Origin of the sequence: Halodesulfurarchaeum sp. (assembly GCF_036626455.1) — an archaeon.
Classification (GTDB): Archaea; Halobacteriota; Halobacteria; order Halobacteriales; family Halobacteriaceae; genus Halodesulfurarchaeum.
In genome coordinates this window covers 54,562-107,472 of record NZ_JAZKRK010000002.1, presented here as the reverse complement: position 1 = coordinate 107,472, position 52,911 = coordinate 54,562, and the positions used below count along the sequence as shown (strand labels likewise).

66 protein-coding genes and 2 tRNA genes (2 of these 68 cut by a window edge) are annotated in these 52,911 nt (G+C 59.2%); 34 read left to right on the top strand and 34 right to left on the bottom strand.

The features are described from left to right. From V5A26_RS01400 to V5A26_RS01390, 3 genes are all read left to right on the top strand, one after another. On the top strand, positions 1-157 hold the 3' end of the coding sequence (locus V5A26_RS01400) for a succinate dehydrogenase/fumarate reductase iron-sulfur subunit (protein ID WP_332320408.1). 671 nt of this gene lie to the left of the window's left edge; the window shows 157 of its 828 coding nt (coding positions 672-828); its start codon lies off the left edge, out of view; it ends in the stop codon at positions 155-157. A 5-nt stretch (positions 158-162) separates the two neighbouring features. Next, positions 163-1,992, top strand: a complete 1,830-nt coding sequence (locus tag V5A26_RS01395) for an FAD-binding protein (RefSeq protein WP_332320527.1) — start codon at positions 163-165, stop codon at positions 1,990-1,992. Positions 1,993-2,198: 206 nt separating this feature from the next. Then, positions 2,199-4,022, top strand: coding sequence for an FAD-binding protein (locus V5A26_RS01390; protein WP_332320409.1), 1,824 nt, complete (start codon positions 2,199-2,201; stop codon positions 4,020-4,022). A 246-nt stretch (positions 4,023-4,268) separates the two neighbouring features. Here the strand turns inward: V5A26_RS01390 and purD are convergent, their stop codons facing one another. The 6 genes from purD to V5A26_RS01360 all read right to left on the bottom strand — a co-directional run bounded on the left by purD (position 4,269) and on the right by V5A26_RS01360 (position 10,684). Continuing rightward, entirely contained in the window at positions 4,269-5,552 is a 1,284-nt protein-coding gene (gene purD / locus V5A26_RS01385) for a phosphoribosylamine--glycine ligase (protein WP_332320410.1), read from the bottom strand. 147 nt (positions 5,553-5,699) lie between these two features. Further along, entirely contained in the window at positions 5,700-6,155 is a 456-nt protein-coding gene (locus V5A26_RS01380; RefSeq protein WP_332320411.1) for a DUF5804 family protein, read from the bottom strand. Continuing rightward, on the bottom strand, positions 6,152-7,348 hold the full coding sequence (locus V5A26_RS01375) for a tRNA sulfurtransferase (protein WP_332322173.1): 1,197 nt from the start codon (positions 7,346-7,348) through the stop codon (positions 6,152-6,154). The genes V5A26_RS01380 and V5A26_RS01375 overlap by 4 nt, the downstream gene beginning before the upstream one ends. Before the next feature lie 44 nt (positions 7,349-7,392). Continuing rightward, positions 7,393-8,598, bottom strand: a complete 1,206-nt coding sequence (locus V5A26_RS01370; RefSeq protein ID WP_332320413.1) for a methionine adenosyltransferase — start codon at positions 8,596-8,598, stop codon at positions 7,393-7,395. A 121-nt stretch (positions 8,599-8,719) separates the two neighbouring features. Then, on the bottom strand, positions 8,720-9,256 hold the full coding sequence (gene cyaB / locus V5A26_RS01365; RefSeq protein ID WP_332322172.1) for a class IV adenylate cyclase: 537 nt from the start codon (positions 9,254-9,256) through the stop codon (positions 8,720-8,722). Between the two features lie 66 nt (positions 9,257-9,322). After that, positions 9,323-10,684, bottom strand: a complete 1,362-nt coding sequence (locus V5A26_RS01360) for an Nramp family divalent metal transporter (protein ID WP_332320415.1) — start codon at positions 10,682-10,684, stop codon at positions 9,323-9,325. Positions 10,685-10,844: 160 nt separating this feature from the next. Between V5A26_RS01360 and V5A26_RS01355 the strand changes: the two genes are divergently transcribed. Further along, positions 10,845-11,774: an FKBP-type peptidyl-prolyl cis-trans isomerase gene (locus V5A26_RS01355; RefSeq protein WP_332320416.1), complete on the top strand. Its 930-nt coding sequence runs from the start codon at positions 10,845-10,847 to the stop codon at positions 11,772-11,774. Between the two features lie 25 nt (positions 11,775-11,799). Here the strand turns inward: V5A26_RS01355 and V5A26_RS01350 are convergent, their stop codons facing one another. Next, complete coding sequence (locus V5A26_RS01350; protein WP_332320417.1) at positions 11,800-12,426, bottom strand: RAD55 family ATPase; 627 nt, start codon at positions 12,424-12,426, stop codon at positions 11,800-11,802. Positions 12,427-12,452: 26 nt separating this feature from the next. Then, a complete protein-coding gene (locus V5A26_RS01345; RefSeq protein ID WP_332320418.1) occupies positions 12,453-13,088 on the bottom strand; it encodes a MinD/ParA family ATP-binding protein in 636 nt (211 codons plus the stop codon). Positions 13,089-13,160: 72 nt separating this feature from the next. Here V5A26_RS01345 and pyrB point away from each other — a divergent pair, with 72 nt between their 5' ends. The 8 genes from pyrB (at position 13,161) to V5A26_RS01305 (ending at position 18,177) form a co-directional block, all read left to right on the top strand. Further along, positions 13,161-14,063, top strand: a complete 903-nt coding sequence (gene pyrB / locus V5A26_RS01340; protein ID WP_332320419.1) for an aspartate carbamoyltransferase — start codon at positions 13,161-13,163, stop codon at positions 14,061-14,063. Further along, positions 14,060-14,524 (top strand): aspartate carbamoyltransferase regulatory subunit, encoded by a 465-nt coding sequence (gene pyrI, locus V5A26_RS01335; protein WP_332320420.1) that lies wholly within the window; start codon positions 14,060-14,062, stop codon positions 14,522-14,524. Before pyrB ends, pyrI begins: the two co-directional genes overlap by 4 nt. Positions 14,525-14,789: 265 nt before the next feature. Next, complete coding sequence (locus V5A26_RS01330; RefSeq protein WP_332320421.1) at positions 14,790-14,984, top strand: DUF1918 domain-containing protein; 195 nt, start codon at positions 14,790-14,792, stop codon at positions 14,982-14,984. Positions 14,985-14,989: 5 nt separating this feature from the next. Then, the gene (locus V5A26_RS01325; RefSeq protein ID WP_332320422.1) at positions 14,990-15,406 is read left to right on the top strand and encodes an RNA-binding protein; all 417 of its coding nucleotides are present in this window, start codon (positions 14,990-14,992) and stop codon (positions 15,404-15,406) included. A gap of 3 nt (positions 15,407-15,409) precedes the next feature. Beyond that, positions 15,410-16,114, top strand: a complete 705-nt coding sequence (locus V5A26_RS01320; RefSeq protein ID WP_332322171.1) for an RNase P subunit p30 family protein — start codon at positions 15,410-15,412, stop codon at positions 16,112-16,114. Positions 16,115-16,155: 41 nt separating this feature from the next. Beyond that, positions 16,156-16,632 carry an Rpp14/Pop5 family protein gene (locus tag V5A26_RS01315; RefSeq protein WP_332320424.1) on the top strand — a complete coding sequence of 159 codons (477 nt, stop codon included), beginning with the start codon at positions 16,156-16,158 and terminating at the stop codon, positions 16,630-16,632. Next, complete coding sequence (gene psmA / locus V5A26_RS01310; RefSeq protein ID WP_332320425.1) at positions 16,633-17,373, top strand: archaeal proteasome endopeptidase complex subunit alpha; 741 nt, start codon at positions 16,633-16,635, stop codon at positions 17,371-17,373. A 78-nt stretch (positions 17,374-17,451) separates the two neighbouring features. Further along, on the top strand, positions 17,452-18,177 hold the full coding sequence (locus tag V5A26_RS01305; protein WP_332320426.1) for a ribosome assembly factor SBDS: 726 nt from the start codon (positions 17,452-17,454) through the stop codon (positions 18,175-18,177). Positions 18,178-18,187: 10 nt separating this feature from the next. On the opposite strand, the gene V5A26_RS01300 is transcribed toward V5A26_RS01305, so the two are convergent. Further along, complete coding sequence (locus tag V5A26_RS01300; protein WP_332320427.1) at positions 18,188-18,508, bottom strand: FUN14 domain-containing protein; 321 nt, start codon at positions 18,506-18,508, stop codon at positions 18,188-18,190. 81 nt (positions 18,509-18,589) lie between these two features. Between V5A26_RS01300 and hflX the strand changes: the two genes are divergently transcribed. After that, positions 18,590-19,894: a GTPase HflX gene (hflX, locus tag V5A26_RS01295; protein ID WP_332320428.1), complete on the top strand. Its 1,305-nt coding sequence runs from the start codon at positions 18,590-18,592 to the stop codon at positions 19,892-19,894. Positions 19,895-19,900: 6 nt separating this feature from the next. Here hflX and moaC read toward each other — a convergent pair whose 3' ends face one another. From moaC to V5A26_RS01280, 3 genes are read right to left on the bottom strand one after another with little or no spacing between them, the layout of a single operon-like run. Continuing rightward, entirely contained in the window at positions 19,901-20,386 is a 486-nt protein-coding gene (moaC, locus tag V5A26_RS01290) for a cyclic pyranopterin monophosphate synthase MoaC (RefSeq protein ID WP_332320429.1), read from the bottom strand. Further along, positions 20,383-21,816 (bottom strand): NAD(P)H-hydrate dehydratase, encoded by a 1,434-nt coding sequence (locus tag V5A26_RS01285; protein ID WP_332320430.1) that lies wholly within the window; start codon positions 21,814-21,816, stop codon positions 20,383-20,385. Before V5A26_RS01285 ends, moaC begins: the two co-directional genes overlap by 4 nt. A gap of 47 nt (positions 21,817-21,863) precedes the next feature. Further along, a complete protein-coding gene (locus V5A26_RS01280) occupies positions 21,864-22,733 on the bottom strand; it encodes a DNA-3-methyladenine glycosylase family protein (RefSeq protein ID WP_332320431.1) in 870 nt (289 codons plus the stop codon). 86 nt (positions 22,734-22,819) lie between these two features. On the opposite strand from V5A26_RS01280, the gene V5A26_RS01275 reads away from it, so the two are divergent. Next, complete coding sequence (locus V5A26_RS01275; RefSeq protein ID WP_332320432.1) at positions 22,820-23,296, top strand: DUF555 domain-containing protein; 477 nt, start codon at positions 22,820-22,822, stop codon at positions 23,294-23,296. A gap of 97 nt (positions 23,297-23,393) precedes the next feature. Here V5A26_RS01275 and V5A26_RS01270 read toward each other — a convergent pair whose 3' ends face one another. After that, positions 23,394-23,633, bottom strand: a complete 240-nt coding sequence (locus V5A26_RS01270) for a UPF0058 family protein (RefSeq protein ID WP_332320433.1) — start codon at positions 23,631-23,633, stop codon at positions 23,394-23,396. Positions 23,634-23,761: 128 nt separating this feature from the next. Between V5A26_RS01270 and V5A26_RS01265 the strand changes: the two genes are divergently transcribed. Then, on the top strand, positions 23,762-24,160 hold the full coding sequence (locus V5A26_RS01265) for a translation initiation factor IF-2 subunit beta (RefSeq protein WP_332320434.1): 399 nt from the start codon (positions 23,762-23,764) through the stop codon (positions 24,158-24,160). 14 nt (positions 24,161-24,174) lie between these two features. On the opposite strand, the gene V5A26_RS01260 is transcribed toward V5A26_RS01265, so the two are convergent. The 3 genes from V5A26_RS01260 to V5A26_RS01250 are packed head-to-tail and all read right to left on the bottom strand — an operon-like array spanning position 24,175 to position 24,840. Further along, positions 24,175-24,357 (bottom strand): DUF7836 family putative zinc-binding protein, encoded by a 183-nt coding sequence (locus tag V5A26_RS01260; RefSeq protein WP_332320435.1) that lies wholly within the window; start codon positions 24,355-24,357, stop codon positions 24,175-24,177. A gap of 41 nt (positions 24,358-24,398) precedes the next feature. Further along, on the bottom strand, positions 24,399-24,665 hold the full coding sequence (locus V5A26_RS01255) for an elongation factor 1-beta (protein ID WP_332320436.1): 267 nt from the start codon (positions 24,663-24,665) through the stop codon (positions 24,399-24,401). A 1-nt stretch (position 24,666) separates the two neighbouring features. Continuing rightward, positions 24,667-24,840: an HVO_2753 family zinc finger protein gene (locus V5A26_RS01250; RefSeq protein WP_332320437.1), complete on the bottom strand. Its 174-nt coding sequence runs from the start codon at positions 24,838-24,840 to the stop codon at positions 24,667-24,669. Between the two features lie 94 nt (positions 24,841-24,934). Between V5A26_RS01250 and V5A26_RS01245 the strand changes: the two genes are divergently transcribed. The 5 genes from V5A26_RS01245 (at position 24,935) to V5A26_RS01225 (ending at position 28,770) form a co-directional block, all read left to right on the top strand. Then, positions 24,935-25,771: an NOP5/NOP56 family protein gene (locus V5A26_RS01245; RefSeq protein ID WP_332320438.1), complete on the top strand. Its 837-nt coding sequence runs from the start codon at positions 24,935-24,937 to the stop codon at positions 25,769-25,771. Continuing rightward, positions 25,768-26,397 (top strand): fibrillarin-like rRNA/tRNA 2'-O-methyltransferase, encoded by a 630-nt coding sequence (locus tag V5A26_RS01240; protein ID WP_332320439.1) that lies wholly within the window; start codon positions 25,768-25,770, stop codon positions 26,395-26,397. The genes V5A26_RS01245 and V5A26_RS01240 overlap by 4 nt, the downstream gene beginning before the upstream one ends. Positions 26,398-26,485: 88 nt before the next feature. After that, complete coding sequence (locus tag V5A26_RS01235) at positions 26,486-27,568, top strand: glutamate--cysteine ligase (protein WP_332320440.1); 1,083 nt, start codon at positions 26,486-26,488, stop codon at positions 27,566-27,568. Positions 27,569-27,602: 34 nt separating this feature from the next. Next, positions 27,603-28,202 carry a winged helix-turn-helix transcriptional regulator gene (locus V5A26_RS01230; RefSeq protein WP_332320441.1) on the top strand — a complete coding sequence of 200 codons (600 nt, stop codon included), beginning with the start codon at positions 27,603-27,605 and terminating at the stop codon, positions 28,200-28,202. A gap of 67 nt (positions 28,203-28,269) precedes the next feature. Continuing rightward, positions 28,270-28,770: a phosphopantetheine adenylyltransferase gene (locus V5A26_RS01225; protein ID WP_332320442.1), complete on the top strand. Its 501-nt coding sequence runs from the start codon at positions 28,270-28,272 to the stop codon at positions 28,768-28,770. Between the two features lies 1 nt (position 28,771). On the opposite strand, the gene V5A26_RS01220 is transcribed toward V5A26_RS01225, so the two are convergent. Beyond that, complete coding sequence (locus V5A26_RS01220) at positions 28,772-29,080, bottom strand: transcription initiation factor IIB family protein (protein WP_332320443.1); 309 nt, start codon at positions 29,078-29,080, stop codon at positions 28,772-28,774. Positions 29,081-29,170: 90 nt separating this feature from the next. On the opposite strand from V5A26_RS01220, the gene V5A26_RS01215 reads away from it, so the two are divergent. The 5 genes from V5A26_RS01215 to V5A26_RS01195 all read left to right on the top strand — a co-directional run bounded on the left by V5A26_RS01215 (position 29,171) and on the right by V5A26_RS01195 (position 33,215). Then, positions 29,171-29,253, top strand: a tRNA-Leu gene (locus V5A26_RS01215). 277 nt (positions 29,254-29,530) lie between these two features. Then, positions 29,531-30,973 (top strand): hypothetical protein, encoded by a 1,443-nt coding sequence (locus V5A26_RS01210; RefSeq protein ID WP_332320444.1) that lies wholly within the window; start codon positions 29,531-29,533, stop codon positions 30,971-30,973. 78 nt (positions 30,974-31,051) lie between these two features. Next, positions 31,052-31,990 carry a methyltransferase domain-containing protein gene (locus tag V5A26_RS01205; RefSeq protein ID WP_332320445.1) on the top strand — a complete coding sequence of 313 codons (939 nt, stop codon included), beginning with the start codon at positions 31,052-31,054 and terminating at the stop codon, positions 31,988-31,990. A 95-nt stretch (positions 31,991-32,085) separates the two neighbouring features. Next, the gene (locus V5A26_RS01200) at positions 32,086-32,844 is read left to right on the top strand and encodes an SDR family NAD(P)-dependent oxidoreductase (RefSeq protein ID WP_332320446.1); all 759 of its coding nucleotides are present in this window, start codon (positions 32,086-32,088) and stop codon (positions 32,842-32,844) included. A 95-nt stretch (positions 32,845-32,939) separates the two neighbouring features. After that, on the top strand, positions 32,940-33,215 hold the full coding sequence (locus V5A26_RS01195) for an acylphosphatase (RefSeq protein ID WP_332320447.1): 276 nt from the start codon (positions 32,940-32,942) through the stop codon (positions 33,213-33,215). Positions 33,216-33,242: 27 nt separating this feature from the next. On the opposite strand, the gene V5A26_RS01190 is transcribed toward V5A26_RS01195, so the two are convergent. The 5 genes from V5A26_RS01190 to V5A26_RS01170 form a co-directional block, all read right to left on the bottom strand. After that, positions 33,243-33,977 (bottom strand): NAD(P)/FAD-dependent oxidoreductase, encoded by a 735-nt coding sequence (locus V5A26_RS01190; protein ID WP_332320448.1) that lies wholly within the window; start codon positions 33,975-33,977, stop codon positions 33,243-33,245. A 63-nt stretch (positions 33,978-34,040) separates the two neighbouring features. Continuing rightward, positions 34,041-34,676 carry a cyclase family protein gene (locus tag V5A26_RS01185; RefSeq protein WP_332320449.1) on the bottom strand — a complete coding sequence of 212 codons (636 nt, stop codon included), beginning with the start codon at positions 34,674-34,676 and terminating at the stop codon, positions 34,041-34,043. Between the two features lie 92 nt (positions 34,677-34,768). After that, the gene (locus V5A26_RS01180) at positions 34,769-35,209 is read right to left on the bottom strand and encodes an ester cyclase (RefSeq protein WP_332320450.1); all 441 of its coding nucleotides are present in this window, start codon (positions 35,207-35,209) and stop codon (positions 34,769-34,771) included. Positions 35,210-35,306: 97 nt separating this feature from the next. Continuing rightward, positions 35,307-35,678 (bottom strand): fluoride efflux transporter CrcB, encoded by a 372-nt coding sequence (gene crcB, locus V5A26_RS01175; protein WP_332320451.1) that lies wholly within the window; start codon positions 35,676-35,678, stop codon positions 35,307-35,309. Next, positions 35,675-36,070: a fluoride efflux transporter FluC gene (locus V5A26_RS01170; RefSeq protein ID WP_332320452.1), complete on the bottom strand. Its 396-nt coding sequence runs from the start codon at positions 36,068-36,070 to the stop codon at positions 35,675-35,677. Before V5A26_RS01170 ends, crcB begins: the two co-directional genes overlap by 4 nt. A gap of 43 nt (positions 36,071-36,113) precedes the next feature. On the opposite strand from V5A26_RS01170, the gene V5A26_RS01165 reads away from it, so the two are divergent. After that, positions 36,114-36,692: a universal stress protein gene (locus V5A26_RS01165; RefSeq protein WP_332320453.1), complete on the top strand. Its 579-nt coding sequence runs from the start codon at positions 36,114-36,116 to the stop codon at positions 36,690-36,692. Positions 36,693-36,715: 23 nt separating this feature from the next. Here V5A26_RS01165 and V5A26_RS01160 read toward each other — a convergent pair whose 3' ends face one another. Then, entirely contained in the window at positions 36,716-38,479 is a 1,764-nt protein-coding gene (locus V5A26_RS01160) for a bifunctional metallophosphatase/5'-nucleotidase (protein ID WP_332320454.1), read from the bottom strand. A 99-nt stretch (positions 38,480-38,578) separates the two neighbouring features. On the opposite strand from V5A26_RS01160, the gene dacZ reads away from it, so the two are divergent. Both dacZ and V5A26_RS01150 read left to right on the top strand, forming a co-directional pair. Further along, on the top strand, positions 38,579-39,388 hold the full coding sequence (gene dacZ, locus V5A26_RS01155) for a diadenylate cyclase DacZ (protein ID WP_332320455.1): 810 nt from the start codon (positions 38,579-38,581) through the stop codon (positions 39,386-39,388). Then, positions 39,388-40,161 carry a mechanosensitive ion channel domain-containing protein gene (locus tag V5A26_RS01150; RefSeq protein WP_332320456.1) on the top strand — a complete coding sequence of 258 codons (774 nt, stop codon included), beginning with the start codon at positions 39,388-39,390 and terminating at the stop codon, positions 40,159-40,161. Before dacZ ends, V5A26_RS01150 begins: the two co-directional genes overlap by 1 nt. Here V5A26_RS01150 and V5A26_RS01145 read toward each other — a convergent pair whose 3' ends face one another. From V5A26_RS01145 to V5A26_RS01120, 6 genes are all read right to left on the bottom strand, one after another. Next, positions 40,162-40,650: an acyltransferase gene (locus V5A26_RS01145; protein WP_442908732.1), complete on the bottom strand. Its 489-nt coding sequence runs from the start codon at positions 40,648-40,650 to the stop codon at positions 40,162-40,164. Positions 40,651-40,692: 42 nt separating this feature from the next. Continuing rightward, positions 40,693-40,860 (bottom strand): HEWD family protein, encoded by a 168-nt coding sequence (locus V5A26_RS01140; protein WP_332320457.1) that lies wholly within the window; start codon positions 40,858-40,860, stop codon positions 40,693-40,695. Between the two features lie 102 nt (positions 40,861-40,962). Next, a complete protein-coding gene (locus V5A26_RS01135; RefSeq protein ID WP_332320458.1) occupies positions 40,963-41,958 on the bottom strand; it encodes a DUF5784 family protein in 996 nt (331 codons plus the stop codon). Between the two features lie 46 nt (positions 41,959-42,004). Further along, a complete protein-coding gene (locus V5A26_RS01130; protein WP_332320459.1) occupies positions 42,005-42,487 on the bottom strand; it encodes a GNAT family N-acetyltransferase in 483 nt (160 codons plus the stop codon). Continuing rightward, positions 42,487-43,686, bottom strand: coding sequence for a phosphoglycerate kinase (locus V5A26_RS01125; protein WP_332320460.1), 1,200 nt, complete (start codon positions 43,684-43,686; stop codon positions 42,487-42,489). The genes V5A26_RS01130 and V5A26_RS01125 overlap by 1 nt, the downstream gene beginning before the upstream one ends. A gap of 49 nt (positions 43,687-43,735) precedes the next feature. Next, positions 43,736-44,287 (bottom strand): CBS domain-containing protein, encoded by a 552-nt coding sequence (locus V5A26_RS01120; protein WP_332320461.1) that lies wholly within the window; start codon positions 44,285-44,287, stop codon positions 43,736-43,738. A gap of 131 nt (positions 44,288-44,418) precedes the next feature. Here V5A26_RS01120 and udk point away from each other — a divergent pair, with 131 nt between their 5' ends. Beyond that, positions 44,419-45,045, top strand: coding sequence for a uridine kinase (gene udk / locus V5A26_RS01115; RefSeq protein WP_332320462.1), 627 nt, complete (start codon positions 44,419-44,421; stop codon positions 45,043-45,045). A 7-nt stretch (positions 45,046-45,052) separates the two neighbouring features. On the opposite strand, the gene V5A26_RS01110 is transcribed toward udk, so the two are convergent. Then, on the bottom strand, positions 45,053-45,364 hold the full coding sequence (locus V5A26_RS01110; RefSeq protein WP_332320463.1) for a DUF5785 family protein: 312 nt from the start codon (positions 45,362-45,364) through the stop codon (positions 45,053-45,055). Positions 45,365-45,586: 222 nt separating this feature from the next. On the opposite strand from V5A26_RS01110, the gene V5A26_RS01105 reads away from it, so the two are divergent. Further along, positions 45,587-46,123 carry a DoxX family membrane protein gene (locus V5A26_RS01105; protein WP_332320464.1) on the top strand — a complete coding sequence of 179 codons (537 nt, stop codon included), beginning with the start codon at positions 45,587-45,589 and terminating at the stop codon, positions 46,121-46,123. Between the two features lie 11 nt (positions 46,124-46,134). After that, on the top strand, positions 46,135-46,473 hold the full coding sequence (locus tag V5A26_RS01100) for a hypothetical protein (RefSeq protein WP_332320465.1): 339 nt from the start codon (positions 46,135-46,137) through the stop codon (positions 46,471-46,473). A gap of 388 nt (positions 46,474-46,861) precedes the next feature. On the opposite strand, the gene V5A26_RS01095 is transcribed toward V5A26_RS01100, so the two are convergent. The 4 genes from V5A26_RS01095 to aroA form a co-directional block, all read right to left on the bottom strand. Continuing rightward, positions 46,862-46,946: transfer RNA gene (locus V5A26_RS01095), tRNA-Ser, on the bottom strand. Between the two features lie 26 nt (positions 46,947-46,972). Continuing rightward, the gene (locus V5A26_RS01090) at positions 46,973-47,743 is read right to left on the bottom strand and encodes a DUF2064 domain-containing protein (protein ID WP_332320466.1); all 771 of its coding nucleotides are present in this window, start codon (positions 47,741-47,743) and stop codon (positions 46,973-46,975) included. A gap of 110 nt (positions 47,744-47,853) precedes the next feature. Continuing rightward, positions 47,854-48,999, bottom strand: coding sequence for a chorismate synthase (gene aroC, locus V5A26_RS01085; RefSeq protein WP_332320467.1), 1,146 nt, complete (start codon positions 48,997-48,999; stop codon positions 47,854-47,856). A 41-nt stretch (positions 49,000-49,040) separates the two neighbouring features. Then, positions 49,041-50,327 (bottom strand): 3-phosphoshikimate 1-carboxyvinyltransferase, encoded by a 1,287-nt coding sequence (gene aroA / locus V5A26_RS01080; protein ID WP_332320468.1) that lies wholly within the window; start codon positions 50,325-50,327, stop codon positions 49,041-49,043. A gap of 77 nt (positions 50,328-50,404) precedes the next feature. Here aroA and V5A26_RS01075 point away from each other — a divergent pair, with 77 nt between their 5' ends. The 3 genes in view from V5A26_RS01075 to V5A26_RS01065 are tightly spaced (at most 49 nt apart) and all read left to right on the top strand, a layout consistent with a single transcriptional unit that may run on beyond the window. Then, positions 50,405-51,580, top strand: coding sequence for a M24 family metallopeptidase (locus tag V5A26_RS01075; RefSeq protein ID WP_332320469.1), 1,176 nt, complete (start codon positions 50,405-50,407; stop codon positions 51,578-51,580). Positions 51,581-51,629: 49 nt separating this feature from the next. After that, entirely contained in the window at positions 51,630-52,355 is a 726-nt protein-coding gene (locus V5A26_RS01070) for a prephenate dehydrogenase/arogenate dehydrogenase family protein (RefSeq protein WP_332320470.1), read from the top strand. Next, positions 52,345-52,911, top strand: partial view of a small ribosomal subunit Rsm22 family protein gene (locus V5A26_RS01065; protein ID WP_332320471.1) — the beginning only. The gene runs 840 nt beyond the window's last position; the window shows 567 of its 1,407 coding nt (coding positions 1-567); the start codon lies at positions 52,345-52,347; the stop codon falls past the right edge of the window. The genes V5A26_RS01070 and V5A26_RS01065 overlap by 11 nt, the downstream gene beginning before the upstream one ends.

Here is a 52,911-nt window from a genome sequence, read left to right as displayed (position 1 = left end):
CGAAGAGCGACTGGAAATCTTGCAAGAACACGACGGCGTCTGGCGGTGTCAGACACAATTTTCCTGTACGAACGTCTGTCCCCAGGACATCCCGCTGACCGAGCACATTCAACAAATCAAACGGGACGCTACGAAGGCGGACTTGCGGTTCTGGTGATGGCAATGTATGAACACGACGTACTTGTGATCGGTGGTGGTGGAGCGGGATTACGGGCGGCAGTCGCCGCCCACGAAGCAGGCGCTGACGTCGCTATTGTTTCGAAAGTGCACCCGGTCCGAAGTCACACTGGTGCCGCGGAAGGGGGCGTGAACGCGGCTTTGCACGAGGACGACCCTTGGGAGGACCACGCCTATGACACGATGAAGGGGTCCGACTTTCTGGCTGATGCCCCGGCTGTGGACATCTTCGCCCGAGAGATCAGGGAGGAGGTCATCCAACTTGAACATTGGGGGATGCCCTTCTCTCGCGACGACGATGGAACCGTCTCCCAGCGCCCCTTCGGTGGCCTGTCTTTCCCACGGACGGCATACGCTGGTGCGGAGACAGGCCACCATATGCTCCACGCGATGTACCAGCAGGTCGTAAAGCGGGGCATCGATATCTACGAGGAGTGGTACGTGACACGGCTCGCGGTTACCGACCACGACGAGGTGGCCGACCGGCAGTGTCACGGATTCGCAGCCTTCGACATCGCGACCGGGGAGGTTGCGGGATTTCGGGCTCGAGACGGGGTCGTGCTCGCGACCGGCGGCGCCGGGCAGGTTTTCAAGCATACGACGAACGCGATCGCAAATACCGGCGACGGGGCGGCGATGGCCTATCGGGCGGGTGTCCCGCTAGAAGACATGGAAATGATCCAGTTCCACCCGACCACTCTTCCATCCACGGGCGTGCTCATTACGGAGGGGGTGCGGGGGGAAGGGGGCCGGTTGTTCAACAGCGATGGCGAGCGGTTCATGTTCGAGCGGGGCTATGCGGTCGAGGACGGGGAGCTCGCTTCCCGAGACGTCGTCTCGCGTGCTGAACTCACGGAAGTCGCCGAAGGACGAGGCGTGGACGACGATCACGTCTATCTGGACATGCGTCATCTCGGCGAAGAGAGAATCATGGACCGTCTCGAGAACATCGTTCACCTCGCCCAGGATTTCGAGGGCGTGGACCCGCTTGAGGAACCGATGCCGGTGAAACCGGGTGCCCACTACACAATGGGTGGGATCGAGATCAACGAATGGGGAGAGACGGTGATAGATGGGCTCTACGCGGCCGGCGAGTGCGGCTGCGTGAGCATGCACGGGGCGAACCGTTTGGGTGGCAACTCGCTGGCCGAACTGCTGGTGTTCGGGGCTCGGGCCGGTCGTGCTGCGGCGGGCGAGGATGTCGGTACACCAGAGATACAGGTCGGTCCAGACCCGGATGCCGAGCGTGAGGACCCCGACTGGCCGATCGAACCGGGGGAGATCAGTGGGGGGCCCCCGGATGTTACGCCCAATGACGCACTCGTCGATCCCGTACCAGTGATCAACTCAGCAGTGGAAGCCGAGACCGAGCGTATCGACTCGCTCCTCGTGACTGAGGACGGCGTGAGCCAGGCCGCGATCCGGTCGCGGGTCCAGGACGCGATGGGTGAGCACCTCAATGTCTTCCGTGAGAAATCGGGGATCGAAACTGCATTGAAAGAGATCGGAGCGGCCAAGCGGGAGCTCCCGAATCTCCACGTGACCGATACGTCACGGACGTTCAACACGGAACTCCAGCACGCGTTGGAGACGCGGAACCTGATAGATCTGGCAGAAGCTATCGCATTCGGAGCCCTGGCCCGTGAAGAGTCTAGGGGCGCTCACTGGCGCAAGGCCCATCAGGAACGTAAAGACGAGGAGTGGCGCAAGCACACGATGCTCTCTTGGAACGACGGTGACCCTGAGATGTGGTATCGGCCGAATATTCTCGAAAGTGAAATCCAGGAGTACGATCCGACCGAACGGAGCTACTGACAAGGGCCAGGTGGCGGATTCGACGGAAACCGTCCGCCTGGTCGCCCCCTCGGTTGATCCAGCCACCAGACTGGTGAGTCCGTCGGCCGTCGTCTCACTCCCGGCCCGACTCCGGTCTCGCTGGTGACCATATATTGAAATGGTCAGGCAATCTGATGTCCTTCATGTCGGTGGGAACGCGACACCCTAACCAAGTACCTTGACCCATGTACGAACACGACGTTCTTGTTGTCGGCGGTGGCGGTGCAGGCCTTCGGGCTGCGATCGCGGCTCACGAGTCCGGTGCGGATGTGGCTATCGTCTCGAAACTTCATCCGGTCCGGAGTCACACTGGTGCTGCAGAGGGTGGGATTAACGCCGCACTTCGTGAGGGCGACTCCTGGGAAGACCACGCCAAGGACACGATGAAGGGTGCGGATTATCTGGCCGACGCCCCTGCCGTCGAGACCTTCGCACGAACGAGCCCGAAGGAGGTCATGCAACTCGAACACTGGGGCATGCCGTTCTCAAGAGAGGAGGATGGAACTGTCGCCCAGCGTCCCTTCGGCGGCCTCTCGTTCCCTCGAACGACCTATGCCGGAGCGGAGACGGGTCATCATCTGTTGCATACGCTCTACGAACAGGTCATAAAACGCGGCATCGAGGTCTACGAGGAGTTTTTCGTTACCCGACTTGCCGTGACCGACGAACCAGACCCCCGTGACCGGACCTGTACTGGTGTCACGGCGATTGATATTCGGAGCGGGCGAGTCGAGGGATTTCAAGCCAGTGGCGGTGTCATCCTTGCGACGGGTGGGCTTGGACAGGTCTACGATCACACGACGAACGCAGTCGCGAACACAGGGGACGGGATGGCGATGGCCTACCGGGTGGGTGTCCCGCTGGAAGACATGGAGATGATCCAGTTCCACCCGACGACACTCCCCTCGACCGGCGTCCTCATCACGGAAGGAGTCCGAGGTGAAGGGGGCCGATTGTTCAACAGCGAGGGAGAGCGGTTCATGTTCGAGCGGGGCTACGCCCCGGAGGAAGGCGAACTCGCATCGCGAGACGTCGTTTCTCGGGCTGAACTCACAGAAATTCAGGAGGGCCGCGGGTTCGACGACGAACATGTCAAACTCGACATGCGCCATCTCGGGGAGGAGCGGATCATGGATCGCCTCGAAAACATCGTTGGGCTGGCAGAGCACTTCGAGGGTGTCGATCCACTTGAAGACCCGATGCCAGTCAAACCGGGTCAGCACTACGCAATGGGTGGGATCGAAACCAACGAGTATGGGGCAACCTGCATCGATGGACTCTATGCGGCGGGTGAAACGGCCTGTGTCAGCCTCCATGGTGCGAACCGGCTGGGCGGGAACGCCCTCCCCGAACTGTTCGTGTTCGGAGCCTTAGCTGGTCGTCACGCTGCTGGCGAGGAACTCGGTTCCCCGACGATCGATGTCGGCCCCGATGCAGAGCGAACTTCGCGGGACACCTGGCCAACGGACCTGGGCACGGAGGCGACGGAAACCGACGTAATCGAGGGGGGAGCCGAACTCGAACCGGCGGGTGTACTCGAATGGGCCGTTAGTGCCGAACAGGAACGTGTCGAAGGACTTCTGGAACGCGAGACCGACGTCGGACATGTATCGGTCAGAAAACAGGTCCAGGAAACGATGACCGACTATGTAAACGTCTTCCGGGAAGGCGACAAACTCGAAGCAGCCTTGACCGACATTCAGGAGGCTCGGGTGACCTACCAGGACGTTTCAGTCACAGATCCGTCCCGGACGTACAATACTGATCTCCAACACACGATCGAAACGCGGAACATCATTGATCTGGCCGAAGCGATTACGATGGGGGCACTTGCGCGCCCAGAATCGAGAGGCGCTCACTGGCGGGCCGAACACCAGGAACGGCGAGACGAGGAGTGGCTCAAACACACCGTGGTGAACTGGCGGGATGGAGACCCGGAACTGTGGTACCAACCGGTGCTTCTCGACGGTGAGACTGTGGCCTATGAACCGGAGGAACGTTCGTACTGATTACCGTACCCTCACATTAGAGAGCAGATCGGTGATCAACTCGCTTCCTTCGACGAGCACAAATCCGGGATAGATCCCAAGAATCCCCAAGACACCGCTAGATTTTGTGCCGGTGGGATCTGTGCTTCGAGCGCCGCGAAGACGCTGCCAGTGAGCACGCCGGTGACCAAGGCAAAGATCGGAATAGCGATGTTCATGTCCCGACACTGGCCGCCGGAAACACTGATCGTCTCTTCCGGTCCGGTCTCACATCCCGCGGATCGTTTCCATATGATCGATCCGTGATTCGACCAATTCGTCGGTGCCGATGTCGTGCCGGATGTGGAATCCCTCGCCAACGTCCACGAGTGCAGCTTCGGCTCGGGACTCGGCTTTGACGATCGACTCACCACGGCCGAGGACGGCAAAGGACCGGGAAGTCGTCGTATAGAGCCCATCCTCCTGTTCGTCAACTGAGGCATAGTAGCGGTCCGTTTCCGTGGCTTCGTTGACCTCGACCGTGATTTTTGCACCCGCATCTGGGTCGACCGGATACCCTGACGGAACCGCGTATTTACAAACGGTAGCCTGGCCTGAGAACTCCAGGGCTGGAAGCGACGATCCATTTCGTGCGGCCGTCAACACGTCGAGGAAATCCGTTTCCAGAACCGGGAGCGTGTTCATGGCTTCGGGATCGCCGAATCGGACGTTGTACTCGATGACTTTTGGCCCCTCGCTTGTCAGCATGAACTGGCCGTAAAGCACCCCTCGGTAGTCCCCCAGCGCCTCGACAGTTTCCTCGAGGATCTCGACTGCGGCCTCGTACTCCTCCCGTGTCATGAACGGCAGCACAGGTCCCGTGTCGCTGTACGAGCCCATGCCGCCCGTGTTGGGTCCCTCGTCGCCCTCGTAGGCACGTTTGTGATCTTGCACCGCGAGCGTCGGGCGAACGGTGTCATTCGCGACGAAGGCCTGAACGGTGAACTCCTCGCCGACCAACCGTTCTTCGATGACCCACTCCTTGTAGTCGCTCTCGCGGATGTAGACAGTCGCCTCCGTTTTCGAGAGTTGATCGCCGGTCACCCGAACCCCTTTGCCGCCTGTGAGACCCCGCGGTTTTACAGCGACATCCCCATCGACCGATTCGAGGTAGTCGATTGCCGGTTCAGGGTTGCCAAACGTCTCGAACGCCGGTCTGGCGTCGATTCCCTGCTCGGCCATGAACTCCCGCTGATAGGCCTTGTCGGTTTCGAGGCGGGCCATCTCGGCCGGCGGGCCAAACGCGTAGACCCCGGCATCCTCGAGCGCGTCGACCACACCGGCCGCAAGCGACGCTTCGGGCCCGATCATTGCGACTGTCGCGTCAACCTCCGTCGCAAAGTCCACGATCGCGTCAGTGTCTGTTTCCGAACCGAGATGCACGGTCTCGGCCAGGCTGTCGATTCCCGGGTTGCGGTTGCTACTGAACCCGTATACCGTCGTGTCGGCAAGCGCCCGGGCGATCGCGTGTTCCCGGCCGCCCCCGCCCACCAGCAAGACTCGTTCTTTCATAGTGGTCTCTGGAACCCATACTTGTGTAAGTTTTACCGTGTGTCACAGATGGACTATCCACGAATGTGAGTACCGCATGCCGTGGTGGCACTTCTGAGATCGGAGAAAGACAGGAAGAACGTCTCCCGGGTTCGCTCGGTGGAGATGTCAGGCCTGTTCGAACTCGGATTCGGTCACCCGGACCACGACCGTGTTCGATACGTCTGCCAAATCGTAGACAGGTATGGCGCCATCCCGGCGGGTCACGTACATCGGTTCGACCAACTGCCCGCCGTCCTCCCCGTAAACCTTGAGATACACGCCCGTTTCTGCAGGAAGGATGTTGCTGTTGCGGATGGCTGTTGCGAGGTTTCGGGAGAGCCATTCAGTCGGACTCACCGACGGGTCTCGGAGCAACACTTCATCGGTAGTGCGGGCCAGATACCACGAGAGATCGTTCAACAGCGAGATCGCGGCCCCCAAACTCACCGTGTCGACCGCAATCGTGTTCTCGAAGGGCTCCGTGATATTGTAGGGGGCGAGTGCGGAGCGAGCCGTTTCGTAGGCAAGCAGTGCCTCACGAATGGACATTTCCTCGCCCCCTCGAAGGCAGACCTCGGTCATGTGCCGTTCGGCTCGAACTTGGGTTCGACCTGTAATATGTCTACCTCGGCAGCCGCCTCTCGTGCCCATTCTTCGAAGGCGGCCGGTTCAGCACCCTCGACCCGGTCGATTGGGGCTGCAGTCTCGGGATTGTCGGGCGCGATCCGATTGCAGCCTGTATCGACTGTCGCAGTCTCGTAGGTCCCGATCGAACGCGCTCTGGCGATGATCTCCTGTTTGTCAAACGCGAGGAGCGGTCGATGCACGGGCCAATCCGTGATGCGATCGGTCACGTGGAGGTTCGTTACTGTCTGGCTCGATTTCTGGCCGATCGATTCGCCAGTGACGATCCCTTCGGCCCCGGTTTTGGCTGCAATTTCGCCCGCGGCCCGGAGCATCAACCGACGGACCGAGAGCATTCTTGTGTCACCGATTCGGTTGCAGATCGATTCGAGGGTAGACCCGATATCTGCGACTCGAAGCTGCCAGTCCTGTCCTGGGGCGGAGGCAGCAATCGTCCTGACAGTATCGACGGCCCGGGCCCGATGGTCGGCGCCGCCATACTCACCCAGGTCGAAGTAAAGCGGAATGATCGGTGCGCCCCGCTTCATCGCGAGCCAGGCGGCGACCGGCGAATCAATACCACCGCTAATCAGTGCGACAAGCGGCTCTTGCGTTCCGATTGGAAGGCCACCGGGCCCATCGATCCGACCCCGGAAAACGAAGGCTTCGGTGTCCCGGACCTCTACTGCAAAGGTGTGGTCGGGATCATCGAGATCGACTTCCGGGTCGAACTGGTCCGCAACCGCTTCCCAGATGGCTTCCCCTCCGATTCGACCGACATCTTGGCTGGTGAACTCGTGGTCTCCGGCCCGTCTCGCGTCTACGGCGAAGGACCCTCTATCGTACGTTTTTTCAGCGACGTCGGCAAGTGTTTTCGAGATGGCGGCCATTTGTGGTTGGACCGAACGGGCCGGGCTGGCCGAGACGACGCCGAACACGTCTGCTGCAGCCCGGGCCGCGGAATGGGGGGCTGGCGTCCTGATGAACAACCGACCCCAGTGCTGCTCAACGGTCCCCTCGATCGATCGAGCCGATAGCATCGCGTCGAGGTTTTCAGCGAGGGTCTGCTCCATCCAGGATTGTACCCGGCTGGTTTTGACCCCGATGTCCCCGTGTCGGACGATGATCGCGTCCGCACCCGGCACCTTCATACTCCCACCTTGTCCCGGTGCCCTAAGCGCCCTTCGGGATCGGTTTAGAAAGTCGACAACTCGCCCTCGATGACGGCGGTCGTGACGGATCTGACGTCGTCGAGTTGGTCATCGACGATCGACCGAATCTTCGGTTCGACTGCCTGCAAGTCGGTTTCAGGGTCGGTGACGACGTGGACGTCCGCGACGTGGGGCTGGTCGATTGGACTCCCGATCTGGCTCAGGAGCCGGACTTTGAGGTCCCGGATTCCTTCGACGTCATCGACGACCGCCTCGGCGATCTTCGTCGAAAGCAGGTTGTAGATCTTCCCGATGTGATTGACCGGGTTTTTACCGCTCGTGGCTTCCATCGACATCGACCGGTTGGGTGTGATCAATCCGTTCGCCCGATTGCCACGACCAACTGACCCATCATCGCCCTGCTCGGCGCTGGTTCCCGTCGTGGTCAGGTAGATCGCCCCTTCGCTTGGTTCGTCGGCGGTATTGACGTGAACGCGAACGTCCCGATCAGTATACTCGGTGGCGAGATCACTGACGAAATTTCGGACGGCCTCGATCTCTTCGTTGTATGTCTCCATATCCGGCACATAGGAATCGACCATAGCCGCAGCAACGGTCAGGTCGATCGTCGAACCCTCGCGTTTTCCCATCACTTTGATGTCTTGGCCTAACGCGGGATGGTCGTCGTGGAACGCCTCGCGGAGGCGACGTTCGGTGTTGAAGACGATCCGTTCGGTTTCGGAGAGCGGTGCGTGGCCCACCCCAAAACTCGTATCGTTGGCCATCGGCACCGTTCCCCCCTCTTCGGAGAAGACCTCCTGTAGGTCACCCGACCCCTCCCCGAGCCGCACGTCGACCATCACGTCACTTTCGAGGTCGAGGTTGGGCAGGTTTTCTCTCAGATAGCTCCGCGCAGCTTCGAGTGCGACGGAATCAACCGGAATCGGCTGTCCGTCGTAGTATTTAGTTGCCCGACCGACGAGGAGAATATAGATCGGTTCCACCACTTCGCCCCCTCCGAAGGCTGGCGCGGCGTCGCCGGCGACCAGCTGTGTTTCATCAGTGTTGTAGTGGAGGACTCGCCCGAACCGGTCGACGTATTCTTGTGCCAGGGCCCGCGAAACGGCCTCGGAGATCCCGTCACAGATCGAGTCGGGATGGCCGATCCCCTTCCGCTCGACGATCTCGATCTCCTGGTCTTCGACCGCGCCCCGTTTGAGGGACTGCACGCGGATGTTCCGATCGGTCATTGCCGAGAATAGCCGATGCCCGCTCCTATAACTTGCGAAAAGTAATTCACCGTTTCTCATGTCCCAGACGCATCAAATGGTTCACTGTCCTGATTCCGGCGTCTTCAGGCGCGGGAGGGGGTCAATCGGCTGCGAGTAAATCCAAGTACGATGTCTGTAGTCGTTCAGCGTCGCCCAACTCCAAGTTTTCTAGTGTTTCCGTAACTCGGTCCTGGGCCCGCTCGATCGCATCTTCCGTGACAATGGCCTCGACTTCGACGAACTCCCCGAGACCAGCGACGCGATCGAGGGTAACCGTACAGTCCTCGAATGCGTACCGATCACGGGTTTTTTCGACGGTCGCCGCCGGCGAAAATCCGAGCGCGGTGAGGGCAGCCTGCATTTCGTCTCTCGAACCGACCTCCGTTTCGTGTTCCGTTCGGGTTTTGGTGGCCCCCTCGAGACGAGGGCCTTTGTGCGTGAGAACGGTCGTCGATCCGTCCGAATCTGTTTGTTCACGAAGTCTGAGTGCTTCGTCCCGCGCCGCAAAATCCCGGTGTGGGGCGTCGAAGTACACGTCGACTTGCTCAATTGTTCCGAGTGCTGTGGCCCCGGCCGCCTCGAGGTTCGAGCGAACAGGGTCATGGTCTGCGCGGACCTTCACCTCGACTTCGTACATGCGCGGAGACAGAGGGGCCAAAAGGAAAAGGTCCCGTTTCAAGTCCTGGAATGGTTAATCGCTGTTTTAGCCGACCAGTCCGAGTCGGCTGAGACCACCCATCACTCCAAAACCCGCCACGAGGACCATTGTCGCGATATAATAGACCGTGTGGACCCGATCGGGCTGGAACGCCGCCGGGAGGTGCTTGCGGACGATGTAGTAGTTCGCGAAGTAAAAGAAGACTTGCAGAATTGCCATCAGGGCTGCGGAGAACACCATGAGGGTGACTGGTAGTTGTCCGATGACGAGGATGGGAATGATACTCGCGGTGCCCATCAGGAGGATAAATCCGAGTCGCAGGCGGTCCGTGTCCATCTCCCGTTCGAGAACGAGTGGAAGCGTGTCGGCATTGACCCGCGCGGCCCCGTCAATGACCGTGACGACCGTCGAGAAGAGCGCGGCGAACGCCCCGGCGACAACGACGTAGAACGTCCACTCACCGAACCCTTCCTGCAAGATACTTCCGATGGCAATCGCCATGTTTGCATCCTGTGGCGGTTTCGGGAAGAGGACAGCAGTTGCGAGCAGAATCATGCTCACAATGAGAACGAAACTGAACACGAACGCGACCCGGAAGTCCCTCGTGCCGGTCCGCATCCAACTGGCGATGTACTCCTGGAAGCGTTCGTCAGTCGGGTCGTAATCTTGGCGTCGGAGGGCTCTGGCGCCTTCCTTCTTGGCCAGGCTCCAACTGCCGATCGTCACTGTCGTACTCAGGCCGGTTGGTGCGTAGCCAGCAAACGCAGCAAAGAGTCCCAGGAATACCGGCGAGGTCAAATCGGGCACGGTGAATGCGGTTTCCATCACCCGACTCGGTGCGGGTGGCGAGACGAATACGCCAAGGACGATGAGGCCGGCGAGGACGAACACGAAGATTTTCATCAGGTTCTCGATCCAGGAATACGTCGAGACCATCGTCAGCGCCACCGCAAACGCGATCAGGCCGATGTACAGTTGGATGGCGGTAATAGAGGGAATCAGTGCGGAGAGGAAGGTTGCGGCACTGAATCCCACCGAGGCGAGGATAACAGTCCAGCCCACCAGATAGACGAGCATTGTGAAGACCTGGCCCCAGTGATCGGGCCCCGGCAGATCTCCGTAGCCCTCGACTGGGTTCCTGCCAATTCCGTAGTTGTACCGGATGCCAAGTTCCCAGCCTCCGTACTTCGCGAGGAAGATGATCGCAACGACCCACACACCGAAGACCCCGTACAAACCGCCGAAGGTCGGAGCGAGGACGATGTGGCTCCCTCCGATCCCTAAAAGCGCCCACATGAGCGAAGGCCCGAGATGGTTTTTGATAAATCCGGCCCAGTCCTCGGCGGGATAGTTAAGATCCGGGGACTCTTCGGCTGTCCCCTCTGTCTCCGTGTCTACTGTTGCCATATGTACCCTTCCTTGTTCCGGGAGGGGAACTAAACGTTTGGATGGGAACGAAAACCGCCAGGGCCCATCTTTTGACAGCGAGGGAATCCCGACATTCACGGCGGGCGGAGGTGACAAGCGGACCGTGATTCTTAAGGGTCGAACGGAACTCCCTTGGGGTATGAGTGACGAACAGACGGCCGATTCGGCGGATGACACGGCAGAAGACGCCGGCACGGCGGGACTACAAGACGGCGATTTCGTCAAAGTGGCGTACACTGCACACACGGTAGAAAGTGGCGACCTCGTCGACACGACTGACGAATCAGTTGCCGAAGAGGAGGGTGTAGATACCGATGAGCAGGAGTTCGCCCCACGAACGATCGTTCTGGGTGAAGGGCATCTCTTCCCGGGTGTCGAGTCAGACATCGTTGGCAGCGAGGTCGGTGCTGAGGGAACCGTCGAAATTCCAGCAGGGGAAGCCTTCGGGGAATACGACGAAGAGGAAGTTCGGACCGTGAGCGCCGACAAGATCCCCGAAGATGACCGGTACCCCGGGGCCCATGTCGACCTCGACGGACAGCATGGTCACGTCGAGACCATCATTGGTGGACGCGCCCGGGTGGACTTCAACCATCCACTTGCTGGCGATGACGTTGAATACGAATACGAAATCCTCGACACCATTGACGACCGCGTCGAGAAAGCCAAAGGCTTGCTGGAGACCTACTTTGACGTGGATCTCGACATGCATATCGAGACCGACGAGGTCGAAGAGGAAGTCGAAGTCGATGGCGAGACGGAAGACGACGAATCCGAAACTGAGGTTCAGGCAGTCGACACGGAAACCCTCTACATCGAGAGCGCGCCGGAACTCCAGTTCGACCAGCAGTGGATGATGTCCAAACAGCAGATACTCGGTGACATCATCGAGAAGATCGATATTGACCGCGTCATCGTGCAGGAGATCATCGACGGAACGCCCGCGATGCCCGGTATGGGTGGCATGGGCGGCGGCCTCGGCGACGTCGAAGCGCAACTCGAAGATGCTGATGTGGACGCTGACGAGATCATGGAGGAACTCGACGTCGACGATCTCGACGAGGAATAAAGTCGAGTCCCGTTTTCGCGACCGATTAGGCGATATCCCGACTCGTATCGACCCGGACCCGTTCGCTGAGGTCGAGTTTTATCGTTTCGTCAGGGATCTGTCCGCCCCGGTACTTGCGCACAGTCAGCCGACTATCGACTTCATTCCCCTTGATTTCCACGTCGAGGTCGAGAACAATGTCGGCCATATGCTGGGTCGTCTCCCGGAGCGGCGGTGTGTTCGACCCCTCGAGGGCGTGGAGAAACGCGATCCCGCCAGTGTTGTGCATATGATTGCGGATCTCGTTGAGCAGCTGCTCGTATCGGGACCGACTGTTTCGCTCGAGCGGATCGACCGGATCGATGATGACGGTCATATCGTCGAAGGCTCTCCGGACGGCCCGACGGGTGGTGTCGATGGGGTCCTCCCCAGAGATAAGTTGGATCTCCGGTGACCCAGTCGGGGCGGTGGTCGACTCGATCGCGTCTGCCACTGCGTCCTCGGTTCTATCGCTCGTCAGATAGAGCGTCGATCTCGGTCGGGTCAACTCGTAGAGCAGTAACTCACCCTGGCTGGCTGCTGGGGCCTGAAACGCGACGACACTCCCGGCTGGAAAGCCGCCATCTAGTTCGCGGTCGAGAACCTCGACCCCGGTGGAGTGTTTCGTCGCCATTGGACTTATGGAGGGGCTCCCGCCCATTAAGCGTTCGCCCAGTTTTCGATGAAAGTGTCATACGTAGGTCGGACAATCTCGTGGGTGACCGGGTCCGGAGCCCGTGGGACTGGATATATGGGGCCGGTCCCAAGCGTTTCTTGGACCTCCTCGGAAACGTCTTGGGCCCGGCTCAGGAGAACGCCAGCGATGGTGGCGTCCACTGCGCGACTCATCCGAATCGATTTGACGGTATCTGTCACGGCGGCAGGGGTATCTCTGGTTACCACGACCACCTGGTCTGCGTGACGCAGGGGGGTCACTGCGCGTTCGGAAACCCCAGCTGCTCCGTCGAGCAAGACGGGCCGATCGGTTGTGACATTCCGGAGTGCGGCATCCAGATCGGTGCCAGGTGTCGCCCCAACGATGTCGATACCGGGAACTTGGACGGATTCGGTCGCGGCCTCAGTGAGCGAGCCACCTGTGGCGAGGGCCTCGAGCCCCGTGTCATCCACCCCTGCACGGATGTGGAGGTTGGGCATGTCGACATCGGCGTCGATGACGACCGGGTTTCGCCGCCGCTTCGAGAGGGCGGCGGCGAGTCCGAGTGCGGTTGTCGTCTTCCCCGTGCCGCCTTTCCCACCAGTCACTGCGAGCATGGCCCCAGTTGGGCTGCTGTTCACTCAAAAAGATTCGTCCGTCAGTCGGTCCGACAAACGAGGGTTTCAATATGCAGCCACGAGGGTACACACATAATGCGCCACGAGCATGTGATCTCCGCCAAACAGTTCACAAGGGCGGACATCGAGGCGGTGCTGGATCGAGCCGCCGATTTCGCCGCCAACCAACAGGATGTCGCTGATGCACACGAGGGAGCGCTTCTCGCCACGGCCTTCTTCGAACCGAGTACGCGGACAAAGATGAGTTTCGAGGCGGCGATCAAACGGCTCGGCGGAGACGTCATTGACATGGGGCCCGTCGAGTTCTCGAGTGTAAGCAAGGGTGAAACACTGGCGGACACCCTGCGAGTCATCGAGGGGTACGCGGACGCGATCGTGCTGCGCCATCCGATGGAAGGGTCGGCCACAATGGCGACCGAGTACGTAGATGTGCCCCTTCTGAACGCCGGAGATGGGGCCGGTCAACATCCCACGCAGACGCTCCTTGATCTGTTCACCATTCGTGAGGAAGTCGGCCTGGACGACCTGACGATTGGGATCATGGGCGATCTCAAATACGGCCGGACCGTTCACTCACTCGCACAGGCACTGACGAACTTCGATACGGCCCAACACTTCATCAGTCCCGAGAGTCTGCGACTCCCCCGCAGCGTTCGGTATGACCTCCACGACCAGGGCGCAAAGGTTCGGGAACACGAGGATTTCGAAGCTATTCTTTCCGAACTTGATGTCCTCTATGTCACCCGCATTCAGCGCGAACGCTTCCCGGACGAGGACGAGTATAAGGCTGTCTCCGGCCAGTACCAGTTAGACAAAGAGATGATTCTCGAACATAACGAGGATCTCACAGTGCTTCATCCACTTCCACGAGTGGACGAAGTTGCTCCGGGAATCGATTCGCTCCCGGGGGCGAAATACTTCGAACAGGCACACAACGGTGTCCCGGTCCGAATGGCCCTCCTTGATATGCTCCTATGACAGAGAAAGAAACCGAACTCCGCGTCAGCAAGATCGAGAACGGCACCGTCATCGACCATGTCACCGCCGGCGAAGCACTCCGCGTGCTCGTAATTCTTGGGATCGATGGCAGCGAGGGTCAACCGGTGAGCGTCGGAATGAACGTCCCGAGCGACCGACTCGGCCGCAAGGACGTGGTGAAAGTCGAGGGCATGGAACTGAGCCAGGAGGAAGTCGACGTTCTCTCGCTTTTGGCCCCGGACGCCACGATCAACATCATTCGAAACTACGAGGTCATCGAGAAATCACGAGTGGACCGTCCGGAGTCGGTTGTTGGGGTCCTGACCTGTCCGAACACGAACTGCATCACCAATGCAGGCGAGCCGGTGGAAACCTACTTCACAGTGACAGATGGCGGAGTGCAGTGTCGCTATTGTGAGACGATTATCCGCGAGGACATTACCGATCATATCGAACCCTAGGTTTTCACACTAGGCCCCGCGGTGCCGGTGGGTCTCTGTCCGTATTCGCGTCGCCCGAAAGTGTATATTCGATGCTGGTGTATTCATAGATATGGGACGTACAATCCTCAAAGTCGGCGTGGCCTTGATCCTCATTGCCCTGATCTGGCGACTCCTCATGGACGAAACGGAGGAGGAGAAGATCGACCGAATCGACTGATTTAGCTCCCCGAACCACGGGTTCGAGACCGGTTGACTTTAATGAGCCGGGGAAATAGCCCGTGATATGGCATTCGAGGAAGACGACAACGTACGTCTCACTGACGAGCACAGCGAATACGACGGCGAAGTCGGCACGGTCACACAGGTCGTGGAGACGATGTTCGGGGATGCGAACTACACAATTTCCTTCGAGGACGGCGAGGAAGCCGGCGTCCCGGAGGGGCACCTCGAACTGGTCGAAGAAGAAAACGCAGCGTAACTCGGATGGGCCGCCCCTTCCACTACGTCGATCTCCGAGCCTTTTGCTATGCAACGGAGGACGGAGACCGCGTGCGTGACGCATTGCGGACTGTCATCCCTGAGCAGGCCGCAATCGAATCCGCGGTCGGGGAGGGCCATCACGGTGATCGGATCGTCATTCTCAGCTCGCGGGTCGAACGCGCCGCGGATATCGGGACGATTTTCGACCGGCTGGAGCAGGCCATTGACGTCGATCGGATCAGGGCCGAACTCGACGACCGACTCGACGAAAACAACGCATTATACATCGGGTTGGACAAGCAAGCCGCCGCGCGCGGTGAACTCGCCTTCGGAGACGGCCTGACCCTGAGAGCCAAGGTCGAAGCCTATCCAGCCAAACGGGAGGCCGCTCTTGAAAACGCACGGGAGGCACTCGACTGACCGATGTACGAAACCGTCCATGTCCACGCGGACGGGCCGACGACTCCTGGCCGGTTCGGGGTGACCGTTTCTCTGGCGGGCTTTGACGGAATGGTCCTCAGAAACCGCCAGTCGAATATGGCGACTGTCGACGCAGAATCGCTTGCGAATCAGTACGGGATTGGCGTGGTGCGAGGCATCGAAATCACTGCTCGGGAGAAAGCCATCGCGAGCGGCGCCATCGGCAATCGGAGACCGGAGGCAGAAATTCTGCTCGTCCGGGGCCGTGATCCCGATCTGAACCGGTTCGTCGCCGAATCCCCCCGGGTTGACGTCCTCGCCGATCCGATGGGCGGAGATGGTGACGTGAACCACGTGATGGCCAACGCGGCTGCCGAGAACGAGGTGGCCTTCGAAGTCAACCTCGATGGCGTATTGCGTCAGTCTGGCGGCGACAGGGTTCAAACGATCGCCGATCTACGAAAACTCCGAGAATTGATCGAAGACGCGGGGGCCCCGTTCGTGGTCTCGGGGTCGCCACGGACACATTTGGAAGTGCGGGGTCCGCGCGAACTGATTGCAGTGGGGACGGAGATCGGATTCGATCTCGAACAGATCAAGGCGGGGTTGTCCGCGTGGCAGGCGATCGCCGAGCGGAATCGGGACCGCCTTGATCCCTCGAGTGTCAGACCAGGGGTCCGGCTGGTTGATGATTCCGACTCGGAGTAACGAACCGTGGAGTTACAACCGTCCACGTCAAAGACCGTGCTGTGCGACACCTACCGAAACACCTTCGGCCACGCTATCGCTATCTCGCTGTCGAGATAGAGACCTGGCCGGACGCCGATTTCGGTCGGCAAGCGCTTCAGGACGCGATTTGGTCGGAAGCACGAACGTTCCTGGGCGATGTGTCAAGTGCGGCTGTCGATCTGCAAGTCATCGAGGCCGACTGCTGGACTGGCGGTGGGTCAGCGCTCGTTCGGGTGCGCCGGGACGCGACAGAGCAGGCCCGAGCGGCGATCGCCTGTGTGTCATCGGTCGATGGCCAGCCAGTTCGGATTGGTGTCCGTGGTATCGGTGGCACTGTCAAGGCAACCGAAACGAAATATTGTGACGGCCCGCCTGACGCGACTGGTACGGAGTCAGTTTCGTTTCGGGGTGCAACCGGACGTGCGGTTTATCGCACGGATCGGGTTGACATCGATATGAACGGGCTGTTCGTGGGCGCGACGCCCAGGGAATTGTAAATGCAAGGACAACAACAGCAAGCGTACGATCGTGGCATCACCATTTTCTCGCCGGACGGCCGACTGTATCAGGTCGAATACGCCCGGGAGGCAGTCAAACGCGGCACCGCAAGTATCGGTGTGAGAGCGGACGATGGCGTCGCGCTGATTGTTGATAAACCCCGACGCTCACCGCTGGTCGAGCAAGCCTCAGTCGAGAAGCTTCACAAAGCCGACGATCACATTGGGATCGCCAGCGCGGGCCACGTCGCGGACGCTCGGCGACTCATCGACTACGCCCGCCAAACTGCCCAGGTGAACCGGCTTCGCTACGAGGAACCCATCGGAGTCGAGACGTTGACGAAGGACGTCACGGATCACATCCAGCAGTTCACCCAAATCGGCGGTGCTCGGCCGTTCGGTGTGGCCCTGTTGGTCGGTGGTCTGGATAACGGGAGTCCCCGTCTCTACGAAACCGATCCGAGTGGCACGCCCTACGAATGGCAAGCGATCGCGATCGGCTCCGATCGGGGTGAGATACAGGCCTTCCTCGAGGAGCACTACGATCCAGCGATGGAATTAGCAGATGCAGTCGGCTTAGCCCTCGAGGCACTTGGCTCCGTGTCCGATGACGGGATTGCACCGGACGGAGTGGGGGCTGCGACCGTGGATGCCGAGTCCGAGCAGTATCTCGAACTGACCGACGACGAGATCCGTGACTACCTCGACGAAGCGGACCTCCTCCCGGACGAATCCGAGTGAGGCCGCCGCACCCGAGCCGGACCGATATCGCTTCGAAGACGTGCTACATTTTTCACCCCGCCTGCCGTAGGCCTGTCCATGATATCACTTGACGATGCCGTGACGGCCAGACTGGAATCCCACGGCGCACGATTCGAGGTCCTGGTCGACCCGGACGCCGCCCTTGCGATCAAACGAGGGGAATTCGACGGCAAACTCGAGGAGGTCATCGCTGCGCGGGACGTCTTCGAAAACGCCTCGCGGGGGGACCGTCCTGCTGAGGCGGACATCGAGGAGGTGTTTGGAACGACAGAACCACTCGAAATCATCCCAGAAGTCATCAAACGGGGCGAGATTCAGATCACGGCCGAACAGCGCCGTGAAATGCTCGAACGAAAGCGCCGGGAACTCATTGACCGCATCGCTCGCAACGCGGTCAACCCGCAGATGGATGATGCGCCCCATCCGCCGGACAGAATCGAGAACGCCCTCGAGGAAGCGGGCTTTGACGTTGACCCGATGGAACCGGTCGAAGCCCAAGTCGAGGATGCACTTGATGCTCTGCGCCCGATTATTCCGATTCGGTTCGACGAGGTGACGATGGCGGTCCAGGTCCCAGCCGATTACGCTGGCAGTGCTCAATCCCAGATCAGACAGTTCGGGGAACTCGAACGGGAAGAATGGCAAGCTGATGGCTCCTGGATCGGTGTTTTGACCTTCCCTGCTGGACTGCAAAACGAGTTCTACGACGTGGTCAACGAACATTCCAGCGGCGAGGCCGAGGTGCAGATCGTTCGAGACAAAGACGAAATTTCTCGCCGGTAACAAATCCCGTTTAACCCTTTTTGAAACCGACGAGGAAGCCGCCAGTGAATCCGGCACCCACAGAAAGGGTCGAAAGGATGGTGTTCACCCAGGATGGGGGCGTCTGCATCGATGCAGTTTCGGTTAGATCGAGGACCCCGCCTGTCAGACGGTCCCAGTCGACGGCGAGGATGCCCCGCGATTCGAGGAACTTGAAGAGTGCAAGTTCCAACCCGACGATGACCGCAATCACCTTGGCGATCTTTTTGAAGGCAAAGCCGATGATCGCCCCGATGACGGCCCCACTCCCAAACTCGAGACCGAGTTGTGTCGCGTCCAGTTCGAAAGCCATGCATAATAGATGGACTGTTCTCTTGTAAGTCTCTTGTGCCCGCCCTGCCCTTAAGTGAGAGCGTGTTGTAGGTCAGGGCAAGTGACGCGATCGAACGATCGGGCCATCATCGCAAAGCGGGTGGACCGGGGAGAGGCGGACACGACCGAGATTGGGCAACTCGCAGCCGCTGCTGGGTACGAGGTTGCTGGCGAGTGTACCCAGCGACGCAAACAGGATGCGGCCCTCCAAATGGGCGCGGGGAAAGTCGGGGAACTCAGGGACCAGGTTATCGAGACGGGAGCCCAAACGGTGATCTTCGACAATCGACTCGGCCCGTATCAGGTCTATAATCTGGGCAACGAACTTCCCGACGGTGTTGAGGTCAAAGACCGGTTCAGGCTTATCCTCGACATCTTCGGGCAGCGGGCACAGACCCGCAAAGCCCAACTTCAAGTGGAACTCGCGGAGCTCAGATACGAACTCCCACGAGCCGAAGCCAAAGCCAGTCTGGCAAAGCGCGACGAGCGGCCCGGATTCATGGGCCTGGGCGAATACGACGAGAGTCGCGAAAATGACATCAAAGCGCGGATCAGCAACATTCGGGACGAACTGGAACAGATCGAAGAGACCGAACGCGACCGCCGCCAACAACGCCGCGAATCGGGTTTTGACCTGGTGGCGTTGGCCGGCTACACGAACGCCGGCAAGTCGACCTTGATGCAGGCGCTTGCTGCGGACCTCGAAGTGGGCGAAAACGTCGAGATGCATCCGGACCTCGACCCCACTGCCGAGCGGGAGGATCGACTGTTCACGACCCTTGGGACGACGACCCGTCGGCTGGATCTCGACCGTCGTGAGGCATTGCTCACAGACACGGTCGGATTCATCAGCGACCTTCCCCACTGGCTCGTCGAATCGTTCAAATCCACCCTCGAATCAGTGTATCGAGCGGATTTGGTCCTCCTCATCGTTGATGTGAGTGAGCCTATCGAGGAGATCCGTGAGAAACTGATGACCAGCCACGATACACTCTACGAGCGCAACGAAGCACCTATCGTGACGGTGTTGAACAAGGTCGACCAGGTCGAACCCGAGGAACTGAGAGATAAACGTGAAGCGCTCTCGCCGCTCGCTCCGGAGCCGGTCGCGGTTAGCGCCATCGAAGAGACGAACATCGAACGCCTCAAAGAGCGGATCCAGCGTGAACTGCCCGAGCGTCAGCGCGAGCGGTTGGTTTTGCCCATGACCGAGGATACGATGAGCGTCGTGTCCTGGGTCCATGACAACGCCTTTGTGGAGGAGGTGGAGTACCGGGATGAGGAGGTTATCCTGGACTTCCAGGCCCGACCCGCGATCGTCGAACAGACCCGGGCCAAGGCAAGCGATCTCGCAGCGGACGCCTAATTCTCACTAGAGCGGGCGTTTCTCTTTCGAAACGACCCGGATGTCTTCGATTCTCGTGTCCGGGTACTGACCGTCGGCGTCTTTTTCGGCTGCTTTCACCATATCCCAGATTACGTTCAATCCAGTTGTTGTACCCTGAAGGGCTTCCATCTCACACCCGGTTTTCCCGGTCGTTTCGACGGCGACTTCCAGCGTGATCGTTGGCTGCGCCATCTCGAAGTCTGTCTCAACGTTCGTGATCGGAATCTGATGGCACATTGGGATCGTTTCCCAGGTATGTTTGACCGCCTGGATCGCACCGACTCGGGCGGTGGCCAGCACGTTCCCTTTGCCGACGTCGTCGGCCCGAATCGCGTCGATTGTCGAGGGTTGGAGGTGAATCGTTCCCGCTGCGACCGCTCGGCGGGCTGTGTTCGGCTTGTCACCCACATCGACCATCTGTGCATCGCCTTCCGCGGTGGTGTGTGTCAGATCGTTTTCGTCTTTGCTCATGGTCGTTCACCTCCGAGTGCCGCTGGAAGCGTGTCGAGGAGATCCGATGCGAGGAGTCCACCATTCCGGCTCTCGGCCGCCAAGTCACCGGCTGTTCCGGTTAGGTAGGCTCCGAGCGCTGCGGCATGGAGTGGATCAAGGGTCGCGAACATGGCCCCCGTGACACCCGCAAGGACATCTCCTGTTCCGCCGACTGTCATTCCTGGGTTCCCGGTTCGGTTGATCCGCGTCCGTTTGCCGTCCGCGATCACGTCATCCGGTCCTTTGAGAAGGATCGTTTGTCCGAGTTCGGCTGCCAGGGCTGATGCCTCGGCGGCCCACCCCTCCCGATCTGTCTTCGCAGTCCCACCAAGATCCTGGAACTCGCCGCGATGGGGGGTGCAGATGCAAGACGCCTCGATTTCGGCAGTTCTGACGGCCTCCAGGGCATCGGCGTCAAGGACGACACGGCCGGTGTACGTTTCCAGAACTGCAGCGACCGTGGATCGAGTGTCGGGATCGGATCCGAGGCCCGGCCCAAGCACGAGAACGTCCTGGTCAGTTGCGGTTTCCTGAATCGTCGTGAGATGGTCCGGTGCAACTGTTTCACCTGGGAGCGAGTCGACGATCAGGTCCTCGCTATAGCTCTGTATCTGGTCGGCGACTGGGTCCGGTGCCAAAACCGTCGCCAAGTCCGCCCCTGCACGAAGGGCCGATTGAGCGGCCAGTGCCGGTGCCCCGGTGTACGGACCGCCACCGACGACGAGAACACGTCCGAAATCACCTTTATGCGCAGCAACCGGTCGGTGCAACCGCCGAAGATCGCCTGGACCGACGAAGCGCTCGGCGGCTGCCGGAATACCGATGTCCGCTACCGTAACACCGCCGTGGTTTTTCAATCCCGGTTTCAGATCGTGAAAAGTCACGACACGATCGGCATCGACTGCAACTCCAGGGGTTGCTCCCGTGTCGACGTTCATGCCGGACGGGACGTCGACAGCGACGACCGGGCAACCGGATTCGTTGATCGCTTTGATCGCTGTTTGCTCCGGTTCCCGTGGCGCACCGGCGACGCCGGTTCCGAGTACGCCGTCGATGAGGACATCCGGATTATCGAGGCGAAACGTGGTCGAATCCCGGACAACTTCGGTCTCGATTTCGGCCGCCTGAAGTGCCTCCCACTTTTCTCGGGTCACATCGCTTCTGATGCGGTCCGAATGACCCAGTAATGTCACTTGTGGGTCGAGATCTGCAAGAAAGCGGGCGGCTACGAGGGCATCGCCGCCATTGTTCCCGCGACCGGCGACGACTGCAACGGAGTCTGCATCCGGGGCCTGTTTGCGAACGGTTCGCGCGACCGCGTTTCCAGCAGATTCCATCAGGTTCGTCTCTCGGACGCCGAGTGCCACGGCGTTCCGATCGAGGATCGCCATCTCGCTGCTCTCGATCATGACTCGGGATAGGTGGCCGATCCCCTAAAGGAAGTGGTCTCCCAGGATCAGGTATTCGATTCGTCTGTGCGGAGATGCGTGAACAGGTAGGTCTGTGTGTAGCCGGGTCGCGGGCCGAGTCGTTCGCGGATCGCCCGTGAGGTGGCTTCATAGGAGCCCTGCTCGGCTTCAGGGAAGTGGGTCTCTATTGCGGATTGGATCCAGGTGTCGAGTGGAACCGGTTCCTCGAAGTTCATGCCGAAGAGGAGCACACAATCGGCCACTTTCGGTCCAACGCCAACGAACTCTGTCAACTCCTCTCTGGCGGTTTCGTATGGGTGGGAACCAACGGTTTCGAGAGAAACGACATCGTCTCGAAGCAACACAGCGGTTCGTTTGACATAGGGGGCGCGATAGCCAAGGCCGAGGTCCCGCAACTCGGCTTCACTCAGGGTTGCCAACCGTTCAGGGTCCGGAAACGCGGAGACGTCCCCGTCCTGCCACTGAATTCGGTCGCCGTACGTCTCCCGGAGCGCGGTCACCAAATCATGAATTCGGTCGATCCGCATTTGTGCAGAAAGGATGAACGAGAACAGGGTTGGCACGACGGGTTCGGTCACCACTCGTAACCCGTCGAAGCGGTCGATTGCCGCCTGGACGACGGGGTCATTGGGAAATCCGGACCGAATGTCGGGGAGGTCCGTATCGAGATCCAGTCGGTGGCGGAGGGAATCGGTCGGATCAGTATTCGACCGCCAATCGAGTCCACCGTCCCGTGCTTTGACTTCGATCACGTTGGTTTTCTCGACTGTCCTGAACCACTGCCCTGTTTCGGGGGTTTCAGTCCGTTCCCAGAGAAACGTCTGGCCACTTTCGAGGGTCGTCTGGAGGTCGAACGAGCCCGGGATAGATTCGGCCGGAATGTGCCCCGTTTCCATCGTGAGAAATTCGGAGGCCTGCGGGGATAACCTGTCTGATTGGGGCTAATCTATTTTTACATTGGGCGTCAAACACAACCATACCCATGGATTGTAGGGTCGTTGTCGAGGCAGCGGTTCCGGTCTACGACGTGGAATCGCCAAACGAGGCCGTTCGCATCGCCATCTCGAAGACGGGCGAGATGTTGAATCCAGATCTCAACTACGTCGAAATCGAAATGGGAAGTCGGAGTTGTCCGCACTGCGGGGACGAACTTGACCCGGCATTCATCGCCGCGGACGAGAGTCTCGTGGCTCTTGAACTCGAGATGACGGTTTTCAACGTCGAACGGGAAGAACACGCGTCCCGCATCGCTCGCAAGGAAATCGGCCAACGGCTGGAAAACATCCCCCTTGAGGTCCTCGAGGTCGAGGTGCTGGAAGACGATGACGAGGAGGAGACAGCCGAATCGGGGGAGAATGAATCGGAGTCCGAAAAAGAAGAATCCGAGACCGAGGAAACGTCGGGTGAGGAGGACTCGGAGGACGTTCTGCCGGAGTTCGAGGACTTGATCGACGAGTAAGGTTTCGCCCGAAACGTTCGATGAACCTGGGGTTGCTCGTCTGAAGGAGCCGCGGCGCTACTCACTCTGTACGTCCATCGCGGATCCACACTGAACCTTAGTCGGCCTGGGCCGGAACCGTCTCAGTACTCTCGGCTGCGTCCATTGTCCCTGTGATGCCTTTTGCCAGTGCAAAAACAGCCGCCTTGTGATCAGTTTTGGACTTGTGGATCGATGTCGGTCGTACACCTTTGGAATCGTACTTCTCGAGTTGGAGTTCTCGCGAGGAAACACGCTCGTAATAGTTTCCGACCTCGGCGAGGAGACCATGCAGGTGGATGAGCTCCTGTTTTTTCATGTGTAAACAACTGTAACCACTACATCGTTATAGTATTACTCTGAGGGGAGTTACCAAGGCTGCTACCCCGCGGATTCTCCAACCTGGCCGTCTGAAAGGCTTTTAGGGTACCGCCTGCTGGTATCGATATGGACTACGAGGAGCAACTCGAGCGGGCCCTCGAGGAGAAACCCGACATTGCGGAAAAAGAGAGTCGCTTCGAGGTTCCCGATCCGGACCTCCGTACGGAGGGGAACGTCACGATCTTAGAGAACTTCCAGGACTTGTTGGGCGCGGTTGACCGCGGAACGGATCACGTACTCAAGTTCTTGCAGGACGAGTTCGGAACGAGCGCCCAGATCGACGACAGAGACCGTGCTCGATTGACGGGCCAGTTCAACAAGTCCCGTGTGGCAGCCGCTATCGACGAGTACGTGGAGGCCTATGTTATCTGTCCGGAGTGTGGCCTCCCCGACACAAATTTGACCCGAGAACAGGGCGCCGAACTGCTCGAATGTGACGCCTGTGGCGCCCGCTCCTCGGTCTAATCCAGTCGAACCGCTCAGGAGAGTTTCTTGAGGTTTTCGAGGTCGCGGTCGGTCCGCATGAATTCGGCCACACGTCTTGTGGCATGACAGTTCGGACAGCTATAGTTCTGCTCCGGTGACGGGAGATCACTCGGCGTCGCTTCCCATGCCTTTCGGCATTCCGGACAGACTAATTGGACGTAGGCCTCGTGTGGCATGCGTTCGCACAGTCGAGGGCCTTGGGGAAAAAGTTGCTGCCCTAGATTCGGCCGACTTCTTCGACAGCCACCGATTCGACACCCTCCACCGAGCGGAACGCCTCCTCGACGGCTTCGGTCCCGCCTGCGTCGTCAGGGACGATAACCGTTGGATAGAGCGCGACAAGGCCGAATGCCACTTCCTCTTGGTCGACATCGTTGATTTTTGCCCCCTCAGGGAGTGAGTTCCCGAGGCGTTCTTCGAGCACATCCAGGTCGAGTTCAGGGCTTTCAGGCATCACTTTGATGACTGCAGCGACCTTGCCCATTTTATGGCCCCCGGAACCCACACTCAGGACACTCATAGAGGTTGCTCTGCTTCCGACAGGTGGCACACCGATAGATCTGGTGGCCACATTCCGGACAGGTGAAGGCCGCGGCGTTGGTCCCGGAGATGTTGATCCCACAGGAGACACATCGTCGGGCCCGGTCTGTCTGACTCATCTATCTGTTCATACCCGTCCGATGCGGTTTAACGGTTGTCTTTCGCCGATATCCGACCGCCCCACTTAACCCGACTGGCCCGGAAGCCCCGTGTATGACTGATCGGGGCTGGTTTCAGGGACTCGATGGGCGCGATCTCGATTCCGCCATTGGGGCTGTTCGGGAGGGAGGGGCCGAGGACCCACGAGCGTGGCCCGCACTGGCTGTCGAAACGGGGTTTGCGGAGAGCCAGGATGACTATTACTCGTTTCTTCACGATGTGACACAGGCGGCGGCAAAAGCGGCTGTCCGTCGGCGCGAACAGGCGACTGACCAACAACTCATCCATGCGATACGGGCGATGGATGACCTCACAGAGACGGCAAACGAACTCGCAGAACGGGCCGCGGAGTGGGCCGGGAGCCAGTTCGGGGAATCCGACGAGGGACTCGAGTACGTCCTGGAAGTTGCCGAGCGGGAGCCTGAGACTCCTCTCGAGGCCGAAATCGTCGACTTCGCGGGGACGGTTCGGGACATCCAGTCTCGTCGGGACCGGTTGCAGACGTTTATCCAAGAACACGCTCCTGTCGTCGCTCCCAACCTCACAATGCTCGCCGACCCGTTGCTCGCAGCACGACTCATCGCGCTGGCTGGGGGCCTTGATTCGCTCGCGAAGAAACCGAGCGGAACGATTCAGGTATTGGGAGCCGAAGACGCGTTGTTCGCTCATCTCGAAGGCCATGCGCCCTCGCCCAAACATGGTATTATCTTCACTCACGAGTACGTGCGCGGAACCCGGCCGGAACAGCGGGGCTCCGCGGCCAGAGCGCTGGCCGGTAAACTCACCATCGCCGCCCGCATCGATCACTACCGAGGCGAGGGTCATTCGCCACTTCAGGCCGAACTCGATGACCGCATGGAAGCGATTCGGGCCGGAGGTGAGGACCAATGAGTTTGCCTGCGGGCGTCGAACGGCGACAGTTTGGCGATGAATCGGCATTAGCCACGCGGGGCGATCCGGTCTACGGCGAACCGACGACCGATGGGTGGCGACAGTGGGACCCACACCGGTCAAAACTCGGGGCGATGCTTGAACTGGGCCTTGAAACGGGACTGGAAGGCGGTGACGGGGTTCTCTACCTTGGGGCGGCATCGGGCACGACAGTGAGCCACGTTGCTGACATGGCTGGACCGACCTACGCGGTGGAGTTCGCCCCCCGCCCACTCAGAGATCTGCTGTCCGTCGTGGAATCTCGACCTAACCTGTTTCCGTTGCTTGCAGATGCGCGACAGCCCGCAACGTACGCCCACGTGGTCGAACACGGACTCGATGTCCTGATCCAAGACGTCGCGACGACAGGCCAAGCCCGAGTTGCGAACGGGAATGCGCAGTTCCTCGCAGGAGATGGAACACTTGTTCTCGCTATCAAAGCCCGCAGTGAAGACGTCACCCAAGATCCTGATGCAGTGTTCGAGGATTCGATCGCAACACTCGAATCCACGTACGAGATTTTGGATACCACGCATCTCGAACCGTTCCACGATGATCATTTGGCGGTGATTGCGACACCTGCGTAAGGAAAACCCAGGTCCACTGCCGTTCGACGCACCGAAAAGATGGCCGACTTCAAGAACTATTTACGTCGACCACCCATCGATTCGACCGATGCCGGACTGGTCTGGAACCGTCTTCGACGAGTTGGGGACGGTTGGGGTCGAAGAAGAGTATTTCGTGGTGGACAGCGACGGCGTTCCGACTGCAGGTTCCGACCAGTTAGTCTACGAAAACGACGCGCCGGAGCCGATTACTGGTGATGTGGATCACGAACTGTTCAAGTTCGTCATCGAAACCAGAACCAAAAAACTCGACTCGCCAGCACAAGCCCCGGAAGCGGTCAGGACGATCCGAAAGACACTCCAGGAATACGCTGCCGAACACGGGTTTCAGATCGCGGCGGCCGGGATTCATCCTGCAGCGGACTGGCGGTTGCAGGAACACGCCGAGAAGCCACGATATCGCTCGCAACTCGATCGGATCCAGTATCCACAACATCGGAATACGACTGCTGGACTCCACGTCCATGTGGGAGTTGATGACCCGGACAAGGCAGTCTGGATCAGCGACGAGATCCGTCGATACCTTCCACTCATACTTGCCCTTTCTGCGAACTCCCCGTTCTGGAATGGCTTTGACACTGGGCTCAGCTCGGCACGGGCCAAGATTTTTGAGAATTTACCCAACACGGGGATGCCCACGGCCTTTGAGACCTACGAAGCATACCGGGATTTCGAACAACAAATGCTCAAGACGGGTTCCATCAAGGATTCGGGAGAACTCTGGTACGACGTCCGACCGCATACTGGAATCGGAACGGTCGAGGTCAGAATTCCGGATTCCCAGGACCGTGTGGGCCACGTCGACGCGCTCGTCGAATATGTCCACGCGTTAGTTCTGGATCTGGCAGCCCGGTATGAAGACGGTGCGGCCCAGACTGACCTCCGCCGGGAACTCCTCGACGAAAACAAGTGGCGCGCGACCCGATATGGACAGACAGCGGACTTGATTCAACCGGATGGATCGACACCGTCGGTCGGTGAAATCGTGGACGGGGAAGCCGACCGCCTCGGGGTGACAGGTCTCAAAGACATGTACGACGCGGAAAGCGGGGCGGAGCGCCAGCGTCGCATCCTCGAGGAATCAGGGGCTGCTGCGCTGCGGGAAGCACTCCTCATCGAGCCGAGGATTTAACCGCACTCGCCACTTTTGTCCTCGTAGAGACAACATGAACGAAGAAGACACGGCCGACGACATCGACGAATCGACCGAGACAGCGGACGTGGAGAGAACGGCGACAGACGTGGAAGGTGAGTCGATCGACGTCGAGACGGAACATACTGACGAGACGGCCGAAGAGACGGAGGAGACACCGGAGGGTCGGGGTGCACGGGATCGGCTCGAAGCTGGGGCGGATCGAGCCGTCGACGAAATCGATAGCCGCGTCATCGACATCCTGTCCTGGGTCCTGGATACTGAAACCCGGGGTCGTATCTATGTTTATCTCCGACAAGACCCCTGGAGTACGAGCGAGGAGGTGGCCGAAGGGACTGGACTCTATCCAAGTACCGTCCGGGAAGCGTTGGCAGAGCTGGCCGAGGAAGAAATCGTCGAACGTCGGAAACGGGAGAGCGAAGGGGCTGGGAACAACCCGTACGAGTATTGCTCGATCGCGCCGAGTGATTTGGTCGGAAGTGTCGTCGGGCGCGTCCAGTCGGAACTCAATACGATCTTCACGATGGACCAGCGCCGCTCGGAGGACACAGAACCGGAGGCAGAACCGGTACAGATCGAAGTCCAGGAAGAGCCAGCGGAGAGCGAAGAGTAACCGCCCCGGACGTCCGCGGAGAGTGGCAAACCCAACCTCTAAACGCACGGGAACCATCCCGCGGAGCATGGACGTGGCACTGGGGGGGACATTCGATCCCATCCACGATGGACATCGACGACTGTTTCGCCGTGGCTTCGAGATTGGCGATCTGACGGTGGGATTGACAAGCGACGGCCTGGCCCCCGAGACGCGTCACGAACCCCGATACATCCGGCCGTTCGAGGAGCGAAAAGCCGATTTGGGGGATGAACTCGCCGAGCAGGCAGCGGACTACGACCGTGAATGTGAGGTTCGAAAACTCGACAAACCGACGGGTATTGCTGTCGAACCGCAATACGAAGCCCTCATTGTCACGCCCGAAACGCAGGCAGGCGGGGAACGGATCAACGAGATCCGCCGTGATCGGGACCTTGAGCCCCTTCGGATCGTCGTTGTGGACAGAGTTTTGGCTGAAGACGGGGATATTATATCGAGCACTCGGATCGTCAAGGGCGAGATCGACGAACACGGGAATCTGACACCGGACCGTACGGGCCGGGAAAACGGTGCGTCCGCACGTCGCTAACTCACCACGACGGGGTTTCGAAACCGGCTTCCTCGAGTAATTCGCGCCAGCGAGCCTGAATCGTCAGTCGTGAGACATCAGCGGCCTCGGCAACTGCTACTTGCGACCGCTGGTCGCCGGCGATGAGTGAGCCAGCATAGATACTTGCCGCGAGGAGCGCGTCTTTGGAACGGTCTGCGGTCGGACGTTCTGAGAGAAACAGTTCCTGGGCGACCGAGCGGGCCTCACCGCTCAGCTCGAGGCGCTCGGCAACACGATCAAGCGCCGCGAGTGTCTCGGCTTCGGCTCGTTCGGCCCCAGCCCGATACATAGCCGACAGTTTTTCGCGAACATGGTTAACGGTTTGCCCGCCGTTGCTTCTCGTGAGTCTTATTGGGACGCCCGAGAAAGAAAGACTAGAGCGCGGGTAGCCAAGTGGTCAACGGCGCAGCGCTTAGGACGCTGTCCCATAGGGGTCCGCAGGTTCGAATCCTGTCCCGCGCAGTGAGCGACCACCGGCAGCGAACGAGCAGGACAGCGATTCGAGCCCTGGAAGACGAGCGAACGACGTGAGCGAGTCTTCCTCTGGTTCGAATCCTGTCCCGCGCATAGCGAGACACGACCGAAGGGAGTGTCTCGAAAAAGACGAACGGGGAGCGGAGCGACCCGTGAGCAGTGAGGCGGGGCCGAACGAAGGGACTCGAGACGTCGAGCGGTTGACCCGCGAGTCAATTGAGCAAACGGGACCTAGTTATATCGGCACCCAGAGCGAAGGGAATCCATGGACGGGGATTCCAACCTTTCTTCAGATTTACAGGATCGACTTGCAGAGACCCGGGTGGAGGCGAATACACCTGGAACACTGTTTTTGAATGAGCAGGAAGGCTACGTCGCGGACGAAATCATCATTCACGGGCGTAACTTTCCGCCGGATCAGCAATATGATCTGACCTGGCATACCGTCGACGGCAGCTGGGGCGTCATCGAGGGCTATCGGCTCACTGGGACCCAGTATCAGCCACGGGACGTCCTCATTGGGGCCGTGCGAACGAACGGAGAGGGTCGATTCGACAAGACCTGGACGATTCCGGAGGATTACGGTGGGGGCCACGCGATCACGGCGACGGCCGAAGACGAAGCCGTGGCTCGAACCGAATTCGAGATCACACCGTGGTTTGAACTGGACCGAACGACGGCCCCGATGGGTAAATCGTTCGTGCTCCGGGGGTACGGGATTGGCCCGGACGTGACGATGTCAAACTTCCAAGTGTCATGGGATAATGGGTACCTCGGGTTCATGACCGGGGTTCAAAACCGAGGCACTGCGACCGTGCCCGTCAAGGCCGTCGGGCCACCCGGGGAGCACGTCATTCAGGTTTGGCGCAATTATCGTGGGGTCCCGTTTGTTGCAAACAACACCCAATCACCTCTTGGATCGGTCGGTGGCGAACGGGAAAACGCCTGGACAGTCACTGTGAGCGCTCCTGACTCGGTTCCGGCGACATCGTGGGTCGATGAACTCTTCGAGGAAGAACCGCTAGAGGAGCATCTCCTTGATCTCGATGAGGAGACTGTGGCTGATCTGGTGATCGCACCCCAGTGTGGGCAGGCTGGGACGCAGGCGGTTATTACCGGCCAGGACTTTCCCGCGAACACGCCGGTCGATCTCCAGTGGTATCAGCATGTGGGCGAAGGGATTCGCGGGATCAACGTCACTCCCACTGCAAGACCGGGTGTTTTGCCGTCCGTGAAGGCGGATTCGGACGGGCAGTTCCAGGTCGAAATCGAGATCCCACCCGCGGAGGGATCGACGAGGCCGATCGTCGCAGAAGTCGATGGGCAGTCAGTCGCCCAAACCGGGTTTATGATGCAGCCATCGATCGAAACCTTCGAACCAACGAGCGGTCCGGTTGGGACCGAGATCGAGATCGAACTTTCCGGTATCGGCTGGACGGCATATGAGAGTGCGCCGTACTTCGTGTACGACAACAAGCCGTTGGGCTATGCCTGCGGTGCCAGTGAGGATCTGCGAAGTCCCACCGTCAGGACCGTGCTTACGGCCAGTGGGGACCCGGGCTATCACTTCATCGACGTCTATCCCGCGATATTCGAGATGGAGGACGATGAGCCCGAATTCGAAATCCGTCCGCACTTGTCGTATCTCGACAATCACCCTGTTCGACCGCTACCCGCCTCTCATATGGTCTTTGAGGTCACCGAGTAGGATAGGCGCCATAGGTCGCCTGAATCCTCAGTGACGCGTCTCGGGAGATTTTTATCGCCGACACCGAAACGGGGGGCTATGGGTACTGACGCGATATATGACAAACATTCGGAGGTCTTCCTGTTGTGGGCCTGTCGGGAGACCGGTGTGATTCAGGCGTTGCTTGACGGCGTTACTGACGCTGAGGCGATAGTCGAACGAACAGGGATCACGGAGCGAGCCGCGTCGACAGTGCTCGACGCGCTCGCAGATTTGGGCTATACACAGGTGACCGGGGAGACCTACGAACCCACGGGGCGGCTTCGGGGCTTCGATCCAGAGACGCGGCCGCTGGAGCGCGGTATCCTTCCCCATCGCGTCGACACGTTCGAAGATTACATGCATCTCCCCGAGAAGATGCGGGGAACGTATTCCTCGACGTTCAGCGACGAGGAATTTCGCAACTATATGGGTGGCATGGCTACCGTCGGCGAGTCGACAGTTCGATCGATCGTGACGGCAGCGGAGCATGCTCATCCCAGGCCGGATCGGGTCCTCAATGTTGGAGGTGGCCCGGGACGGTTCGCCGCCGAGTTCGGCCGTCGCGGGGCCGAGGTGACGCTGGTCGATCGGGAGTCAGTGCTGAACTTTCTCGAAGATCACCATCGTGAAAAGGGACTCGACGTGGTGGTCGGCGATGCAAGAGACTCCCTCCCGACTGGATTCGATCTCGTGTTCAGCGCCAGAATGACTGTGTCGCTCACGCTGGCTGAGATCCAGGAGTACTTCGCGAATGCGTTCGACGCACTCGATCCCGGCGGTACGTTTGTCGGGGCCGAATGGGTCCGTGGACGCTCCGAAGTCGCCGACCGATTCGGCCTCCACATGTTGGCTATCTCGGACGTGGGCAACACGTATACGGAATCCGAGTATCGATCCGCGCTTGAGGAAGCCGGGTTTGTCGGCGTGGAGGTTCGGGAGGTTCCGGACTCGCGGTATCAAACTATTGTCGGTCAGGTCCCTCAATCAGGGTTGTAGTCTGGCGGTTGTTCGAGTTAGTTGAAGCCAATCCAGGAGATCCCCGACCATTTGCACCAAGAACCTTTTAGAAACGATGCTTAGTAACAGCGGGTATGGGCACGGAACTTAGCGACCAGATCGCGTTGGTGACAGGCAGTAGCCGGGGGATTGGGGCTGCAACGGCGCGGGAACTCGCATCGTCCGGGGCAGACGTCGTCATCAATTACCTCTCAAATAGGGACGCAGCCGAAAGAGTGGCCAGCGCCGTGGAAGACCGAGGAGGACGGAGCCTTGTCATTCAGGCGGATGTGACTGAACCGGCGGACGTCGACGCGATGGTTTCGGACATCGAAACGGAAATTGGGTCCGTTGACATCCTCGTCAACAACGCAAACCTCCCGTTCGCGCATAAGCCGATTGCCGACATCTCGTGGGACGAGATGGCCTCGAAGATCGATTCCGAACTGCGTGCAGCATTCACGCTGACGAAGGCGGTGCTCCCTGGAATGGTTGAACAGGAACACGGACGGCTGGTTTTCGTGTCAAGCGGCCGTTCGAAAACCCCGGATACCTCGTCGGTCGCCCACGGCGTGGCGAAGTCTGGCTTGAACGCTTTCGTCAGATATGTCGCTCAGGAATATGGGGAGCACGGCATTACAGCGAACATCGTTTCCCCGGGACTCGTCGAAACAGATGCTACGAGGGAATCAATTGACGACCAGGTTCGACAACACGTTTCTCGGTCCACGCCGCTCGGGCGCGTCGCACAACCGGAGGACGTTGCACCGACCATTGTGGCGTTTGCCGGGGACCCGGCCAAATTCGTGACCGGGACATATACACCTGTTAACGGAGGACAACGGATGGAGTGACGGGAGAGACCGAGACGCGTTAGTCGAACCGATGTCGGGGACCGTCCCAAAATCGGACGCGGGGAATTATTTATGCACTCTTCTTAGAGCCAGTCATGGACCGCACCCGTGTGCATGTGTTTGTTTCCGGGACGGTACAGGGGGTCTTCTACCGAGCTACCACCCGGGACCAGGCCCGGAAACGGGGAGTCGATGGGTGGGTAAAGAATCTGGATGACGGCCGTGTCGAGGCAGTATTCGAAGGGCCAGAGGCAGCCCTCGACTCGATGATCGAGTGGTGTCACGAAGGAAGTCCGGCCGCTTCGGTCACTGACGTCTCCGTCTCGATAGAGGAACCCATGGGCCTCGACGGGTTTGAAATCAAACGGTGAACGGCGCCTGGTTTCAGCCCCGAAAACTCAGTCTTTTCCCCTAACGTTTGGATGTTGTGTCGGTTCTTCCGGATGTGGGTTGGCGAAATACGTTTGCATAACCTCCAGGGACTCGGCTTCTCGGTCCCGTCGCTCCTCGGGCGAAATCTCCTCGCATCCCGGTGGGACGTCTCGCCCCCGTCCGGTGAAGTAGCCTTCCGGGGCGGTCCAATCGTGATAGAAATTGACGTCTGAATCCTCGACGACGGCGACACCCACAGACCCACCGTGACCAGCGACGATAATCGTTTGGTACGGTTGCATTGCGAGCCGGCCAGCAGCGTACAGTCCTTCGACACCGGTTCTCCCACGGTCGTCAGATTCGACGAAATCTTTTCCTCGCGAACGGATTTTGAGACCTTCGATGTCGCTGAGGAAATCGACCGTGTTTTTCGTCGCAGCGACGACGAACTGTGCCGTTACCGTTGAATCCTCGGCAGTTGAGGCACGAAATCCACCGGACGCTTGTTCGAGATCGACGATTCGTGCCTCCTGACGCGAACAACCCGAGCGCTTAGCCTGGTCGGCCATCATGTCCAGGAGCAGGCGACTGTTTACCCCGCCTGGGAAGCCGGGGTAGTTCTCCAAATGGCCGTTCCGTCGGAGGAGCGGTTCACCGTCGTTGACGATCACTGTGTCTAACCCGGCGCGGGCGGTGAATATTCCGGCCGTAAGCCCGGCGGGTCCGCCACCGATGATCAACACGTCGTGGTCGTGAGCCATGGCAGGAGCCACTTCGAACGCGAGGGCCTAAGAATGGGTGGGTGGGTCCAAAATTCGCTGCGTTCAGGCCAGGACGGCGACGGCTCGAACCGGAGCACCATCGACCTGCAGCGGCAGTGGATAGGCTCGGAGTTCGAACCGCGCCGGGACCGCTTCGAGGTTGGTCAGGTTCTCGAAAATCAGGTTCTCCACACCGAGGATGGCGTCATGTGCCTGAAAGCCATCTGGTTCGTCGGTATCGGCATTGAGTGTCGGAGTTGGGTCGGGGTTGAGCGTGTCAGTACCGATAGCAAACCCGCGTTCCGCACACAGGTCCGCAGCCGTGGGACTGAGATACGGGTGGTCGAAATACCGGTCTGTCCCCCAGTGCTCGTCCCAGTTCGTCTGAAACACGACACAATCTGCGGATTCGTCTGTTGGCACTCGGTCTGCCGGAATCCGCTCGCGGGCCTCCAGATCTCGGCAATCGACCTTAATTGCCTCGAAGACGAACTCTTCAACCGAGTACTCGGCCAGAGTCTTTCCCCCCGGAAGAATGTGGGCGGGTGCATCGACGTGGGTGCCGGCATGGCTTCCCGTTTCGATATTGGTCGATCTGTAGCCGTCAGTCTCGTAATCCGCGCCCGGTGACACATGGACGTCGACGTCGCCGGGATACGTTTGTAAGTCGTCGAGGAACGGGTGGGAAAGATCCTCCATATCTCTGTCTCGCCCTGGGACGACCAAAATAGTGCTGAAGAACTGTCCCGGGGTCCCGCTGCTCGACCATCAGTACTACTGGCGATCAGCCCTCAATCTTTCGGTCCAAGACCGACTGGCGAGACAAGCCCCAGTTCTCGAACCATGCCAAGCGTGTCCCAGTAGGACCAGACTTCCGTGATCTTCTCGTCCTCGAATTGGAACATGTTCAATCCCGTTCCGGAGAACTCCTCCCCATCCCCTTCGATCCCGAAGAGTTTCTCCGTCTGGGTGCCCTCCGAATTCCACCTGACGGTGTATTCATCGCCCTCACCGAACGTCGTCTCCACTTCGTATTCGATATCTGGAAACGCACTGTGATACCGCTTGACGAATGCTTTGACCTGGCTGATGGAGGAAAGCGTTCCGGGCGTGACACTGCGTGGTCCGTGATATTTCACGTCTTCCGCGAGGATTTGCTCCGCGACGTCAGTGTCACCTTCGGTGAACATCTCCTCGTAGTACCGGTCGATGATGGCTTCGTGGTCGACCATGAGTCATGTCACCAATGAGCTCTTCTCGTCCACCGTAATTAATCGTTCGGGGACCCACGATTCGTGCCCCTACCTGGACGAATATTTGGGCAGAGACTCAGATTAGCAGGTTCATGAGTTGAACAGCGCCCCATGCGAGTCCGAGTGCAAACATGGCACCAAGAAACGTCCCGACTGCGTTTCCGACCGCCCGAAACCGCTCTCCGGTGTCCCAAAGTCTGACCGTCTCGACGGAAAAAGAGGAAAAGGTGGTAAATGAGCCAGCCACACCCGTTCCGAGGAGCAAAAGCCACTCAGTTTCCATACCGAGGAACGTCACAAATCCGAGCAGAAAGGTTCCGAGTATATTTACCGTAACGGTCCCCACGGGCAGTTCACTCCCATCGACACGAGAGCTCACGTACTGCCGAAGGAGCGCCCCAAGTGCACCACCTGTTCCGACCAGATGGGCGGGTTCGAGCGGAATCATTGTCCCCACCATCGTTCAACTTGATTTGCAACCGCCCGACCAACGAGCACACCGAGGAACCCGAGTCCGTAGGTCCCGAGCACGTTCAGCCCGAGCAAAACCGGCTCCGACCGTATTGACTGGAGTGCGAAGGTACTGTAGGTGGTAAACGATGAGAGAAAGCCGGTCGATACGAGAAGCCGTGTTTCAGTCGACAAGGCATCTGTTTGGAGGGCTTCGTAAATCACAAACCCGAGCAGGAAACTTCCAACTGTATTCACAGCGAGCGTGGTGATGAGGTCCGGGCCGAGGTAACCAACGAAAAATCGCAAATTCGATCCGGCAAATCCGCCAATGGCGATCAAAACAACTGTCTCAATGGCGTCAACGCGATCCGAAAGTGTTGCTGACATAACTCGTAGGCGGGGATTGAGTTGGGACCAACAGTCTGCTCAAATGAGCTTCATTGCCCAGGTGACCAGAAATCGAGGCGTTCGGGCAAGACTGTTACGGATCCGAGTAGAACGACTATTGCTCGAAACGGATTCACACGCCGCAGGGACGGTGGGTAATGTGCAGGCGATCCCGCGAGTGCCTATCGTTATTTCACACGTGGGCTGTGAAAGTGTGGACGTGTACCACATTCTTCTCCCAGCGGATATGAACAAGCACCGAACCGAGGCCCAGGCAGCGTACGTTCTTAACTTACCAGTTGAACCGGCAAAGTTGGAGGTAACTGTCCTCTATGTCCTCCCTCGTTCAGACGCAAAGGTAACCAATGAGAGCGGTTTCGAAGGGAACGAGAGTGCTGTTCGGGCTGCCAACAGACTCGAAGGGTGGGAGATAACCGTCAATCGAACTGTTCGGGCGGGAAAACCGGTCAGTGGGGAGATTCTTGACATGGCACGCGAGGGAGTAATGGACGAAATCGTAATGTCGGGTCGAAAACGGACCGGAGTCACGAAGGTACTGATCGGGAGTACGGCGAGTGACGTCGTTCAGGCAGCGGATCGACCGGTGGTGATGACGGGCTAACTCAGGTATTCGCCTTGGGAGGGCTAGTCACCGTTCGGCTTCGGGTGATCGAAAGCTCTTGGGATCATCGAAGTTTCTATGTACTTGGTCCCGTCCGCATAGTCGACGCCTGGCTGGATGAACGGGTACGGTCCCTCAGCAGGTGTATTTTGGACGGTCCCTCCGGAATCAGGGGTCGTGACGAGGTCCATGACTTCATACTCAACTGGTGTGTGGGTTTCGAGATAGTCACTGAGCACGGTCGCGGGGATCGTCTCTTTTGTTTCGATGTTTCTGAATGGGAAATTACAGCCACCGAGATCACGTTTGGGAGCACCAGGGCGACGGAACGACGCAACCCGATAGGTTTCTTCCGGGTCGATCTCGGAGCCATCGATTCGCATCGAGACGAGTCGCCGGCCTCGCTTGGCGGCCGGATCGACGACCAACTCGACGTTGGATGAAAAGGCTCTGACTCGACCGTCCTCCTGATCGTATATGTGGGACGTGAAGTTGTCGATAAGGTAGTCTTCAACGTGGCTATAGAGTTGTTGCCCCCAGGCGTCACCTACGGCGATCGGTGCGGTCATCGGATAGAAGGTGTAGACATTCCCGAGTGTGATCTCCCCGGCAGGGATGGCCTGGCCAAAGCGATTGCCGTGTGAAACTGCGAGGTCGGCATCGAATGTCGACCGTAGCGCATCGTTGAAAAGGGTATTCCACGCACTTTCGAGGAACGACTGTCTGGCGAGTTCCTGTTTGGTCTCTCCAACGACCGTCGACAACGGTCTGTCAAGGGTCACTCCACCTCGCTCGAACGAGGGGTTTTCTTCGAAGAAGGGTGCCCTGAGGTGCCTGATCGTTTCGGCAGTCGCCTCGTCAGGTGGCGGGGTATATCCCACATCATCGACGAACGCATAGAGGACGTGTCTGTAGGCTGGTCCGGTTTCGTCGAACCGGAGATCGACTCGCCCGAGGGCCTCTCCCATCCCCGATTCGATCACCATGGTTTCGGTCGGGGCAATCTGAATCGGTTTGTATGTGTATTCGTGGGTATGGGCGCTCAGTGCGACGTCGACACTCTCGAAGTCCTTTGCGGCTTGTACCATCCAGGGAAGTCCGATCTCCGTGACGGCCACGACGAAGTCTGCCCCAGCGGTCCGAGCGGCACGAGCAGTCTGATCCAGGATAACCGGTGATTTTCCGAACTCGTATTTCCCTTCATGGAAGGCGGGGGCCATGCGATCGATGTACGGATTCGTCATTCCGACCACCCCGATAGTATGCCCGGCCCGTTCGAAGAGCGCGAACCCATCGTACAGTTGCCGTCCTTCGGTGTCGGTCAGATTCGTGGCGAGAGTCGGCGCGTTGAGTGCGTCGAACAGGTCGAGCGCAGAGCCATCCACCGCTCCTTCGTGGCCGAAGTCCCAGTTTCCGGGGACATACACGTCGGGCTTGACATGTTCGGTGATCGGCTCGAGCATGATCTCGCCGTTCGTAAACGTCGTTTCTGCGGTGCCGTGGAACGTGTCTCCGCTCATCAAAACGAGCGTTTCCCGTGTGTTCCGCAACTCCTCGATCTTCGAGACGTGGGTTGCCAGACCTCGAACCGGTCGGACGACCCGGCCCTCGGACCCGAACTCGATCGGTGCGGATCCACGAGTGGTCTCGTAGAACACCTGGTTGGCCGGCCCCAACTGCCCATGGAGATCGCTCAAATGGACGAGGCTGAGATCGGGGTCTCCCGGTGGTGCTTCTGTGCCGTCGAAGGACGTCCAGTCGGTAAGGTGTATGTTGTCAATACTCATTCAAGGACAGTTTCCGATTGTATCGGCATGGAAATAACTGGTTTGGTCGGGGGGAATACCGCACAAACGTTTTGAGGACTGGCTGCTTTCGTTGACATAATGAGCGAAATCTGTGACCTCATTGATGACATCGTCGCCGATATCGATGCGCTCTTTCTCTTCTCCCCGACTGGCTCGGAGTACGAGGCAGCCACAGCTATCGAGGAACTTTCGTTGGTCGTCGTTGACACGGAAAACGACGTCGAGGCGACAGAGTTCGTGGAAGTCCCACTGGATTTCGATGGGGTCACGGATTACATCCGGTTTGCGATGGAGGGCGCGAGGGAACAGGAACTCGTCGAACCAGGGGACAAAATTGCGGCGGTGCTGAGCCTGTTCGGTGACGAGCGAGACATGGTGGCCCGTGTTCGTGTGCAGGAAGGAACCCACGGAATCTACGATCTCTTCACCACTTCGCGGGCAGATTCATCGGTCATTCGGGACACCTTCGACGTAGCCATAGAACTGGGACGAAAGGGGCAGAAAGGCAAGCCGGTCGGAGCCCTGTTCGTCGTTGGGGACGCCGGTAACGTCATGACCAAGTCCCGGCCTCTGTCCTACAACCCGTTCGAGAAATCTCACGTGCATGTTGGAGATCACATCGTCAACGTGATGCTCAAGGAGTTTTCTCGCCTGGATGGGGCTTTCGTCATCTCGGATTCGGGGAAAATCGTCTCGGCGTACCGATACCTCGAACCCTCGGCGGAAGGGGTCGATATCCCGAAAGGACTCGGTGCCCGCCACATGGCCGCCGGGGCGATTACCCGTGATACTGGCGCCGTCGCCATCGTGTTGAGCGAAAGTGACGGACTCGTTCGGGCGTTCAAAAGCGGCGATCTGGTACTGGAGTTAGATCCGGAGGCGTACTGATGGCGGATTTGAACGTCGTTCAGGCCATTGAGACGCGGTATCTCTGGGCCGGGGTGATTTTGCTCATTGGCTTCGGCGGTGGATACGTCCTCGGGCAACTGAATCGACGGATTCTCGGGGCAATTGGACTGAAAGATGCCGTCGAGGGGACGAGCCTCGAACGAACGGCACGGAACTTCGGAACCGAAACCGTCACGATTCTCGCTCGAGGGTCGGCGTGGTTGATTTACGCGTTTACAGTCGTCCTCAGTCTGCAGATGGCAGAATTGGTGGAAACGAGTGTGTTGATTTCTCGGGCGTTTGATTTGCTCCCATCATACGTACTTGCGGTGCTTGTTATCATGGGTGGACTCCTCGTCGGCGACAAAGTCGAGATGTTCGTGGACGAACGACTCAAAGGGGTCAAATTCCCAGAGATAACTCTCATTGGCCGGATTTTACGGTATACGGTGATCTTCATCGCGATCTTGTTGGCCTTGGCCCAGATTGGGGTCGCCGTGGGGGTTCTCATCATCTTGCTCGGGGCGTACCTCCTCGCCGGGATCGTTTTTGTTACCACGGCACTCCATCAGTTGCTTGCGTCGGCGGGTGCTGGTCTCTATCTCCTCCTTGTCCAACCGTTTAGCATCGGCGATCGCGTGGCCATCGGGGAGCGTGAAGGGGTCGTTCAGGAAATCGATTTGTTCGTCACCTCGATCGAAGCTGATGGGCGGGTGTTTCTCGTCCCGAACCATCTCGTCCTCAAAAACGGGGCCACGATGATTCGGGACTGATCACTCGACGGGTTCTGCGGGAACTCCAGCGACCGTCGTTTCTGGGGGCACGTCCTCTGTGACCAGCGAGTTTGCAGCAACACTGGCTCCGGCTCCGATTTCCACACCTGGGAGAACGATTGCGCCTGCGCCGACCATGGCTTCAGTCCCGATCGTGACCGGCCCGGTCCGGTATTCGTTCTGGAGAAATTCGTGACAGAGGATGGTCGTATCGTAGCCGATAATCGCGTCCTGTTTCACGGTAATGAGTTCCGGGAAGAAGACGTCGGGTGTTGATTCGAGGGCCCACCGGGCACCGTCCTCGACTGACATTCCGAGCCGTCTGAAAAGCCAGTTTTTCAGCCGAAGACTCGGCGAGTGTCTTGCTACGACGATTGCGGCGTAATTCCTGGCGACGACCCATAGTGACTTGGCTGATCGCCAGTGATGCAGCGAATTCCCGGACGCTGTCGCCGTTCGTGTCAGGCGATCATGGCGACGCTTGGACACACTGTGCTCTAAGAGGGCCCGTGGTTTCAATTCACCGAGAGCTCACTCGATGACGGGGTTGAATCCGTTCGTAATGTTCCACTCGTGAACGCAATAGACATTCCCCATATCCCCTTCGACCCGCCAGGCGCCCATGTCACCGTCCCATACTTCCTCGCGTTCACACCGGAGACACCGCCTGGTCTGGGGCCGACGGATTTGACCACTCATGCATGCTCTTTGGTACCAAGGGACAATAAAAGCGGAGGGACCGGACCAGAATTACGGAACGGAGAGGAGATAGCCTCTCGCTTCAGCGCGGGGGGGGGGGACTCAATCGAGGATGCCGAGGTTTAGGGGAACACGTCCATCTCCGTAGCCTGCGACGCTGCCATCGGCACGAAGCCGATACACAATCGCCGGGCGATGCCCAACCGTTGGCTCCGCTGCTTCGACGTGCTCCCACTCTTCGTCGGTAAAACTCGTACAATCAACGAGCAGAAGGACACCCCCACCATGAGCGTCCAGTTGGCCATCGACTTTGGTTTCTGCTGTTCGTTTGACTGACTCGACCGCAGAACTCGTGGAGCGTCGATGGGGTGGGGCCGGGTGGGTGACCTCGGCGAGATGGGCCCCCTGAGCTGTTTCGACTCGAAAATCGAGTGAATGGCCTGTCGAGACCGGTGCCTCGGGTTCGAAGTTGTAGCCGGCGGTGTGTAAGAGATATGCGGCGTTGAACTCGCCCATGGCTGCGGTCATCCGTATCAAATTGAGCCCTTCGGAAGTCCCGAGTTTCCCGGCCATGAGATGCCGGTACTCATCCAGAACCCCGGTCGCGAGAAACGACTCGTAAAATTCGAGTGCGGGATCAGCATCTTCGATCGGGAATCCCGCTGCGTGGGTTTTGAAGAACTCACGCGAGGTCTCCCGACCGTCCTTTGACAGAAAGACCGGCAGGAAATACCAGGAGAGATGGGGGTATTCGATCAGCCACGGCGACTCCTCGTGAAGTTGGGCAAGCAATTCCCGTTCGGCCCAGTCGGCGATCCCCTCGGGCACACTCGCAAAGTCAAATTTGGCAGTACGCCAGAGGATCTGCGGAGTCTCGGTATTACCCATCCAGTACGCCTGGTGGTCGTTCCAGGCGAACAGCGCAATATCTCCGTTGTCCATTTCGAATCGCCGCGCCTCGTACCCGTCCGGTGGGGCAAACCAGGGGGTCGACATCTCTGCTCCGAGTGCATCATCAAGTGATCGGAAAATCCGGTCTCGGACCTTGTTCACCGACCAGGAATCCGTAGACCGCCGGAAACGTAACAGACTAGCCACGATGTAAAATACTTCATCAGTCCGTTTACACCTTCCCCTCTGCCGGTCACTCCGCATCGAGGTCTCGCTCCAAAACGAGTCGGTGCGCTTCATAGCCCAGATCCCGGTACCAGTCGATCGCGGACTGGTTTTCAGCCATTGCGGAGAGCCCGACGACGTCCACGCCCCGGTCTTCGAGTTCGGACTCGGCATAGGAAAGCAACGCCGATCCGATTCCACTCCCCCGAACCGCCGACTTCACATAGACGTTTTCGATGACCCCCCGAGTAGAAGTTTGGGAATAGACACCGTTCTCCCGGTAGTACATTACGAATCCCAACAGGTCCTCGCCTACATCCCCATTCGCTGGTCTGGCAACAGCGAGCATGTTTCCAGTGATGTATTGGCCCAGGAGGTCCCTAGCTATTGTTCGATTGGACTCGGCCTCGATGTGCGAGCCGTATTCCCGTTGACCCTCGACGAGTTCGATCCAACACTCGAGCACTTCGTCGAGATCTTCCGAGTCGGCGGCCGCGATGTCGTAGTCCATCAGGAGTCGAGCGCGTCGATCGCCGGTAAGTTCTGCCCGGTGAGCATCGCGAGCGCGGCGCCACCGCCAGTGCTGACGTGGTCGAACCCGGTGATGTCGAACTTTCGGATGGCCCGGGCTGTATCTCCACCACCCACGACACTATACTCTGTATCCGCGACTGCCTCGAACAGTCCTTTTGTGCCTAGTTGAAAGGCCTCATTTTCGAAAACCCCGGCCGGGCCGTTGAGAATGGCCGTCCCCATCGAATCGAGATAGGTCGCATACTGCTCGACGGTTTCGCTGCCGATGTCCATTACGTCCCCGTCCGAGGGGGTTGGAAGGGCTTCGATAGGGACTTCTGTCCGAGTGTTTCCGCGAGTAACTGCAACATCTACTGGAAGATGGATTTGGTTGCCATGGGTTTCGAGGAGGGCCGCAGCGCGGTCGATTTGATCCCAGACGTCTTTTTCCATGATGTAATCTGCGGCCGCTTCCCCGAGGTCGACACCGTCGGCCATGAGAAAGACGTTGGCGACGAGCCCGGCAGTGTAGACTTCGTCAGCCAGATCTGCCTCGATGCCGTGGCGGATAATTCTGATCGCGTCCGGGACTTTCGCGCCACCGACTACATAGGCTCGTGGTGTCGGGGTTTCATTGATGTTCCCCAGGACGTTGATTTCCCGCTCCATGACACGGCCGGCATACGCCTCGAGGGTGTGCGCAAAGCCGACGAGGGAGGGTTGGGACCGATGGGCCGCGGCAAACGCATCGTTAACAAAGGCGTCGAAATGGGGGCTCAATCGTTCGACCAGATGGGTGCGAGCCGCCACCTTTGGCTCGAATTCCATGTATTCCTCGCTGTAAAAGCGGGTGTTCTCGAGTAGGAGGGCCTGCCCCGGATCGAGGCCGTCGATAGCCTCACGAGCGCCAGCGGAACTCGTAGCGTCCGTGTACGTCACCGGCGCGTCGAGCAACTCGTCGAACCGCCTGGCGTGGGTCTCCAGGGGTTCGAACTCGTTACCTCCGGGTCGGCCCTGATGGGCCAACACGGTCACGCGGGCGCCCCGTTCGAGGAGTTCCGTCAGAGTATCTACGTGAGCTTTGAGCCGTGCGTCGTCGGCTAAGCTCCCGTCGTCCGCAAGCGGACTGTTGATATCGACCCGAACACCTACCGAAGTCCCCTCGAAATCCAGGTCATCCAGGGTCCGTATCGCCATGTACCCAACACTTCATTTGGGCGTGCAAATGCGTTTCCGTGTCCGTTCGTCAGACGGTCCGACAATCAGGACAGAGGAGTTGTCCGTCAACGTCGAGCAAGTTCTGTGAGAACGAGCCACATCCTTCGCAGATGCTCTGATTGGAATATCCATCTTCGACAGCGGTATCCCGCGACTCCGCTGCGGTGGCTGACTGTACCGGTTCGGGGCTCGAACCGCCCTGCTCGCTTTGTTTGGCCGTCGCAAGATCTCTGGCGTCAAGGAGTCCGATGACTTCGGCACCATCCCCAACCAACACGTGGCTCACCCTGGTTCCGACAAGACGTCTGGTCGCCTCGCCGATCGTCGTCTCAGCCCCAACGGTTGGGGGATCCGAATTCATGACTTCCGAGACGGGTGTCGACTCCACCTCCCCTCCCTCAAGTAGATGATCGAGAATCCCTCCGGCGGTGAGCACGCCGGCTGCGTCTTGACCCCGCAGAACGACCGCGGCCGTTTGTCCTGCATTCCGCATCAATTCAGCCGCTCCGAGCACCGCGTCTGATTCACTCACCCCGACGTAATTACCCGAGACGAGATCCCTGACGGGGAGTGGACTCATATCTATATGTACCACCGAATCGGTCTAAAATCTATCCCCGGTAGCCTTAAGCCGTGAGAACGGTTAACACTCAAGTTGGGCTGTGCAGGATTTCGGGACATTCAACTTGTAGGCATCCGCCAGTAGGCATGATGAAGCGGTCTCCCTATGCGATCGGCATTGCCGGCGGAACCGGTGCCGGCAAAACGACGGTCGCCCGCGAGCTCACCGAGAACGTCGGGGAGGCCGTGACGATGATTCCATTGGACAATTACTATGAAGATCTCTCCCATCTCGAGTTTGCCGAACGGACGGAGGTCAACTACGATCACCCCAAAGCGTTTGAATGGGAACTGCTCCGATCGCAACTCGGGACCTTACTGTCCGGTGAGGTGATCGAGATGCCCCAATATGATTTCGAACGTCACCTTCGGGAATCCGAGCGTGTCACGGTCGAACCGTCATCGGTCATCGTTCTCGAAGGGATCCTGGCACTCTACGACGAGGTAGTCACAAACCTATTCGACCTCAATGTATACGTCGAAACCGATGCAGACGTTCGCATTTTGCGGCGCATTCGACGGGATGTGGTCGAACGTGGGCGGGGCCTCGAAGGGGTCATCGATCAATACCTATCGACGGTGAAGCCGATGCACGAGCAGTTCGTCGCTCCGACCAAAAAGCAGGCCGACTTGATTATCCCTGAGGGGGCGAATCGGACGGCTGTCGACCTCTTACAGGAGAAAGTCGAACGCGAAATCGAGAGCGAAACGCGCTAAGTCGTGATTAGTGCGCTGCGTGATACTCCCAGAGCCCACCGTCCCTGATAGCCTCCCCAACGGCGTGATGGAACTCCGTTTTTGTTGCAAAGGAATTCACGGAGACCTGATCAAAGATTTCCGACACGGGGACGATCTGTTGATGATTGAACCGAACCGGTTTGGCACCATGCCGGTCCAGAAACTCCTCGGCGGTCATGGGAAACGCCGCTTTCGGCTCGAATTTCGAGAGAATCGCCATATCGAATCGCCGCATTCCGTTGCTCCCCTCCTCACCGTCGGGGTCGATCGGCCAGTCGGACTGCGTCCGGTCGCTCATACGACCCCCTTACCTCTGAGTCATTAAAGTGGTTCCCCCGCGTTCGGGTTTTGGTTTGTACTGATTCTCGAAGGGGCCCAATTCCCCATTACGCACCCATTAATTTGGGGGCAAGATTTTTAGGAAATCTCATAGGGATTGTATTGTACCAATTTGAATCCCTGGTAAACGGCACTTTCCTTTACTTTTAGGGGTGGCTAAAAACAATCGTAACAACACACAATGACCCAAACAATACAGGCTTACCTACCGGGGGGCGATATCTCTCTGGAGGTCAACGGTACCTGGACTGCCTACTGGCTGTTCATCCTTCGCGTTGTGACCGGATGGTGGATGTTCCACGCCGGGTTGACGAAGGTCTGGGAGACCTATGTCCTCGGTTCGCCGTTCGACGCGGCCTGGTTCATCCAGTTCGCGTCGCAAGGAACAATTTTGGAAGGCGTCTTGGCGCTGTTCAACAACTCCGCCGGAATCGCGTTCACGAACTTCATGATTCCGTGGGCCGAGTTTCTGATCGGACTTGGAATCTTGCTCGGAGTGTTCACCAGGCTCGCTGCCTTCTTCGGTGGCTTCCTGATGTTCTTCTTCTACTTCGTGAACGCTGGTTGGAGCCACGGACTGGTCAACAGCGATATGATGGGACTGGTCCTGTTCGCCACGGTCGGGATCCTCGGCGCGGGTCGCGTCTGGGGGGTCGACCAGTATCTCGAACGCATGGACTGGGCCCAACATCCATTTGCAAAAGCAATCCTCGGCTAACACACAGACTCATGACACACGAAAAAATCACGACAGTCGAACGCGCTGGAATGCTCATCTTCGGGGGCCTCGTGGTCCTCGCGATGCCGATCCTCGGACTGCTGAACACCTTCGGCGGATCGATGAGTGGGATGGTCGAGTACATGGACGGAGACTCCGCGGGCTATGCGCTGGCCCAAAGCGGTGTCCCGGAAGCCGCGGAGATCACGGCCACGCCGATCGTGGGGCCCAACCTTCGAGCGACGTTGCTCGCTATCGGGCTCATCGTCTTCGGTCTCATGGTGGTGTACCGCCTCATTTCCGTCTCGGGGACGGACCCGAACGCGTCGCCGGCACCGACTGCTGATTGAGCGGACCCGAACGGTGGGTTCGCACGGTTGGCAAATCAGTAATCGAGAAGTGCGTTTTTTCGGTTCTTTTTATCAGTGACGACGATGCAGTCGGGCGACCGACTTTTGTTCGGTCGAACCAGTGCGGAGGGGATTTGCACCAGAGGAAGACTCGCTCCCGTAGGTCGCTCGTCTGATAGGGCTCAAATCCCACGACACCGTTCAACTTGAAGTGAGCGGTGCCTGGCGGCACACGCTCTCTGTGTTGTAGAAGCGGTGAGGAGGGGATTTGAACCGAAAACAGACTCGCTCGCTCTGCTCGCTCGTCTGATAGGGCTCAAATCCCTCGATACCGTTCAACCTCAGGTGGCGCGGAGCCTGGCGGCTCACGCGCTGTGTTCGGTAGAAACGGTGAGGAGGGGATTTGAACCCCTGAGGCTACAATAGCCACCTGCTCTCAAGGCAGGCGCGTTAGGCCGCTTCGCTACCTCACCACAGTTCCAGCAAACGTGGGGATGGATTAAGAACTGTCGGTCGCTTCCGCCGCCGCGCTTGTGATCTCCCCATCACGCAACTCGATTTCTCGCTCCTGAATCGTCTTCCAGAACTGCTCCGGAAGCGGCTTCCCGGCGAGGGTGTTCGCAGTAAGTCTCGTCAACACGCCACGCAAATCCGCCGGAGTTGACAGCACTTCTCTCGTTCGCAGGAAGTCGACAGCAAGGTCATTTGCAGTGGCTTCTCGTGTGACGGCTTCGATGGGCTGGGTCTCGAAAACGTCCGTGAAGTCGATCAAGTCGGAGAAACCCGCGAAGTATACGTCACCTCGTGCAGCCGGTCCGAGGACCACGTCTGCCCGGCGAAGTTTGAGCGCCCCTTCGTCGACTATCGAGCGTGCGAGCCGTGGCACACACGGATCGAGAACTGTCGCGGACTGGGCGTCCTCGTCTCGAATCAGATGGGTGATGGCGTTGCCCGCTTTCGCCGAGAAATTACCGCCGACCTGGGGCTCGAACCGAATTTCCTCGAACCGGTCGGGTGACATCGCCTTTGCCGCCAACTCGCGAAGTCTTGCCTTCGGGTCGATATCTTCGGAATCTCCTGGGACAGCATCGGCTTGCGGGTAATTCACAAGTATGTCGACCGTACTCTGCTCCAGGGTTGCCATGGTGTCTGCCACCAATGCCTCGTAGAGTGCGAGGCCGTCATTTGGTGTGAGGTCCGTCTGTTCGACGAGTTGTTTACAGGCGACCCCTTCGACTGGGGGCTCAGCGAGCACGATGACGGTCGTCATTTCCGTTCACCGACTGGAGCAACTCGTTTGAGCATGGCTATGCGTCGACGGTGGTCCGCCTAAAACTCCTCGGCTGCGAGAGGCAATTATCGGATATTCCCCACGACGACTCACTCGGGCCGACTTGGGTGGTAATCGGTGTCGTATTCGCCCGGTTGACCGTCAAGTCGGTCCGGATTGATTCGGCCCGAAAGCAGCATGAAGTCCGTGATCGTGAGGGCGGCCATTGCCTCGACGACCGGGACCGCCCGGGGCGGTAGGACTGGATCGTGGCGACCGGTCACCTGCACGGTCTTCTCCTCGCCGCTCTCCCAGTCGACGGTGGTCTGCTTGCTCGGGATCGAGGTCGGGGCGTGGAGAGTCACTTCCCCGTAAATCGGCTCTCCGGTTGTGATACCTCCCTCGACGCCCCCGTGGTCGTTTTCGATGGGGGTCGGGTCGTCGTTCTCGTCGAATTCCCACTCGTCGTTCCGGTCGAGCCCGGAAACCGTGGCTGCGTCGCGACCGAGTCCGATTTCGAACGCTGTCGTGGCCGGAACCGACAGCATCGCTTTCCCGAGCCGAGCCTCGACGGCTTCGAACCGGGGCGCACCCAGGCCACGGGGAACCCCTTGAATCTCGAAGGAAACCGCCCCGCCGATCGAATCGCCGTGTTTCTGGTACTTCTCTGTGACTTCCCGCATTTCAGCCGCGGTTTCGGGATGCGCACAGCGGACGTCGGTGTCCTCCGTGTGCTCCCCCATGGCTTCGAAGGTAACTGGCGGCGATTCGACGTCGCCGATTCGGCTGACGTGGGCCCGGATTTCGATCCCTTCGTGTGCGAGGATCTGCTTTGCGACCGCCCCGGCCGCGACCCAATTTACTGTCTCACGAGCCGAGGATCGTCCGCCCCCACCCCAGTTTCGGGTTCCGAATTTTGCCGAGTACGTGAAATCACCGTGGCTTGGACGGGGGGCGGTGATGAACGGTTCGTACTTGCCTGATCGGGCGTCCTTGTTCTGAATCGTGAGTCCGATCGGTGTCCCGGTTGTAAAGCCGTCTTGAACGCCACTTTGAATCTCCACCCGGTCGGGTTCATCACGACTGGTCGAAATGTGAGATTGGCCGGGTTTTCGTCGATCCAGTTCCTCCTGTATCGCCGCTTGTTCGATCTCGAGTCCCGCTGGACAGCCCGAGATGACCACCCCCATTGACGGACCGTGGCTCTCCCCGTAGGTTGCGATCTGGAAGAGCCGTCCGAAGCGATTGCCGTTCATACCACTTTCGTCGGGACCATGGTCATTGAGCCTTTGGAATGTCAATCGGTTATCGCCACGTCTGCCCCAACCTCGGCCAGGACATCGAAAAAGCCTGGGAACGAGACATCGACGTCCTCGGCGTCGCTAATCGTTGTCTCCCCGTCTGCGACGAGGCCAGCGACGGCCAGGGACATGATGATCCGGTGATCGCCTCGTCCCTCTAGTGTGGCTCCGGTAAGATCGGTCTCGGACCCGTAAATCGTCAGTCGGTCCTGTTCCTCTGTGAGACTTGCGCCCATCGCCTCAAGAGAGTCGGCCATCGCACTGACTCGGTCGGTCTCCTTGTACCGGACGTGTTCGCAGTTCTCTATCGTCATCGTTCCGTCCGCGACGGCGCCGAGGACAGCGAGCGTCGGCAGTAAGTCTGGGGTATCTCCCACGTCCACTGTCACGCCAGTGAGGTTGGTTTCGGTGACCGTCGCTTGTCCTGCGTCGGTGTCCCACTCGATATTGGCCCCCATCCGTTCGAGGATCGGGATGATCTCGCTGTCACCCTGGGGACCGGGGTAGAGCCCATCGACGGTTACTGGCCCCCCAGCGATTGCGCCTGCGGCAAGGAGGTATGACGCCGCAGAGAAATCACCGGGCACGGTGTAACCGCCAGTTGGGGCGTCGTATTGCTGGCTCCCCTGGACTGCATAGCCCGTGTCTAATCGCTCGACTGCGACACCGAAGTCCTGCAGCAGCTCAATCGTGATTTCGACGTATGGGCTCGATTTCAGTTGGGAGGTGAGTCCGATTTCGATGCCCGCCTCCGTTCTCGCACCGGCCATGAGAAGGGACGTGATGAACTGTGAGGACACGTCTCCAGGCACTTGCACCGTTCCACTGTCGTCCCAGCCATCGATCACGATTGGTGCCTGCTCATTGCTCCGAGTGCTTCGAGCCTGGCCACCAAGCTGATCGATGGCGTCGAGCATCGGCCCCTGGGGCCGTGACCGGAGCGACTCGTCCCCCGTGAGAACGGTCGTCCCGTCGACGAGTCCAGCGACACCCATCGCAAGGCGAATCGTCGTCCCGCTATTCATACAGTTGATGACATTTGCTGGAACTTCGGGCTGGTCGCCGAAGCCGGACACAAAGAGCCCCTGTTCGGTATTGCGGACGGTTGCGCCGAAGGCTTCAACGGCCCGCATACTCGCCCGCGTGTCCGCACTCACGAGTGGTCGGTTGATTTCGCTCTCGGCGCCGTATGCCCCGGCAAAGATGGCGCGATGCGTATAGCTCTTCGAGGGTGGGGCTGTGACCGTGCCTGAAACGGTCGACGTGGCTACCGTCGCGTGCATAGCTGGAACTCGGGGCCCGCTCACATGACCGTTCCGGAGGCGATAGCGTTTTGCAACCAGCCAGCGAGGAACGTGTCATGAAGCGTTCCGTCTCGCGCCTCGACGAGTATCTCGCGGATCGTGACCTGGACGGCTATTTGCTAGATGCTGATGGCACGAACTCGAATCAACACTACCTCTCCGGATTCGATGCGCCAGACCCGTTTCTCACGCTCTATACCCCGGAGCACATGGCCATTCTCACGTCGCCACTCGAGTACGCTCGAGCCGAGTCCTCGAGCCGGGCCGACTCCGTTCGTCGGTGGAGTGCGTATGATTACCGGGCGAAAAAAGACGAACACGGCCGCGATGCCGCTCGCGGCCTCGTGATCGGTGAGTTCCTTGACGAATTCACCGCTGAGTCGGTCGCGACCGACCGACGGTTCCCCCTTTTTACTGCCGATTCGATCCGAGAGCAGGGCAAAACCGTTTCAGCGGACCTCGAGGACGTCATCGAGGAGATCCGGGCCACGAAAACCGAGACCGAACGTGGCCATATTCAAGATGCCCAGCAAGCCAATGAAGCGGCGATGGCAGCGGCTGAATCGATGATTTCGGAAGCCGAAATCGGGCCGGACGGTTCCCTCTCCGTCGAAGAGGAGGTTCTCACGAGCGAACGGATCAAAGCCACGATCGAACGGACCTTGCTAGATCGGGGATACGCGATGGACCAGACGATTGTCGCCAGCGGTCCCGATGGCGCGATTCCACACGAACGTGGTTCCGGGCCGATATCGGCCGACGAGCCCGTTATTGTCGATATCTTCCCCCAATCAAAGGAAACGAACTACCACGCAGACATGACTCGGACGTTCCTCCGAGGTGAGCCCGATCCACAGATCCGGGCGTTTTACGACCGCACCCAGGAGGCAAAACAGGCCGGGATGGCTGCGATCGAACCGGGCGCTACCGGTGCGGAGGTCCATGATGCAGTCTGTGACGTCTACGAGGAGGCTGGCTATGCGACACTCCGGTCTGACGAATCGACTGAGACCGGATTCATCCACAGTACCGGTCATGGCGTCGGCCTCGACGTCCACGAACATCCTCGAATCGGTTCTGATGGGGGGACCCTGGAACCTGGGCACGTGATCACGATCGAACCCGGTCTCTATGACCCCTCGATCGGCGGGGTTCGGATCGAGGACCTCGTCATAGTGACCGACGACGGATACGAAAACCTCACGGATTACCCCGAGACGTTGCTCATCTGACTGGGGGCAGAGCGAATCCTTTTGTCCGGGCCCGAGCAATCCACTCACAATGGATGCACTTATCGTCGGCTCCGGGGCAGTCGGGCGCTGGGTCGGCGCCCGGTTTGACGGCTCTGTCTCATTCGCCGACGCAGACCGTGAGACAGCCGAAAGTGCCGCCGCGGAGGTCGCAGGCGGGTCAGTTGCAGACCTCGAGGGCACGGAGGCGTACGATGTGGTCGCTATTGCGGTTCCAATTCGAGTCACACCAACGGTGATCCGAGCTCAGGCATCGCGGGCCGAGGGTGCGATCGTTGATTTTACCGGATCGATGACGGAGCCGCTTGCGGTGATGGAAGAGACCGCGTCTGCAGTGGAACGTGTGAGTTTCCACCCGTTGTTCGCCCCTGAACACGCACCGGGTCGGATTGCGAAGTCGGTCGGGAAGGGGGGCCCGATTGTCGATGAGATTACGAGAAGCTTCGTCGAGGCAGGGAACACGGTCGTCCCAGTCGAGCCAGCTGTCCACGACGACGCGATGGGAACGGTCCAGGGACGGGTCCATGCGGCCGTTCTGGCCTTTGGCCTTGCCGCTGACCCGGTGCCCGAGAAGCTCGGAACGCCCGTGTACGAGGAGTTACAGGCCCTCAGGGAGCGCGTTACCTCCGGAGAGCCGGGGGTCTACGCGGATATTCAGGAAACCTTCGACGGGATCGAGGCCCTGCAAGAGGCGATCGACCAGTTGGCCCAGGCCGACCGAGCCGAGTTCGAAGCTCTCTACGACGATGCCGGTTGACCGCGACGCGGTCAGGGATACCGCGAAGTACCTCCGGCAAGTACGGCCGATCGATCCGGCCGAGGTTTCGGAGTACGTTCCTGATCAGCCGGATCCCAGAGTTATTCAACAGGTTCTCCGGGAACAGGCCATGGACCTGGGGCTGGCTGAGGGAGCAGACGGGCTGTTTCGGCCGGCTGCAACGGGTCCGTTTCGACCGGACTTCGATGGTGTTGATCGGCTTCCAAAGAAGTACGAATCCCAACTGGAGTCGTTGCTCGTGGAGCGCTACGGGCCGGAGTGGCATCAGGGTGAGACAGGGGCGAAGATTCGAGAGCGGATCGACCGCCTGAAAGCGGATTACTTCGATGGTCGGTCGGTCCAATATGACCGGGACGTAGCACTCGCCTATGCGATCTATCACCTGGCGGATTACTACGCGTCGACCCAGTACATCCTTGCGACGCTGGCCCAGGACGGACTGGTTCCGAGTCAGGCCAGCGTCCTCGATGTCGGGGCCGGTGTCGGTGGTCCGGCGCTCGCAATCGCCGATCTCTTCGACGTGGATCGGGACCCC

Bases quoted from the DNA above. Each gene is read 5' to 3' on its own strand.
- V5A26_RS01320 (WP_332322171.1), top strand. From the start codon at position 15,410: ATGTACGAAACCGTCCATGTCCACGCGGACGGGCCGACGACTCCTGGC.
- V5A26_RS01260 (WP_332320435.1), bottom strand. From the start codon at position 24,357: ATGCCACACGAGGCCTACGTCCAATTAGTCTGTCCGGAATGCCGAAAG.
- V5A26_RS01230 (WP_332320441.1), top strand. From the start codon at position 27,603: ATGAACGAAGAAGACACGGCCGACGACATCGACGAATCGACCGAGACA.
- dacZ (WP_332320455.1), top strand. From the start codon at position 38,579: ATGAGCGAAATCTGTGACCTCATTGATGACATCGTCGCCGATATCGAT.
- V5A26_RS01390 (WP_332320409.1), top strand. From the start codon at position 2,199: ATGTACGAACACGACGTTCTTGTTGTCGGCGGTGGCGGTGCAGGCCTT.
- V5A26_RS01210 (WP_332320444.1), top strand. From the start codon at position 29,531: ATGGACGGGGATTCCAACCTTTCTTCAGATTTACAGGATCGACTTGCA.
- V5A26_RS01160 (WP_332320454.1), bottom strand. From the start codon at position 38,479: ATGAGTATTGACAACATACACCTTACCGACTGGACGTCCTTCGACGGC.
- cyaB (WP_332322172.1), bottom strand. From the start codon at position 9,256: ATGTACGAAGTCGAGGTGAAGGTCCGCGCAGACCATGACCCTGTTCGC.
- V5A26_RS01255 (WP_332320436.1), bottom strand. From the start codon at position 24,665: ATGGGCAAGGTCGCTGCAGTCATCAAAGTGATGCCTGAAAGCCCTGAA.
- V5A26_RS01350 (WP_332320417.1), bottom strand. From the start codon at position 12,426: ATGGCGACGAAACACTCCACCGGGGTCGAGGTTCTCGACCGCGAACTA.
- V5A26_RS01270 (WP_332320433.1), bottom strand. From the start codon at position 23,633: ATGAAAAAACAGGAGCTCATCCACCTGCATGGTCTCCTCGCCGAGGTC.
- aroA (WP_332320468.1), bottom strand. From the start codon at position 50,327: ATGCACGCGACGGTAGCCACGTCGACCGTTTCAGGCACGGTCACAGCC.
- V5A26_RS01245 (WP_332320438.1), top strand. From the start codon at position 24,935: ATGACTGATCGGGGCTGGTTTCAGGGACTCGATGGGCGCGATCTCGAT.
- V5A26_RS01305 (WP_332320426.1), top strand. From the start codon at position 17,452: ATGATATCACTTGACGATGCCGTGACGGCCAGACTGGAATCCCACGGC.
- crcB (WP_332320451.1), bottom strand. From the start codon at position 35,678: ATGATTCCGCTCGAACCCGCCCATCTGGTCGGAACAGGTGGTGCACTT.
- V5A26_RS01110 (WP_332320463.1), bottom strand. From the start codon at position 45,364: ATGAGCGACCGGACGCAGTCCGACTGGCCGATCGACCCCGACGGTGAG.
- V5A26_RS01190 (WP_332320448.1), bottom strand. From the start codon at position 33,977: ATGGCTCACGACCACGACGTGTTGATCATCGGTGGCGGACCCGCCGGG.
- V5A26_RS01395 (WP_332320527.1), top strand. From the start codon at position 163: ATGTATGAACACGACGTACTTGTGATCGGTGGTGGTGGAGCGGGATTA.
- V5A26_RS01380 (WP_332320411.1), bottom strand. From the start codon at position 6,155: ATGACCGAGGTCTGCCTTCGAGGGGGCGAGGAAATGTCCATTCGTGAG.
- V5A26_RS01250 (WP_332320437.1), bottom strand. From the start codon at position 24,840: ATGAGTCAGACAGACCGGGCCCGACGATGTGTCTCCTGTGGGATCAAC.
- V5A26_RS01200 (WP_332320446.1), top strand. From the start codon at position 32,086: ATGGGCACGGAACTTAGCGACCAGATCGCGTTGGTGACAGGCAGTAGC.
- V5A26_RS01300 (WP_332320427.1), bottom strand. From the start codon at position 18,508: ATGGCTTTCGAACTGGACGCGACACAACTCGGTCTCGAGTTTGGGAGT.
- udk (WP_332320462.1), top strand. From the start codon at position 44,419: ATGAAGCGGTCTCCCTATGCGATCGGCATTGCCGGCGGAACCGGTGCC.
- V5A26_RS01100 (WP_332320465.1), top strand. From the start codon at position 46,135: ATGACACACGAAAAAATCACGACAGTCGAACGCGCTGGAATGCTCATC.
- V5A26_RS01330 (WP_332320421.1), top strand. From the start codon at position 14,790: ATGGCATTCGAGGAAGACGACAACGTACGTCTCACTGACGAGCACAGC.
- V5A26_RS01165 (WP_332320453.1), top strand. From the start codon at position 36,114: ATGAGCTTCATTGCCCAGGTGACCAGAAATCGAGGCGTTCGGGCAAGA.
- pyrI (WP_332320420.1), top strand. From the start codon at position 14,060: ATGACAGAGAAAGAAACCGAACTCCGCGTCAGCAAGATCGAGAACGGC.
- V5A26_RS01180 (WP_332320450.1), bottom strand. From the start codon at position 35,209: ATGGTCGACCACGAAGCCATCATCGACCGGTACTACGAGGAGATGTTC.
- V5A26_RS01075 (WP_332320469.1), top strand. From the start codon at position 50,405: ATGAAGCGTTCCGTCTCGCGCCTCGACGAGTATCTCGCGGATCGTGAC.
- V5A26_RS01285 (WP_332320430.1), bottom strand. From the start codon at position 21,816: ATGATCGAGAGCAGCGAGATGGCGATCCTCGATCGGAACGCCGTGGCA.
- V5A26_RS01355 (WP_332320416.1), top strand. From the start codon at position 10,845: ATGAGTGACGAACAGACGGCCGATTCGGCGGATGACACGGCAGAAGAC.
- pyrB (WP_332320419.1), top strand. From the start codon at position 13,161: ATGCGCCACGAGCATGTGATCTCCGCCAAACAGTTCACAAGGGCGGAC.
- V5A26_RS01120 (WP_332320461.1), bottom strand. From the start codon at position 44,287: ATGAGTCCACTCCCCGTCAGGGATCTCGTCTCGGGTAATTACGTCGGG.
- V5A26_RS01235 (WP_332320440.1), top strand. From the start codon at position 26,486: ATGCCGGACTGGTCTGGAACCGTCTTCGACGAGTTGGGGACGGTTGGG.
- V5A26_RS01265 (WP_332320434.1), top strand. From the start codon at position 23,762: ATGGACTACGAGGAGCAACTCGAGCGGGCCCTCGAGGAGAAACCCGAC.
- V5A26_RS01090 (WP_332320466.1), bottom strand. From the start codon at position 47,743: ATGACGACCGTCATCGTGCTCGCTGAGCCCCCAGTCGAAGGGGTCGCC.
- V5A26_RS01220 (WP_332320443.1), bottom strand. From the start codon at position 29,080: ATGTATCGGGCTGGGGCCGAACGAGCCGAAGCCGAGACACTCGCGGCG.
- V5A26_RS01185 (WP_332320449.1), bottom strand. From the start codon at position 34,676: ATGGAGGATCTTTCCCACCCGTTCCTCGACGACTTACAAACGTATCCC.
- aroC (WP_332320467.1), bottom strand. From the start codon at position 48,999: ATGAACGGCAATCGCTTCGGACGGCTCTTCCAGATCGCAACCTACGGG.
- psmA (WP_332320425.1), top strand. From the start codon at position 16,633: ATGCAAGGACAACAACAGCAAGCGTACGATCGTGGCATCACCATTTTC.
- V5A26_RS01240 (WP_332320439.1), top strand. From the start codon at position 25,768: ATGAGTTTGCCTGCGGGCGTCGAACGGCGACAGTTTGGCGATGAATCG.
- V5A26_RS01150 (WP_332320456.1), top strand. From the start codon at position 39,388: ATGGCGGATTTGAACGTCGTTCAGGCCATTGAGACGCGGTATCTCTGG.
- V5A26_RS01375 (WP_332322173.1), bottom strand. From the start codon at position 7,348: ATGAAGGTGCCGGGTGCGGACGCGATCATCGTCCGACACGGGGACATC.
- V5A26_RS01370 (WP_332320413.1), bottom strand. From the start codon at position 8,598: ATGACCGATCGGAACATCCGCGTGCAGTCCCTCAAACGGGGCGCGGTC.
- V5A26_RS01195 (WP_332320447.1), top strand. From the start codon at position 32,940: ATGGACCGCACCCGTGTGCATGTGTTTGTTTCCGGGACGGTACAGGGG.
- V5A26_RS01105 (WP_332320464.1), top strand. From the start codon at position 45,587: ATGACCCAAACAATACAGGCTTACCTACCGGGGGGCGATATCTCTCTG.
- V5A26_RS01170 (WP_332320452.1), bottom strand. From the start codon at position 36,070: ATGTCAGCAACACTTTCGGATCGCGTTGACGCCATTGAGACAGTTGTT.
- V5A26_RS01140 (WP_332320457.1), bottom strand. From the start codon at position 40,860: ATGAGTGGTCAAATCCGTCGGCCCCAGACCAGGCGGTGTCTCCGGTGT.
- V5A26_RS01125 (WP_332320460.1), bottom strand. From the start codon at position 43,686: ATGGCGATACGGACCCTGGATGACCTGGATTTCGAGGGGACTTCGGTA.
- V5A26_RS01130 (WP_332320459.1), bottom strand. From the start codon at position 42,487: ATGGACTACGACATCGCGGCCGCCGACTCGGAAGATCTCGACGAAGTG.
- V5A26_RS01360 (WP_332320415.1), bottom strand. From the start codon at position 10,684: ATGGCAACAGTAGACACGGAGACAGAGGGGACAGCCGAAGAGTCCCCG.
- moaC (WP_332320429.1), bottom strand. From the start codon at position 20,386: ATGAGCAAAGACGAAAACGATCTGACACACACCACCGCGGAAGGCGAT.
- purD (WP_332320410.1), bottom strand. From the start codon at position 5,552: ATGAAAGAACGAGTCTTGCTGGTGGGCGGGGGCGGCCGGGAACACGCG.
- V5A26_RS01225 (WP_332320442.1), top strand. From the start codon at position 28,270: ATGGACGTGGCACTGGGGGGGACATTCGATCCCATCCACGATGGACAT.
- V5A26_RS01280 (WP_332320431.1), bottom strand. From the start codon at position 22,733: ATGGAAACGGGGCACATTCCGGCCGAATCTATCCCGGGCTCGTTCGAC.
- V5A26_RS01205 (WP_332320445.1), top strand. From the start codon at position 31,052: ATGGGTACTGACGCGATATATGACAAACATTCGGAGGTCTTCCTGTTG.
- V5A26_RS01070 (WP_332320470.1), top strand. From the start codon at position 51,630: ATGGATGCACTTATCGTCGGCTCCGGGGCAGTCGGGCGCTGGGTCGGC.
- V5A26_RS01325 (WP_332320422.1), top strand. From the start codon at position 14,990: ATGGGCCGCCCCTTCCACTACGTCGATCTCCGAGCCTTTTGCTATGCA.
- V5A26_RS01275 (WP_332320432.1), top strand. From the start codon at position 22,820: ATGGATTGTAGGGTCGTTGTCGAGGCAGCGGTTCCGGTCTACGACGTG.